A 46,365-nucleotide genomic window follows, 5' to 3' on the forward strand; every position below is an offset into this window, starting at 1 on the left:
GTTCCTCGGAGCCGAGAGCGGAGCATCGAGCTGGTGCGTCGGCGCTCCCTCGTCAGCGTCGTGCGCGAGCGGCTGGGGCGCGGTGACCCCTCCGTCGTGGACCGGGAGCTGTACTGGCCGATCGCCCTGGTCCGCGCCACGGCGTCCGGCACCGGTAGGCGGCAGTGGCGTGACCAGGTGCTCGGTGCGGTCGACCTGGTCAGCGGCCGGATCGGCATCGTCGACGTCGACCTGCCACCCACCCGCGAGCTGACGGCCGCGGAGGGTGACCTGATCCCCGCACGGATGAGCAGGACGGTCGCCGAGCGACTCTGGCACGAGTGGTTCCGCGACCACACGGACCGCCGCCGCAAGCCGATGCGTCCCCCGGCCCTGTCCGTCGACCAGATCGAACGGGTGTGGCTGCCCAACCACCTGGTGACCGCCGGAGGGCGTCGCTTCCTGGTCGACCCGATGGTCGGCCGGGTCGAGGACCTGCGCAACGTCCCCAGTGTGGAACAACTGCTGAGTGACCAGACCGATCCCCGAACAGAAGGAGCTACGACATGCAAGGCGTGACCACCGTTCTGACCGCCCCCGGTGAGCTGGAGCAGCGTGAGTACGAGGTCCCCGAGGCCGAGGTCGGGGGTGTCGTGCTGGACATGATCCGGGCCAACGTGTGCGGGTCGGAGGTGCACATCCTCAAGGGGCACCATCCGCTGATCCAGCCGGGGTGCGTGATGGGTCACGAAGGGGTGGGTCGGGTCGCTCGCCTGGGTCAGGGTGTCAGCACCGACTTCGCCGGTCAGCCGCTGGCCGAGGGGGACCGGGTGGTCGCGACCTACTTCGAGGCCTGCCGGCGGTGTCCGCAGTGCAACCGGGGCGACTGGCAGCTGTGCGCCAACGCCTACGCCCGCTGGTCCAGCCCGGCGGACCAGGGTGCGCACTTCTACGGCACGTTCGGCACGCACTGGTCCCTGTCGGGCAACCAGTATGTGTACAAGGTGCCGGACAGCGTCACCAGCAAGGCGGTGTCGTCGGCGAACTGTGCGCTCTCCCAGATGGTCAGCGCCCTGGAGACCGGAAAGGTCCAACGGGGTGAGTCGGTCGTGCTGCTGGGTGCCGGTGGCCTCGGCCTGTGCGGTGCGGCCCTGGCCGCCGAGGCCGGGGCAGAGGTGTACGTTGCCGAGATGGCACCCTCGCGCCTGACCAAGGCCGAGTCGTTCGGGGCCCACCACACGGTGGACCTGTCCCAGGCCGCCGACGGCGCGGGCCGTGTGGAGCTGGTCCGTGGCGAGGTGGGTGGCGCGGGTGCCGACGTGGTGATCGACCTGACCGGTGTGCCGAGCGCCTTCTCCGAGGGTGTGCGGATGGTCCGTCCCGGTGGGCGGTTCGTCTCGGTCGGCAACATCAGCCCCAACAAGTTCACCGAGTTCGACCCGGGGCTGTTCACCCGGTCCGGGGTGAGCATGCACGCCGTGATCCGCTACCCGACGTACTTCCTGTCGCGGTCGGTGGCGTTCATCGAGGACACCCCGCACTACCCCTGGGAGGACCTGGTCGACGCCGACTACGAGTTCGGTCAGGCCCGTGAGGCGATCCAGGCCGCCGAGGACAGGACGGTGACCCGGGCGGCCCTGCTGATCAACGCCGAGTGACCTCGGTGCAGACTCGGAACCAATCCCCGACATCCTGAGAGGCACCACACCGTGGAGACCACACAGTCGTTCATCAACGGCGCTTCAGTGGCAAGCGCCGACACCTATGACAACATCGACCCGGCCACCGGGCAGTCCCTGGGGCCGGTGGCCCGTGCGGGCGCCGGTGAGGTCGACCAGGCGGTCGCGGCGGCGGCTGCGGCCCAGCCCGCCTGGAACGCCACCCTGCCCGAGCACCGTGCCCGGGTGCTGACCCGGATCGCGGACCTGGTCGAGGCCAACGCCGAGGAGCTGGCCCGCCTGGAGTCCGAGGACACCGGCAAGCCGATCGGCCAGGCCCGCACGGACGCCACCGTCTGCGCACGGTACTTCCGGTTCTACGGGCACGCCATCGACTCCTACTACGGACAGACGATCCCGCTGGCCCCGGACCAGCACGTCTACACCCGCAAGGAGCCATTCGGGGTCGTGGCCTCGATCGTGGCCTGGAACTACCCGATGCAGCTGCTGGCGCGGGCGGTGGCCGCCGCGATCGCGACGGGCAACGCCACGATCATCAAGCCGGCCGACGAGACACCCCGCACGGCGGTGGCGATCGCGCGGCTGGCGATCGAGGCGGGCGTCCCGGCCGGGGTGTTCAACGTCGTGACCGGCATCGGTGCCGAGGCCGGTGCGGCCCTGACGGCCCACCCCGGGGTCTCGCACCTGGGGTTCGTCGGGTCGACCCAGATCGGGTCGACCATCGCGCACGCGGCGGCCGACCGGGTCGTCCCGACGGTGCTGGAGCTGGGTGGCAAGTCCGCCCAGATCGTGTTCCCGGACGCCGACCTGGACACCGCGGCCACCTTCCTGACCAAGGCGATCCTGCAGAACGCCGGGCAGACCTGCTCGGCGGGCTCGCGGTTGCTGGTGCACCACTCGGTCCACCAGGAGCTGATCGCCAAGGTGGCCGACAACTTCGGCAAGGTCTCCATCGGTCGTGGCAGCGAGGACCCGGACCTGGGTCCGCTGGTCTCTGCCAAGCAGCAGGGCCGGGTCAGGACCATGGTGGAGGCCGCGGTCGCCGGCTCCGGTGAGGTCATCATCGGGGGCGGGGTGCCCGACGACGAGCGGCTGGCCGGCGGCGCGTACTTCGCCCCGACGCTGATCGACGGGGTCGACCCGACCTCCCAGATCGCGCAGGAGGAGGTCTTCGGACCGGTCCTGGCGGCCATGAAGTTCGACACCGAGGAGGAGGCCATCGCCCTGGCCAACGGCACCGACTACGCCCTTCTGGGCGCCGTCTGGACCAAGGACATCAGCCGGGCCCACCGGCTGGCGGCCGCCATCCAGGCCGGTCAGGTCTACGTCAACACCTACGGTGCCGGCGGAGGCGTGGAGCTGCCGTTCGGTGGGTTCAAGAAGTCCGGGTACGGGCGGGAGAAGGGCGTCGAGGCCCTCGACGCCTACACCCAGACCAAGACCGTCATCATCAAGCTCTGACCCAGCCACACCGGGCCGGCCACACCACCGGCGTGGCCGGCCCGGTTGCTGCGGTGCGGGCTCGATGGTCGCACTCCCACTAGGGTGAGGCGCGTGCCGCAGCATGCCCCGTCATCGCGGACGGGCCGGTCGTGGCCGGTCCGGGTCCGGGTCATCGCGCTGGTCGTCGCGATGCTGACGCTCGGTCTCGTGGTGGCCGGCGCCGTGACGTTCATCGTGCAGTTCAACCAGCTCGACCAGCGCATCGACAGCGAGCTGCTCCAGGAGATCGACGAGGTCCGCGGCATCGCCGAGGGCGGTCCGCCCGGCAGCGCCGGTGACGTGCCGTACACCGACCTCCGTGAGCTCTTCGAGGCCTACCTCACCGTCTCGGTGCCGGGCGAGCACGAGTCGATGCTGACCCTTATCGACGGCACGACCGTGTTCATCCCCGGCGGTGAGCTCCCCTTCGAGCTCAACGTGCCCGAGGTGAAGCAGGAGGTGCAGCGGGTCTATGCGCCCGGCCGTGCCACCATCACCGACTTCACGCTGGACGACCACGAGCTGCGCATGATCACCGCCTCCGTCGCGCTGCCCGGTGACACCCGCGAGGGCGTGGTCGTCGTCGCCATCGACGCGGGGGCGCAGCGTCGCGCGATCTGGAACCAGGTCGGCACCTACGCCCTCGTCGCGCTCGGCACGGTCCTGGTGACCGGCGCGACCGGCTACGTCGTCGCCGGACGACTGTTGCGCCCGCTGGCCGACCTGAGCCGAGCGACCGCCACGATCGACACCGAGGACCTCACCCAGCGGGTCGAGATCCAGGCAGCGGACAACGACGTCGCCCAGCTGGCGCACACCTTCAACCAGATGCTCGACCGGCTCGAGGCCGGGGTCGCCGACCAACGGCAGTTCCTCGACGACGCCGCCCACGAGCTCCGCACCCCGCTGACCATCATCCGGGGCAACCTGGAGCTCATGGAGGTGGGTGATGCCGAGGACGTGGATCAGACCAGGACCCTCGTGCTGGACGAGCTGGACCGGATGAAGCGGCTCGTCGACGACCTGCTGCTGCTGGCGAAGTCCCAGCGCCCGGACTTCATCGAGTTCGCCCCCGTGGACGTGCAGCTGCTGGGTCGGGAGCTGCAGGACCGCGTCCACCAGCTGGGGGAGCGGACGTGGGAGACCGTCGCGACCGCCTCCGGCACCGTGCTGGCGGACCGGCAGCGACTGCAGCAGGCGGTGATCCAGCTGGCGGCCAACGCGGCCAAGTTCTCCGAGCCGGGCAGCAGGATCGAGGTCCGCCTCGACTGGGCGCAGCCGACCGCCGAGGTGATCGACACGCTGCCGTCACCGGCCCGCCGCTATCTGGTCATCACCGTCCAGGACCGCGGCACCGGCATCGCCCCGCGAGAGGTGGAGCGGATCTTCGAGCGCTTCGGGCGCAGCGAGGACCACCGGATGGTGGACGGGTCCGGCCTGGGGCTGCCGATCGTCGCCGCCATCGCACAGGGCCACCGTGGCACGGTGACCGTCGACTCGGCGGTGGGCGTCGGGAGCACCTTCCGCCTGTGGATCCCGGCCGAGATGTGATGCTGGGGCCATGGCTAACATCCTGATCGCCGAGGACGAGGAGCGCATCGCGCTCTTCGTCGCCAAGGGCCTCAAGGCTGCGGGATACCAGACGCACGTGGTGGGGGACGGCGTCAGTGCCCTCGAGCACGCCTCGAGCGGTGACTACGACCTGCTCGTGCTCGACGTGGGGATGCCCAAGATGGACGGGTTCACGGTGCTGCGGGTCCTCCGCACCCTCGAGCACCAGATCCCGATCATCATGGTGACCGCGCGCGATGCCGTGACGGACACCGTGGCGGGGCTCGAGGGTGGGGCGGACGACTACCTGACCAAGCCGTTCAAGTTCGAGGAGCTGCTCGCGCGGGTGCGGACCCGGCTCCGTCCCCGACCCGGCGCCCAGGACGCGACGGTCCTGAGCCACGGGAGCCTGAGCCTTGACCTGACGACGCGGGTCGCGACCGCCGATGACAAGCCGGTCGAGCTCTCCCCGCGGGAGTTCGCGATGGCCAGGGAGTTCCTGGAGCATCCCGGTCAGGTGCTCTCGCGGGAGCAGCTGCTGTCCCGGGTGTGGGGCTACGACTTCGACGGGGCCTCCAACGTCGTGGACGTCTACATCCGCTACCTGCGCAACAAGCTCGGGGCCGCCCGCTTCGACACGGTCCGGGGTGTCGGCTACCGGCTGAAGGAGGTCTGACCCGCATCGACCGGCGCACGGAAGATGAGAATCTTCTCATGGACGTCTCATCGGCATACCAGATTCGCGGGTGAGACTGGCTCCATGAAGTTGATCGCCTCGTTCGTGTCGCTGACCGTCGTCGCGGCCCTCAGCGCCTGGCTCTGGCTGGGCCAGGGCGCCTCCGAGGTGCAGACCGCCGGTGTCGAGGTCGTCGAGAGCTCCGGCTCCGCGGCCTCGGGTTTCATCGAGCCCCTCACCTCCGCCGACAACTCGGTCCTGACCGACGACTACGCCGCCGCCTTCGTCGGGCTGCAGGCCGTCCTCGACGTGTGGCACAACCAGCCGCGGGAGGTCATCTCCGACCCCGAGCTCCTCGCAGGTCTGGTGGCGGACGCACGGGAGGCCGCCGCGGCCGAGATCGCCGCGGTCGAGGAGAAGGCACGGCAGGAGGCCGCCGCCGAGCAGAAGGCTCGCGAGAAGGCTGCCGCCGAGGAGAAGGCTCGGCAGGAGGCGGCAGCAGAGGAGGAGGCCCGGGAGGAGGCGGCCCAGCCGCCCAAGGCGGTGTCGCCCCCTCCGGTCGCGCCGCCACCGGACGATGATGATGACGACGATGACGACAACTCGGGTCCGGGTCACGACGACGATGACGATGACGACGACTGGGATGACGACGACGACGATGACGATGACGACGACTCCGGTCACGACGACGACTGACCGGAGGTCGCGCGGGGCCGCGTGAGCCGCTCCGGAGCAGCCCGGGCCCAGCAGGGCCCGGGCTGAGTCGTGTCCGCGGAATAGTCCGCGCGGCCGGACCCTTGAACCGAGCACGGGCAGGACAGGGAGGTCTGCGCCCTCCAGCCCACCTCCCGAACGCACGGAGCCTGCCCTTGACAACCACCCAGCCACTCTCGGCACCGACTCTCGCGACGGCGCCGGGCCGGCGGTCCGTATCTCCTACCGTCGACGGACCGGACGAGCGACCGAGGGTCCCGCTGGGCCTGATCACCACCGCGCTCGTCGTCGGCGGGTTCGCCATCGGCACCACCGAGTTCGTCACGATGGGCCTGCTGCCCCAGATCGCCGGCGGCCTCGGTGTCTCGATCCCGACCGCGGGCCACACGATCTCCTCGTATGCCGTGGGGGTCGTCGTCGGTGCGCCGCTGGTCGCCGTCCTGGGTGCCCGCCTGCCACGTCGCGGCCTGGCCCTGGTGCTGATGGCGGTCTTCGCGCTCGGCAACGTCGCGAGCTCGGTCGCCACCAGCTACGAGGCACTCGTGCTCGGCCGCTTCCTGGCCGGCCTGCCGCACGGGGCCTTCTTCGGCGTCTCCGCCCTCATCGTCGCCGCCTGCGCACCCGCCCACCAGCGCGGGCGCGCGGTCAGTCGCGTGATGCTGGGCATCCCGATCGCCAACATGATCGGCGTGCCGGCCGCCACCTGGCTGGGCCAGGAGGTCGGCTGGCGCTCGGCATACTGGCTGGTCGCGGCGCTCGCCGTGGTGACCGTCGCCCTCGTCGCCCTCTGGGTGCCCAGGACGCCCGGCAACCCGCACGCCAGCGGACGCCGCGAGCTCGCCGCCCTGCGCAACCCCCAGCTGTGGCTGGCGCTGGCCGTCGGTGCGGTCGGCTTCGGTGGCATGTTCGCCATGTACTCCTACATCGCCCCCACCGTCACCGAGGTCACGGGCCTGGGCGAGTCCGCGATCCCGTGGTTCCTGCTGGCCTTCGGTGTCGGGGGTGCGGTCGGGAGCCTGGTGGGCGGGTGGCTGGCGGACTGGTCGGTCCTGCGTGGCCTGGTGATCAGCCTGGTCGGTATGGGAGCGGTCCTGGCCCTCTTCACCCTGACCTCCCAGTGGGCCTGGCCCGCGCTGCTGACCCTGTTCGCGTCCTCGGTCATGGCCTCGGTGCTCGTCGTGGTGCTCCAGCTGCGGCTCATGCACGTCGCCGGCGACGCGGAGACGATCGGCGCGGCCAGCAACCACGCCGCCCTCAACATCGCCAACGCCCTCGGCGCCTGGCTGGGAGGCCTGGTCATCGCCGCCGGCTGGGGCTACCAGGCCGCCAGCTGGGTCGGGGTCGTGCTCTCCCTCGGTGGCCTGCTGTTCCTGGCCGCCTCCCTCCTGCTGCACCGTGTCGACCGTGCGCGGGACGCGTCTGCGACCATGACCGCATGATCGTTGCCATCAGCATCAGCCCGTCCGGCGGGGACGAGACCGGGGGCGTCAGCGAGGCGGTCGCCCGCGCCGTCCAGGTGATCCGGGACTCGGGTCTGCCGTGCGAGACCAACGCGATGTTCACCAACATCGAGGGCGAGTGGGACGAGGTGATGGCCGTCGTGAAGCAGGCGGTCGACGTCGTCGCACAGGAGTCGCCGCGGGTCGGCCTCGTCCTCAAGGCGGACATCCGTGCCGGCTACACCGGCCAGCTGGCCGCCAAGGTGGAGCGGGTCGAGGCGCACCTCGCCGACCGCGGCTGACGGCCGCGCCCCCGGCCTGGCCCAGCCGTATGCCGAGCCTCACCCGAGGCCTGTTGCCGCGGGCCTGCCGGGGCTAGTGTCGGGAGGGTCAGAAACCCTCCGTCGCCAGGAGCAGTCATGGCCACGCGTCTCAACCCGTATCTCAGCTTCCCGGGCAACGCCAGGGAGGCGCTGGAGTTCTACGCCGGCATCCTCGGTGGCGAGCTCGACGTCAGCACCTTCGGGGAGTTCCCGGGTGCCGGTCCCGAGCTCGACGACAAGATCATGCACGGCCAGCTCGAGACCGCCGCCGGCCTCACGCTGATGGCCGCCGACATCCCGCCCGGCACCGACCACCAGCCGGGCAACAACATCACGATCAGCCTCAGCGGCGACGACGTCGAGACGCTGCGTGGCTACTGGGCAGGCCTGTCCGAGGGCGCGACGGTCCAGACCCCGCTCGAGGTGCAGATGTGGGGCGATGAGTTCGGTCAGCTCACCGACCGCTTCGGCATCAGCTGGCTCGTCAACATCAGCGGCCAGGCCGCAGAGGCTGCGCCGGACCGCTGACGGGCCATGCGTCCGCCCGTTACGGTGGACGCATGGGGTCGATCCTGCTGGCATCCTGCCCCTTCCGTGGGCACGTCACGCCCACGCTGCGACTGGCGGCCGGGCTGGCGGACGCCGGCCACCGCGTGCGTGTCGTCACCGGCCACCGCTACGCCGAGCAGGTGACACGCGCGGGAGCCGAGCTGGTCCAGCTGCCGGCAGCGGCCGACCTGGACGAGGACCGGCTCCTCGAGACCTTCCCGGAGCGCGCCGACCTGACCGGCCCCGCGGCAGCGCGCTTCGACATGACCCGCATCTTCCTCGAGCCGGTGCCGGCCCAGCTGGCAGCCGTCGACGGCGCGCTCGCCGAGGAGGCGGCCGACGTGGTCGTTGCCGAGCCCCTGTTCCTCGCGGCCCTCGCCCTCGTCGGGCGCCGCACCGCCCCACCGGTCCTCACGCTCGGCACCATGCCGCCGCTGGGACGGCAGACGGCGATGCCACCGCTGGGGCCACCGTGGCGCGGGCTCGGCCCGCTCGCGCCGAGAGCCCACGCGACCGCGCACGGGGTGCTGCAGCGCCTCCTGTTCGGGCCCGTCCAGCGGGAGGCGGAGCGACTGTTCGCCACCCTCGGGGAGCCGGCACCGACGACCTTCTTCCTGGACTGGCCGCGCGCCGGAGCCGGGATCCTCCAGCTCTCGGTGCCCGCCTTCGAGCCCGTCGCGGGGCTCCCGGTGCCCGTCCACCACGTCGGCGCCCTCGCCGGCCCGCCCGGCCGCCCGGACGGTGAACCACCGTCGTGGTGGCCGCGGGTGCAGCAGGCCGCGGCCGAGGGGGTGCCGGTCGTGCACGCCACGCAGGGCACCGCGGCCAACACGGACCTCGGGCAGCTGGTGGCGCCGACGATCCGCGCGCTGGCGGGCCGGCCGGTGCTCGTCGTCGCAACGACCGGCGGCCGGGATCCCGGAGACCTCTCGCAGTCCCTCCCCGCCAACGCGGTCCTGGAGCGCTGGGTCGACTACTCCTGGCTCCTGCCGAGCACTGCCGTCATGGTCACCAACGGGGGGTACGGCGGGGTCCACGAGGCGCTCCGCCACGGCGTGCCGCTGGTCCTGGCCGGTGCGCAGCAGGACAAGGCGGCCATCGCGACCCGGGTGCGGCGCAGTGGTGCCGGCCTCGCCGTGACCACGCTGAGCCCGAGCGAGCCCGACCTCGACCGGCTCGTGGGGACGGTCCTCCACGACGGCGGCTACCGGGCCGCCGCGCAGCGCCTGGCCGCGGACCTGGCGGCCGCACCAGGCCTCCCCGGGGCGGTGGCCGTCGTCGAGAGCCACCTGCAGGGCCGGGCGGCGCGGGCCTGACCCGGCCCCTCGGCATACGGCCGGCAAAGTCTGTGGCTCGCCGACACAACCTGGACGGCCCCCGCCCCCGTTAGACCACTATGGACCCATCGGGGGGCGGTGAGCGGGCTGCAGGTCGATGACGACTTCCTGGACTTCGTCCGCGCCAGGCAGGATCCGCTGCTGCGAGCCGCGGTGCTGGTATGCGGGAACCACCACCTGGCGCAGGACCTGTTGCAGGACGCGCTGGCCAAGCTGGCGAGCCGGTGGGACCTGTCGGCGAGAGCGTCACCGGGGAGATCCAGGAGTGGTCAGGTCGCTGGCACAGGACCGGCGCACAGATCTCCCTCGCGGTGACCGACGGCACCCGGTGCTTAGTCACCAAGCCCGGGGGAGAGTTGGGAGTCGACCTCCAGACCGGTGTCTGTGCAGACCTGGAGCACGACCTCGCTAGATCCTCGATTGTGCGTGTGATCCTCACCCCAGACGACGAGGTCCTCGTTGTCCACGTCCTGTCGGGCTTCTGAGAGACACCCTCGCCGTCAGTGTCCGTCTGCCCTGCGTCGGCGCTAGGTTGGGAGCCAGGAGCGCCATGGGCGGAGGGATCGATGCAGGTGCCGCAGCCCCCGGAGTCCGGGCCTGACGGACTCGTGACGGTCGCCCGCGCCGAGTGGCCCTTTGTCGGGCGTGGCGAGGAGTTCGACCTCATCACCGCTGCGATCGGCACAGACGCTCAGGGCGGGTCCGGCCGGGGCGAGCCACCGGGGAGCGGGTCCGGGGGCGCGGTGATCTTCGCGCCCGCCGGCGTGGGCAAGACGAGGCTGCTGACGGAGGTGCGTCGCTGGGCGGAGCACCGTGGCGTGCGGACCGCGTTGGTGATCGCGACCGAGGCTGGCTCACGCACGCCGTACGGCGCGGTGCTACACCTGCTCCCTGCGGGCACGGCGGACCCGGCGGACCGAGTGACCTGGCACGCCGCCTTCGCCGCGGCGCTCCGGTCGGCGGACTGCCGCACGCTGTTGCTCGTGGACGACGCCCAGCACCTCGACCACGGCAGCGCCGCCCTGGTGCTCCAGCTCGCCATGGAGGGCGCGGTCACGCCCGTCGTCGCAGTGCGCCGGGGAGCGTCGGTCCCGGACCCGATCACCGCGCTGTGGAAGGACGGCCTCGCGCTGCGGGTGGACCTGCAACCCTTCTCCGCCACCGAGATGCGCGCCCTCATCAGCCGGGCCCTCGGCGGGTCCGTGAGCGATCGCACCCTGTCCCGACTTGCCGCCGTGAGCGACGGCAACGTGCTCTACGCCCGTGAGCTGGTGGCCGGCGCCCTCGAGGCAGGATCCCTGCGCCGGCGGGAGGACGTCTGGACCTGGGACGAGCAGGTGGTTCTCGCACCCCGACTCGTCGACGCGGTGGGATGGCGGCTGGCGGCGCTGTCCGATGAGGGGCGCCAGGCACTGGCGCTCGTCGCCATCGGGGAGCCGCTGCCCCTGGCGGTCGCGGAGCGGCTCATCGACGCCGAGGTGCTGTCGGCGCTGGAGGAGTCGGTGCTGGTCTGCACTGACGGCAGGGGTGAGCTCACGTCCCTCCGGTTGTGTCACCCGCTGTACGGCGAGGTCGTCCTCGGCCAGCTGGGGCACCTGACGCGTCGCCGTCTCGTCGCCGCACTGGCAGACGCGCTCGAGGCCGACCCCTTGCACCGGGACGAGGCCGTCGTGCGGGTTGCCAGCTGGAGGCTCGAGATCGGTGGGGAGCTGCCACCGGAGACGCTGCTGCGGGCCGCTGAGCGAGCGAACCAGACCTTCGACCACGAGCTCGCGGAACGGCTGGCCCGGGCCGGCATCGTGGCCGACCGCGCCGGGAGCGAGCTCCGGTGCTCGCTGGTCGTCGAGCTGGCCAGGGCCCTGGTCTGGCGCAACCACTTCGAGGAGGCCTCGGCGCTGCTGCTCGAGATCGAGGACGAGGTGGTCGCGTCCGATGACGAGCCCCTCCAGGACACCTACCTCGACATGCGCTTCTGGGCCTGTTATGTGGGGCTCGGTCAGGCGGACGAGACGCGCCGCCTGCTCGACCGGTTTACCGCGACGTCCGGCGGGAGCGATCCGGGGACGCGGGGAGGTGAGGGGGAAGGGAAACCCGGCCTCGCGGCATACCGGGCCAACATCCTCCTGGGGGAGGGGCTGGCTCGCGAGGCCGTCGCCCTCGCCGAGCCGTTGCTCGACTCCACGGAGGTGCCCGAGCTGCAACGGCTCCTCGCGCTCGAGACGAGCGGCGAGGCGCTGGGCTACCTGGGGCTGTACACGCGGGCCGCGCTGGTGTGGGACCGGATGCGCTCGCTCGCACAGACGGGCCACGGGAGGGCAGCCACGGCTGCCACCGAAGCGGATATGCAGGAGCTGTGGTGCGCCCAGCTCGATGGACGGTTCGGCGAGATCCTCCCGGTGGTCTCGGCTCTCCACTCACAGTTCGAGAGCAGTCAGGACGTGGCGACCAGGGGACTCGCGTCCCTCGCGCTCGGCCGCATCTTCCTGATGGCCGGCCGACCGAGCCGTGCCCAGGCCGTGCTGCTCGACGCGGTGGCCGACTTCCGCACGGTCGACCTCGGGGGGACGCTGGCGTGGGCGCTGTCCCTGTTGAGCCAGGCCGCGGTGCTGACCGGCCGGCCGGAGGACGCACGCCGGTGGCGGGACGAGGCGCGCGAGCACCATGCCCGCGGGGGCTCCGCGCGGCAGGCCGCCGACCTGACCGCTGCCGACGTCTGGATCGCGGTGGCCGAGGGTGACGGCACCGCCGCCTCTGCCCTGGCCCTGGAGGGTGCCGCAGCCTATCCCCAGTTCGAGCTGCCCCGAGCACGGCTGCTCCACCTCGCCGTCCGGGTCGGCGAGCGCGGAGCCGCGGTGGTCACCGACCTCCGGGACATCGCGGACCGGGTCGAGTTCGAGTACCCGACGCTGTTGGCTGACCACGCGGAGGCACTGCGGGCCGGGGACGGCACAGCCCTCGAGGAGGTCGCCCACCGGTTCGGGGACCGCGGCCTCCCGCTGCTGGCTGCCGAAGCGGCCAGCCAGGCCGCCCGCGCCCACAGGGCGGCAGGCTCCACCGACGGGACCCGGCGGGCCTCTGCGCTGCTGGCGAGGCTCACGGCGCGGTTCGAACGGATCACCACGCCAGCCTTGCGGGAGCCGGAGCTGGTCGCCGACCTCAGCCGGCGCGAGCTCGACGTCGCCCGGCTGGCGGCCCTCGGGCTGAGCAACGCGCAGATCGCCGAGCGCCTGGTCGTCTCGGTCCGGACGGTGGAGTCCCACCTGTACCAGGCCTACGCCAAGCTCGGGGTCGAACGGCGCACCGACCTGGGGCGCCTGCTGCCACCCCAGTAGCCGACTACTGAGAGGGCGACCTCGTGTCGGCCGTAGCCTCTCGGCATGAGCGGGCTCTCCTGTGAGCACCAGCTGGACCAGCTGCCGACCGCGATGGCCGTGGCGCTGAGGCTGCATGCCGCCGGGCACGGCGACGCGGTGGTCGGGACCGCGCTCGGCGTGCCGGTCGAGGGGGTCCCGACCCTGTTGCAGCTGGCCCGTGCGAAGTTCCACAACCTCCCGAACCCGGGTGCCCGGTCCGAGAACCAGTGGTCCACCACTGAGGGAGTCGACGGCCCGGGCTCCTAGGTTCAGCAGCGGAAGCCCTTCCGCAGGCAGCGTCCCCCGGACGTCGTGAGACGTCCCACCGGCCCCCCCTGACCCGCTCCCCGACACCTTCCCGGGGGGAGCGGACTCGCCTGGTGCGGGGCACACCGAGGCGGGACTGCCGCTCCCCGGGCCCCATGGCCGGGGAGCGGCAACCGGCCGTCTCACGACCTGCCGTCGAGGGCCCCGCCCGTTAGGTTGGGGGAATGCCTGAGAGCTCACCGTCCCCCTACCCCGGCATGGGCGCGACCCTGCACGACGACGGCGCCACGTTCCGTGTCTGGGCACCGAACGCCACGGCCGTGGCCGTCACCGGCAGCCACGACGGCTGGAACGTCCCGGCCGCCCTGCGTCCCGACGGCGACGGCTCGGTCGGCACCTGGTCGGTGCACGTGCCCGGGGTGGGTGCCGGCACGGAGTACCAGTTCCGGCTCACCACCGGCGGCGGTGAGGAGGTCTGGCGGGCCGATCCCTACGCACGGGAGATGACCAACTCGGTGGGCAACTCCGTGGTCCACGACCCGAGCGCGTTCGACTGGGGGCAGGACGACTTCCAGATGCCGCACTGGGACGACGTCGTGATCTACGAGATGCACGTGGGGACCTTCGCGGCGGACCAGGAGCACCGGGGCGACTTCGACCGGGCCGCCCAGCGGCTGCCCTACCTGCGGGAGCTGGGGATCTCCGTGGTCCAGGTGATGCCGCCCTTTGAGTATGCAGGTGACATCAGTTGGGGTTACAACCCCGCCCACATGTTCGCGGTCGAGTCCTCCTACGGAGGACCGGATGCGTTCAAGCGGTTCATCAAGGCGGCCCACGAGCACGGCATCGCGGTGATCGTCGACGTCGTCCACAACCACATCGGCCCCTCGGACCTGGACCTGTGGCGGTTCGACGGGTGGCACGAGAACGACGGCGGCGGCATCTACTTCTACAACGACTGGCGCGCCGAGACCCCGTGGGGTGCCACCCGACCGGACTTCGGCCGCCCCGCCGTCCGGCAGTTCCTGTCCGACAGCGCCAAGCTGTGGTTGCAGGAGTTCCACTGCGACGGGCTCCGCTTCGACGCCACGGCCTACATCCGGTCGGTGCACGGCACGGTCCACGACGCCGGCTCGATGCTGCCGGACGCGACGGAGTACCTCCAGGCGCTGACCGCCTCGCTCTCGGCCGACCAGCCCTGGAAGCTGCTCATCGCCGAGGACCTGCAGAACGACCCGACCGTGACGATGCCGGTCGACCAGGGTGGACTCGGGTTCCACGCACAGTGGGACGCCGGTTTCGTGCACGTCATCCGCCGCGCGCTCACTCAGCTGGACGATGCGGCGAGGGACGTGGGCGAGGTGGCCCACGGCATACTCGGGACGGGGCGTGGTGCCGCTGGGTCCCGGGTCATCTACACCGAGTCGCACGACGAGGTGGCCAACGGCAAGACCCGGGTCCCGGAGGCGATCTCCCCCGGCGCCGCCGACAGTCTGGCAGCCAAGAAGCGCGCCACCCTCGGGTCGGCGGCCGTCTTCTTCTCTCCCGGTATGCCGATGTTCTTCCAGGGCCAGGAGATGCTGGCCGACCGCTACTTCGACGACTCGGTCCCGCTGGACTGGCACGACCTGCAGGACCACTTCGGCATCGTGGCCATGCACCGGCACATGATCGCCCTCCGGCGCAACCGCGAGGGCACTACCGCCGGGCTGCGCGGCCCGAACGCCAACGTCATCCGGGCCGATCAGGAGCGCGGCGTGATCGTGCTGCACCGGTGGGGTCAGGGCGGCCCGCACGACGACACGCTCGTGGTGCTCAACTTCTCCTCCTCCCCGGTCGTCGACTACCGGGTCGGGATGCCACGGCCCGGGCGCTGGGCGGTCCGGTTCAACGGCGACTCCACGCTCTACGACCCGGAGTTCGGGGACCACCCGGTCTTCGACGTGGACACCGTCCCGCACCCAGCTGACGACTGTGCCCAGAGCGCGACCCTGGCGGTCGGGGCCTACTCCGCCGTGGTGCTCTCCCTGGAGGGCTGAGCCCGCCCGCGATCGGAGGAGCCACTGGCTGGGGTCGATCCGGATCGCGACATGAAAGCCGGGCGAAAGGGCGCCCTGGTGACCTGTTCGCATGACAAAGAACACGAGAGTTCTCGCCAGTGCCTTTGCGGCAACCCTCTTGGCAGCCGCCATCAGTGCGAACGGGGCCGCCGCCCTCACCGGGCCCACAGGCAGCGTGACACACGACGGACCGGGTCAGCCGACGGCGCCGTCAGCTCACCTCGAGGCCGACGGAGCCTCGTCTGTGGAGTCGCAGGTCAATGGCTACCCGTGCGCGCGGGACTGGGAGTGGTGCTTCTACACGCGACGATGGGACGTGAACAACGACCCGGGAGGGGTGGCTGCCTCGACCAAGATCTACAGGCCCGGCCAGATCAACGAGGCCTACTACTACGCCAAGTTCATCCCGCGCGGGGAGAAGCTGCTGGTCCGGGACCGGATCTCGGACGGCAAGGTGGCGACCATACAAGGCAAGGAAAAGAGCTTCTACGATGGAGAGTGGCACACACGCTGGGGGGTGGGACTGATGTACACCGGCAATGAGGAGACCTTCCAGCTCGGCCCCAGCGGAACCGGCTTTTCGGAAGGCAACCGCTTCTGGTTCCGGGTGTGCCAGGCGCCGGAAGAGGAGCCGTGGCACAAGTACGACTGCTCACCGTGGGTCGCCGGCACAGCCTGATCTGCGGCTCAGCACCTCCGGCAGGATGGGGGCATGTACACCCCGGACCCCACCCGCTATGACTCGATGACCTACCGCCGCAGCGGACGGTCCGGCCTCGACCTGCCGGCCGTCTGCCTGGGGCTGTGGCACAACTTCGGTGACGACGTGGCGTTCGAGCGCCAGGAGCAGGTGCTGCAACGTGCCTTCGACCTCGGCATCACCCACTTCGACCTCGCCAACAACTACGGACCGCCCTACGGCGCGGCCGAGGAGAACTTCGGTCGGCACCTCCAGCGCTCCTTCGCCGGGTTGCGCGACGAGCTGGTCATCTCCAGCAAGGCGGGGTGGGACATGTGGCCGGGGCCGTACGGGCAGATCGGCGGCTCGCGGAAGTACCTGATCGCCAGCCTGGACCAGTCGCTGCAGCGGATGGGTCTGGACTACGTCGACATCTTCTACCACCACCGGCCGGACCCCTCCACGCCGCTGGAGGAGACCATGGGCGCGCTCCACTCCATCGTCCAGTCGGGGAAGGCGCTGTACGTGGGGATCTCGTCCTACTCCGCGGTCGCCACCCGGGAGGCGGCCGGGATCCTCGCCGACCTCGGCACGCCGCTGCTCATCCACCAGCCCGTCTACTCCATGCTCAACCGCTGGGTCGAGAACGACCAGCTGTTGGACACCCTCGAGCAGGTCGGCGCGGGGTGCATCGCCTTCTCACCCCTGGCACAGGGCATGCTCACCAACCGCTATCTGGACGGCATCCCGGAGGGGTCCCGGGCCAGCCAGGGCAAGTCACTGTCCCCGGACCTGCTGACCGAGCAGTCGCTCGCCCACGTGCGGGCGCTCAACGAGATCGCTGAGGGGCGCGGGCAGAACCTGGCGCAGATGGCGCTGGCCTGGGTGCTGCGCGACCCGCGGATGACCTCGGTGCTGATCGGCGCCAGCAGCGTCGAGCAGCTCGAGCAGAACGTGGGGGCACTGGACCGGCTGGACTTCACCGACGAGGAGCTGACCCAGATCGACCGGTATGCCGTCGACGCCGGCATCGACCTGTGGAAGCAGGCCCGCGAGGGATCCTGACTGCCGCCCTCACAGGTGGCGCTCCTCCCTGGTGAAAGCGAACTGAAACCGAAGTGAGATCTCCTGCGGTCACGGTGGGTGGTGCACATTCACCAACAGGAGGGAACACACATGACCGTTCGGACACACCGACTCCGCCGCGCAGCACTCGCCGCCGTGGCAGCGCCTGTGGCACTGGGGGCGGCAGTCGTCGCGCCGGCCACGATGGCGCAGGCGCACGACGGCGCCTGGTCCAGCACGGAGTGGCGCTACACCTCAGGGTGCTGGTGCGAGCTGCCTGACGAGTGGGACGGCACCTACTTCCAGCACGACAAGGGAGGGCAGGCCGCGAAGATGCGGATGTACACCGCGGACGACCGGCTCGCTGGCAAGGTGGAGTTCCACCCGTACGGCGAGCAGGTCTACGTCTACGACACCCTCGCCAACTCTGATGCCTGGTATGTCCAGCTCACGTGGGTCGACCAGTACGGGAGGGAGAAGGCCGCCTACATCGACCCGCCTCGCGGTCGTAGCTACACCTACGCGGACCTCAGCATCCCGGAGGGGCGTGAAGTCGAGATCAAGGTCTTCGACGACGGCTGGGGCAAGGGCCACTTCAGGACGTTCTACGCGACTGCCTGACCACGTGGGGGCGTGAGGAAGGGCCGGGGGGCGTGTCTCCCGGCCCTTTCCCCTCTCACCAGGAGCTGTGCGCCGTCCGGTATGCCGAGGTGCCGGTCAGTGAGGGACGCACCCGTGCGCGTCCGCCGCAGGATGGCGTCAGGGGACGACGTAGCCGGGATCGTTGTCGCGGGTGTCCGGTGGGAGCTGGTCCTCCTCGCGGGCACCAGTGCGCTCCGCGCCGATGCCCGCCGCGACGACGAACAGGATGCCGATCACCGGTAGGACCCCGGGCTGCTGGCTCAGGATGACCAGGCCGAGCAGCAGCGCGATCGCGGGCTCCAGAGCCATCAGCGTGCCGAAGGAGGCCGTGGTCATCCGGCGGAGCGCGAGCATCTCCAGGGCGAACGGCACGACCGGCAGCAGCACCGCCAGCCCGAGCCCGATGAGCAGGTGGGTCCAGGTGAGGTCCGGGATCACCGACCCGCCGAGCACGACGGTGGCGACCAGCGCGGCGACCGGCATCGAGATGGCCAGGCCCTGCAGCCCGGAGACGGCGTCGCCGACCCGCTGGGTGAGGAGGATGTAGAGCCCCCAGCAGGCTGCTGCGCCCAGGGCGTAGGCCACGCCCACCGGGTCCACCGAGTCGGCCCACGGCTCGGTCAGCAGCAGCACGCCGACCAGGGCCAGCACCGGCCACAGGACCGCGCTGCGGTCGCGGCTGCGCAGCACGGCGACCGCGAGGGGGCCGAGGAACTCCAGGGCGCTCGCGGTGCCGACGGGGATCCGCTCGACGGCGAACATGAACAGGATCGTGATGAAGGCCGTGACCACACCGAGTGCGACACACGCCGCCAGGTCACGACGTGCGAGCTGCAGCGGTCGCGGCCGCACCAGTACGAGGAAGATGAGACCGGCCCAGGTCAGCCGCAGCCAGGCGGCACCGTCGGGACCGATCCGGTCGAAGACCGAGAACGCCGCGACGACTCCGAGCTGGACGCAGAACATCGCCGCCAGCGCCATCAGGGCGCCGTTGCGCGCCGCGCCCCGGGCGTCCGTCGCAGAGCCCGCCCGGGTCATCGGTGGGCGGACCCGCTCGGCCGGCCCCGCGTCATACGGCCTGCTGGCGGACCACGTCGAACGGTGCCTGGGAGCCCAGGCGGTTGACGATGCCCGCGGTGACGAACTGCTTGGCGGCGCGCGCCGCCTCGAGGGCGGAGTCACCCAGCGCCAGACGGGCGGTGACGGCGGCGGCCAGGGTGCAGCCGGCCCCCGCGACGGCGACCTCCCCCACCTTCGGGGCGCTGAGCAGCTCGGTCGTCGTGCCGTCGTGGAAGACGTCGACCGCGTCCGGGCCCGGCAGGTTCACCCCGCCCTTGGCGAGCACCGCCGCCCCCGAGGACTCGTGGATCCGGCGAGCAGCCTCGGTGAGGTCCTCGACCGTGCGGATCTCCAGGCCGGACAGCGACTCCGCCTCGAAGTGGTTCGGGGTCACGAACGTGGCGAGCGGGAGCACGTTGGCCTTGAGGGCCGTGTCGGTGTCCAGGGCGGCACCGGGCTCCTGCCCCTTGCAGATGAGCACCGGGTCGAGCACGACCTGGCGGAACTGGCGCTGCTGCAGCACGCCCGCCACCGTCTCGATCGTCGCAGGCGTCCCGAGCATGCCGATCTTGGTGACCGAGAGCTGGTCCGGGTCGTAGGCCGTCGTGATCGCCTCGAGCTGGTCGGCGATCACCTGCGGCTCGACGGGGACGAAGCGGTGTCCCCAGTCGGCCTTCGGGTCGAACGAGACGATGCACGTGAGCGCGACCGCACCGAAGACGTGGTGGGCCTGGAAGGTGCGCAGGTCAGCCTGGGCGCCCGCGCCACCGGTGGCCTCCGAGCCGGCGATGGTCAGGGCAACGGGAGCAGAAGTCATCCCTCGATCTTGCCACTGCCCCGGCGCGGGGCCGCGCCCGGTCAGCGCGTGGCCTGCGCCCGGAGCGTCGTGAGGAGCTGCACGAGGGCCGGGGTGCTGATCTCCAGCACCCCGGCGGAGATGACGAAGGCCCGGCGCGAGTCCTGCAGGCCGAGCAGCACCCGGTTCCGGTGGACCGTCACATCGGCGATCTCGGACCAGGCGGCCCGGCGCCGCGGCCAGCGCTCGCGGCTGACGCCGTCCGGGTCGAGCCAGTAGACGGTGCCCGCCGTGGCATAGACCACGGAGAACATGAGCAGGCCCAGGGCCATCACCCCGCACCCGCCGAGCAGCATCTCCGTGTCGCCCTCCGACGCCAGGGCGATGACACCACCGAGCAGCAGCATCAGCACGCCGAGGACGGGGAGCACGATCCTGGTCCACAGCTTCTGGCTCCGCAGGCCGATGCGGCCGTCCTCCTCGAAGGTCCCGGCGGGCAGGCCGTCCCAGCGGCCCTCCCGCACGAGGGTCCTCCGGTCGGCCTCCTCGGCTGTCGCGTGCCCGCGCGTGCCCCAGACGAGCAGCGCGACGCCGGCCGCCATGATGACCAGACCGACCACCATCACAGGGTGGATGCCTGCTCCGGCCCGGACGGCGGTCACGGCGAGGGTGCCGCCGATGAGGGCGATGCCGGCCCCGATGCTTCCTGCTGCGCGCCGCCTGCGCGTGCGCGGCATGTTGTCGAGCCTGGCCATGTCCCCTCCGTCTCTGAACCGCCCTCCCCGTCCCGGGGAGGCACCAGAACGTTAACCGACCACAGGCCGTGCCCGACACGGCCGGCGGCTGGGGGAGGGCTGCTGTTCACCGACGGTTCCGGTCGACACCCTCGCCGGTTCACCGGCGCTCCCTACGGTCGGTCCGCACCCCGACTCCTGAGGAGACCACCCATGTCCCGACACCGCGCCACGACGGCCGTCGCCGCCGCGCTGCTCCCGCTGACCCTGGTGGGAGCGGCCGCCGCACCCGCCGACGACACCCACCGACCTCACCCGGTGACCACGACCCGACACACGGACGACGTCATCTTCCGGGAGGGCTTCAACGGCCTCGCCAAGCGGCTGGAGCCGCGCGCCGACGACCCGGGCATCGCCGAGGGCACGCTCGGCTTCACCCACCGCGCGCCGGTCGGCTGGAGCGTCGAGGTCGACGAGTCGATGGAGGACACGGGGGTGACCGAGTGGCGCGGCTGGTCCTTCACCACCCGCGAGTTCTGGACCGACGCCGAGGACCAGATGCGGTTCCGCTTCGGCCGTGCCGACGACATCGTCGCGGTGGCTGACTCCGACGAGTTCGCCGACCGTGGCACCGCGCCGCACGACTTCTCGACCAGCCTGGTGAGCGCACCGGTCCGGGTGAAGGGCGAGGACGAGCTCCAGCTGTCGTTCGACAGTCACTACCGGGGGTGGACCGGGCAGTCGGCGACGGTGACGGTGAGCTTCGACGGGGGTGAGGAGATCGAGCTGATGCGCTATGACTCCGCCACCGTCACCGACAACTACGACGGCTCGCGGATCAACGCGACCGAGCTGCTCGACGTCACGGTGCCCGCCGGTGCCAAGGACGCGGTCTTCCGCTGGGACTTCGAGGCCGAGGCCAACTCCTGGTACTGGGCGATCGACTCCGTGGCAGTGCACCGTGCGCCCGACGCCGGGACGACCGACGCCACCACTGCCTGGGTCGTCTCCGACATCCAGGGCCAGCCGGGCGACCTGAGCCACGCCCTGCAGGACCTGCAGACCCTGCGTCCTGGTGCCAGCGGGCTGCTCATGGTGGGCGACATCGTCGCCTCCGGCACGCAGGCCCAGTGGGACGAGGTGAACGCGGTGATGGAGGCGAGCGCCGGCATACTCCCGGACCAGGTCGTGGCCGCCATCGGCAACCACGAGTCCTACACCGGCGGAGCCTACGAGGACGACCAGGCCCGGTTCCTGGAGTTCGCGCAGCGGGACCGGACGTGGGGTGAGTATCTGCTGGAGGGGACGGGCGGGGACCTGCCGGTCATCGTGCTGGGCCAGGACGCGGCCGACCCGCCGGACGTCCCGATGAGCGAGGAGCAGATCGCCTTCCTCGAGGACCGGTTGGCCCACTGGACCAGGCAGGACAAGCAGGTCGTGGTGATCTCGCACTTCCCGCTGGGCGACACGCACTCCGCGTCGTGGATCCCCTGGTACCACGACCACTACCAGTTCAACGACCGTCTCACCGGCATCCTCGGCGACTACCCCAACGCGATCGTCCTCAACGGGCACACCCACTACCCGGCCGAGCTCGGCGACTGGGCGGTCCAGCGACGCACCGACGGCGGACACCCCGACGGCTTCTGGGCGATCAACACGCTGGCGATCCAGGTCGAGTGGGACGCTCGGGGGGAGAACACGGACGGGATCTCCGAGGTCGTCACGCGGGACATCAACCGCGGGCTCGTCCTGGACTCCTTCGGGGACCGGGTCGTGGTGCAGGCCCGTGACTTCGCTGCGGACGAGCTGATCCGGTCGGTCACGATCCCGAACCCGCTGGACTGAGACCCACCCTCTACTATCGGCAGCATGACGCTCTCGCTCGCTGTCGGCCGCCCCGCTCTCGCCGACCACGTCGTTCCGCGCGGTCTCGTGACCGACATCGCCCTGGTCGCCGGCGGGGCGGCCCTCACCGGGCTGCTCGCCCAGGTCGCCATCCCCCTGTGGCCGGTGCCGATCACGGGTCAGACCCTCGCTGTGCTGCTGGTCGGCTCGACCCTCGGTGCCAGCCGCGGGGCACTCTCGATGCTCTTCTACGCCGCCGCCGGTGTCGCGGGCATCCCGTGGTTCTCCGAGGCGGAGCACGGTGTCGGAGTGCTCCTGGGCTCCACGGGCGGCTACATCGTCGGCTTCGTCCTCGCGGCGGCGCTCACCGGGTGGCTGGCGCAGCGCCAGTGGGACCGCAGGTTCCTGCACGCGGCCGTGACCTTCCTCGCGGGCTCCGGCGTGGTGTTCCTCGTGGGCCTGCCCTGGCTCGCTGTCGTGACCGGTGCGGACCTGCAGCAGACGCTCGCGTGGGGTCTGTGGCCGTTCATCCCCGGTGGGGTCGTCAAGGCGCTGATCGCGGCCGCCATCATCCCGGTGGCGTGGCAGGGTGTGCGCCGGCTCGATGCCACCAAGGGTGGCGACCAGGCGTGACGATGTCTGGCCGGCCGCACAGCGGCCTGCCTCTGGCGGACCCGCAGCGCGCGGAGGCGGTCGACCTGGACGCGCTGGGTGCCCAGCTCCTGCAGGAGGCCACCGAGCGACCCAACGGCCTGCGCACCCGACCGGTCGTCCGTGGCCCGGTGCAGCACGCGGTGCTCTTCGCGCTCCGGGCCGGTTGTCAGCTGCCCGAGCACGACTCACCACCGGCGGCGACCTTGCAGGTGCTTCGCGGCGAGGTCGTGCTCGTCGCCGGGGAGGAGCGCTGGACGGTGCGCGCCGGCGACCTGCTCCCCATCCCCCCGGCGGGTCACCGTGTGGACGCGGTCACCGACGCGGTGTGCCTGCTGACGATCTCGCGGGCCTAGCCTCCGGCTACCGACCCTGTGCGGGAAGGGTGTTCCGGGACAAGGCCGGCCGGCCGACTCAGCCGCCGATAGCGCTCATCGGGCGACCGGGCTGGAGGAAGCCCGGCTCGTTGATGCCGTGGCCGGGCAGCTTGGCGGTGATGCAGGCCCGCACCAGCCCGGCCAGCTCCTCGTCGGAGGCACCCTCGCGCAACGGGGTCCGCAGGTCCGTCTCGGTGCGTGCGAACAGGCAGTTGCGCACCTGACCGTCCGCGGTGAGCCGGACCCGGTCGCAGGCGCCGCAGAACGGTGCCGTCACCGAGGCGATCACCCCCACCGTCGCCGGCCCGCCGTCGACCAGGAACCGCTCCGCGGGGGCGCTGCCGCGCTGCTCGGCAGGCGTCAGGTCGTAGTGCTCCCGCAGCAGGCTCAGCACCTCCTCGCCGGTGACCATGGTGTCGCGGCGCCAGGTGTGGCCGGCGTCCAGGGGCATCTGCTCGATGAACCGCAGCTGGTAGCCGTGCTCCAGGGCGAACGCGAGCAGCTCCGGGGCCTCGTGGTCGTTGAGGTCGCGCATCAGCACCGTGTTGAGCTTCAGCGGCTGCAGCCCGGCGGCGGCCGCGGCGGCGATGCCGGCGAGAGTGTCGTCGAGGCGGTCGCGCCGGGCCAGCGTGCGGAAGGTGTCCCGGTCGAGGGTGTCGAGACTGATGTTGACGCGGGTGAGCCCGGCGTCGACCAGGGCGCCGGCGAGCTTGTCCAGCCCCAGCGCGTTCGTCGTCATCGACACCTCGACGCCCAGGGCGGCGATGCCGGAGACGACGTCGACCAGGTCACGGCGCAGCAGGGGCTCGCCGCCTGTCAACCGGACCTCGTCGATGCCGAGACCGACGGCGATCCGCGCGAGGTGGATCAGCTCCTCGGTCGTCAGCAGCGTCGGCTTGGCCAGCCACGGCAGCCCCTGCTCGGGCATGCAGTAGGTGCAGCGCAGGGAGCACCGGTCGGTCAGCGAGATGCGCAGGTCCCGGTGGACCCGTCCGTAGGTGTCGAGGAGGGCCATCAGTGGTCCCAGCCCACGATCTGCGACAGCATGTGCGGCAGCAGCGGCACGAGCGCCTCCATCGACTGCTCGACCCCCTTGGTGCTGCCCGGCAGGTTGACCAGCAGGGTCCCCACCCGGTCGGGGTCGACCGGGTCGGCGACGCCGACGATGCCGCGGGACAGTGCGGCAAGGGGAGTATGCCGTGCACCCTCCCTGCGCAGGTGCTCGGCGACCCCCAGCAGCTCCCGGGTCACGAACCGGCGGGTCGCCTCGGGAGTGAAGTCCCGTGGCGAGACCCCCGTGCCTCCGCTGGTCACGATGAGCCCGAAGCCCTCCTCGATGCCCTGTGCGATGCGCTGCGACACGGGTTCGACGCCGTCGGTCACCAGGCGCGGCCCTGTCACCTCGTAGTGCTCCGCCCGGAGCAGGTCGACCAGCAGCGGGCCGGAGCGGTCCTCGCGGTCCCCGCCGGCCGCGCGGTCCGAGACGGTGATCACCAGGACGCGGGTCGTAGGGCGGGCGGCGGCGTTGCTCACCCCCCCATGCTAGGCACTGGGCGCCCAAAGGACGCCTTCGCCGTCACTGCGGGCGAGGTCATATACGGCACGGCCGTGTTGTGGAACTGCGTTAGGTTGCCCTAACCTGCCTACGTCCTACTGTCACGCCGAGGGAGCAACCACCCCGTGCTGCACTCCACATCCCGTCCCACCACCCGCCGTCCGGCAGCCCTCCTGGGCTCCGCCGTGGCGGGCCTCGCCCTCCTCACCGCCTGCTCGACCGGTCCCACCGGCGACTCCGACGCCCCCGCGGACGAGCCCGCCGAGGCCGCGCCCGCCGGCGCGTCTGCTGACTCTGGCTCGGCCACCTCCGGTGCCCCGGCCACCTCCGGTGCCCCGGCCACCGAGGGGGAGGCGCAGTTCCCGGTCACCGTCGAGCACGCCTTCGGCGAGACCACCATCGAGTCCGACCCGCAGCGGATCGCCACGGTCGGCTGGGCGGACCACGACATGGTCGTCGCGCTCGGTGAGGTGCCCGTCGGCGCCACGAAGATCACCTGGGGCGGCAACGAGGCCGGCTCCACCGACTGGTTCGACGCCGCGCTCGAGGAGCAGGGCGGCGACCCCGCCGAGGTGACCCGCTACGACGACACCGACGGCATCCCGGCGGACGAGATCGCGGCCCTGAGCCCGGACCTGATCCTGGGCACCAACTCCGGTATGACGCAGGAGGAGTACGACTCGCTGTCCAAGATCGCGCCGGTCGTCGCCTACCCGGAGGCGGCGTGGGGCACCCCGTGGCGCGAGTCGCTCGACCTGGTGGGTCAGGCCATCGGCCGCGACGCCGAGGCCGACGCGGTCCTCGCCGAGACCGAGGCGGCCATCGACACCGCTGTCGCCGACTACCCCCAGCTCGAGGGCACCTCGCTGGCGTTCACCTGGTACACCCCCACCGACCTCAGCACGATCGGTGTCTACACCACCACCGACCTGCGCCAGCAGCTCATGCACGAGTTCGGCATGGTCGACGCCGGCAAGGTGGTCGAGCTGAGCGAAGCCAACCCCGGCACCTTCAGCGCGAACCTGTCCTCGGAGCAGGCCGACACGCTCGATGCCGACGTGCTCACCTTCTACATCGAGGAGGCGAGCCAGGCGGACGTGCTGGTCAACGACCCGCTCATCGGGCAGACCCCGGCCCTGGCCAGCGGCGCCTTCGTCGCGCTCACGGACATGCCCCTGATGACCGCGATGTCCTCGCCGACGCCGCTGTCGATCCCCGTCGTGCTGGAGGAGTTCCTCCCGCAGGTCGGCGAGGCGGCCGAGAAGGTGCAGTGACCCGGACCCGCCTGCCCACCGGCGCGGTCGTGCTCCTCGGAGTCGCCGCGCTGGCGGTGGCCGCCTGCCTGTCGCTCGCGATCGGCTCACGGTCGCTCTCACCCGGCGCGGTCCTCGACGGTCTCACCGCCCTGGTGACCGGAGAGGCCAGCGGCAGCTCCGCGGACGGCATCCTGTCGGCACGCCTGGACCGCACCCTGATCGGTCTCGTCGTGGGGCTGGCCGTCGCGCTCTCGGGGGCGGCGATGCAGGGCCTGACCCGCAACCCGCTCGCCGACCCCGGCATCCTGGGGGTCAACTCCGGGGCGGCGCTCGCGGTCGTCCTCGGCCTGCAGTTCGCCGGGATCTCCACCGTCGGTGGTTATCTCTGGCTGGCCCTGCTCGGCGGCCTCGTCACAGCTGTCCTCGTGTATGCCGTGGCGTCCGTGAGCCAGGGCGACCAGTCCCTCACCATGGTGCTCACCGGCGCCGCCGTGACCGCCGGGGTGACCAGCGTGATCGCCGGCGTGCTGGTGAGCAACCAGGGGGCCCTCCAGAGCTTCCGCTTCTGGCAGGTGGGGTCGGTCGCCGGGCGCGACGCGGTGATCATCGCCGACGTGCTCCCGCTCCTGGTCGTGAGCCTGCTCATCGTGGGCCTGTCCGGACCGGTGCTGAACGCGGCCGCGCTCGGGGAGGACCTCGAGCGGGCCCTGGGCCAGCGGGTGCACCTCGCCCGGTTCGTCGTGGCGGTGGGGGCGGTGGGCCTGGCGGCCAGTGCGGTCGCCCTCGCCGGGCCGATCGCCTTCGTCGGCCTGGTCGTCCCGCACGTGGTGCGCCTGGTCACCGGGCCGGACTATCGCCGGATCCTGCCGGGCAGTGCCCTGGTGGGGCCGGTGCTGATCCTGCTCACCGACACCCTGGGCCGGGTCGTGACGCCTCCCTCGGAGATCCAGGTCGGGATCATGACGGCCGTCCTGGGGGCGCCGGTCCTGATCCTGCTGATCCGCCGGGCGGTGCTGCGGTGACCGTGCAGACGCGTCCCGCCCCGGACCTGAGTGCCGCTCTCGGTGCGATGTCGCTGGCCACCCGGGCGGTGCGGCGGCGCAGCCTCGTGGTGCTGACCGGCCTCCTGGTGCTGCTCCTGGGCCTGGTCGCCGCGCGCGTGCTGCTGGGCGACTACACCATCACCATCCCCGACTTCGTGCGCATCGTCACCGGCGCCGACATCCCCGGGGCGTCCTACATCCTGCTGGAGTCCAAGCTCCCTCGGGCCGTCGCCGGCACGCTCGCCGGCCTGGCCCTGGGCGCCACCGGCGCCACCTTCCAGACCATGGCCCGCAACCCGCTGGCCAGCCCGGACGTCCTCGGGATCACCCTCGGCTGCAGTGCTGCCGCCGTGAGTGCCGCGGTGCTCCTCGACGCGCCGGGTGGCATGGTCTCGCTCGCCGCGCTGGGTGGTGGGGCGGCCGTCGCGGTGGCGCTCGTCGTGCTCTCGGGCACCCACCCCGGCGCGGCACCCGGCCGGATGATCCTGGTCGGTATCGCGCTGGCGGCGATGCTCGTCTCGGTCATCCACTGGGTCCTGGTCCGGGCGGACATCTACCAGGCGCACGAGGCGATGGTCTGGCTGACCGGCAGCCTGAACGGTGTCACCTGGTCGGAGATCCGGCTGCTCACCCTGGTCGTCGTGGTCGCCCTGCCGCTGCTGCTGTATGTCGGCAGTCACCTGCAGGTCGTCGAGCTCGGTGACGACCTCGCCTCGGGGCTCGGGCGGCACCCGCGGGCCACCCGCACCCGCGCGATCGCACTGGTCGTCGTCCTGACCGCGGCCACCACCGCGGTGTGTGGCCCGATCGCCTTCGTGGCCTTCCTGTCGGGCCCGACCGCCCGGCGCCTGCTGCGAGGACGGCCCTCGCTGCTGACGGCCGGGCTGGTCGGGGCCGTGATCGTGGTCGCGGCCGACTACCTGGCGGCCTACGCCCTGCCCGGCAACAACTTCCCCGTCGGCGTCGTCACCGGGCTGGCCGGCGCCCCGTTCCTGCTCTGGCTCCTGGCCACCAGCCGACCCGTGAAGGAGACCGCATGACCCTGCAATCCCGGAACCTCTCGCTCGCCTACGGCAAGCGGGTGGTCGTCGAGGGTCTCGACCTGGACGTGCCCGAGGGCCGGGTGACTGCCATCGTCGGTCCCAACGGCTGCGGCAAGTCGACCGCACTGCGCGGGCTGGCACGGCTGCTGCGCCCCACGGCAGGACAGGTGCTGCTCGACGGCACCGACATCCACAGCCTGCCGACCAGGACGGTGGCCCGGCGCGTGGGCCTGCTGCCCCAGAGCCCGATCGTCCCGGAGGGCATCACCGTCGCCGAGCTGGTGGCCCGCGGGCGTCACCCCCACCACGGGCTGCTCCGGCAGTGGACCCGGGACGACGACCGGATCGTGGCCGAGTCCCTTGAGCGCACGCACACGACCGACCTGGCGGGCCGACCGGTCGACCAGCTGTCCGGCGGGCAGCGCCAGCGCGTCTGGATCGCCATGGCCCTGGCCCAGCGCACGGGGCTGCTGCTGCTCGACGAGCCCACCTCGTTCCTCGACATCGCCCACCAGGTGGAGGTTCTGGACCTGGTGCGTGACCTGTCGGTGGAGGACGGCACGACGGTGGTCATGGTGCTGCACGACCTGCCCCTTGCGGCGCGCTACGCCGACCACCTCATCGCGATGCGTGACGGTGCGATCGTCGCCGAGGGCCGACCCCGCGACGTGGTCACCGCGGACACTGTGTGCGACGTCTTCGGCATCACCTGCCGGGTGCGCTGGGAGCATGCCGGTGACGTCAGTGTGATCCCGCTGGGGCGGCACCTGCCGACCCACGGCCAGGAGAGCCCCGAGGAGCCGCCCCACGCCCGGGTCAGGGTCGCAGGACGACCGTGACGCCGCCCCACGCCCGGGTCAGGGTCGCAGGACGACCTTGACGCAGCCGTCGGTCTTGTCCCGGAACATCCGGTAGGCCTCCGGCGCCTCCTCCAGCGGCAGGTGGTGAGTGGCCAGGGACTCCAGACCCAGGACGTCGTCCGCGCCTGCCAGCAGCCGGTGCAGCTCGGGGGTCCAGTGCCGGACGTGGCACTGCCCCATGCGCAGCTGCACCCCCTTGTCGAAGAGCTGCATCATCGGCATCGGGTCGGCCATGCCCCCGTAGACACCGGACAGCGAGACGGTCCCACCGCGGCGCACCGCGTCGATGCTGGTGTGCAGCACCTCGAGCCGGTCGATGCCGAAGCTCTCGATGCTCTTGCGGGCCAGCGCCTTCGGGGCACGGGCGGCCGCCCCGATCACGACTTCGGCCACCGGGTTGCCGTGGGCCTCCATGCCGACGGCGTCCAGCACACCGTCGGGGCCGCGGCCCTGCGTCAGCTCCCGGAGCGTGTCCGCCACGTCGTCGACGGCCCGCCGGTCCACCACCTCGGCCCCGTGCTCCCCGGCCAGCGCCAGCCGCTCGTCGACCAGGTCCACGCCGATCACCCGCTCGATCCCGAGGTGATGGGCCACCCGCACCGCCAGCTGCCCGACCGGCCCGAGCCCGATGACGGCGAGCGTCCCACCGGCCGGCACCTCGGCATACTGCACGCCCTGCCAGGCGGTCGGGAGGATGTCCGAGAGATAGAGGTAACGCTCGTCCGGGTGGTCCTGCTCGAGCCAGACCGGCCCGAAGTCCGCGTGGGGGACCCGGACGTACTCGGCCTGCCCGCCCGGGACCGAGCCGTACAGGGAGCTGTAGCCGAACAGGGCCGCGCCCTTGCCCTGCTCCCGCACCTGCGTGGTCTCGCAGTGGGCGAACAGGCCTCGGCTGCACATCCAGCACGTGCCGCACGAGATGGTGAACGGCACGACGACGCGGTCGCCGACCTCGAGTCGGCCCACCTCCGGACCGACCTCCTCGACGATCCCCATGAACTCGTGGCCGAGGACGTCACCGGGCCGCAGGTAGGGGGCGAGCACGTCGTACAGGTGCAGGTCCGACCCGCAGATCGCGGTCGAGGTGACCCGCACCACCGCATCCGTGGGCTGCTCGATCCTCGGGTCGGGCACGTCCTGCACCGCGACGTCGCCGAGCCCCTGCCAGGTCAGTGCCCTCATGCTCCCGACGCTAGGTCCCACCGGATCGGAGTGCGCGGCGAATCCGTGGGACCTACCGTCGAGGGATGGACGCACCGGTCGCCCTCGTCGCGGGAGGATCCCGCGGCCTGGGGCTGCTCATCGCGCGCGAGCTGCTGGACCGCGGCCACCGGGTCACCGTCTGTGCCCGGAGCGCCGCCGACCTGGACCGTGCCGTCTCCCTGCTGTCCGCGCACGGGCCGGTCGAGGCCGCCGTCTGCGACGTCCGCGAGCCGGAGCAGATCTCGGCGCTGGTGAGGCGGGTGGAGGAGCGGCAGGGTCCGATCGATGTGCTGGTGAGCGTGGCGGGTGTCATCCAGGTCGGGCCGGCGTCGTCGATGACCGACCAGCACTACCGGGACGCGGTGGACACCATGCTGTGGGGGCCGGTGCGCCTCGCCAACGCCGTCCTCCCCGGTATGCGGGCGCGCGGCCGGGGGCGCATCGGCACGGTCACCTCCATCGGGGGCAAGGTGTCGGCGCCGCACCTGCTGCCGTACTCGGTGGCCAAGTTCGGGGCCGTCGGCTTCGCGGAGGGGCTGGCCGCCGACCTGGCGGGCACCGGCATCACCTCGACCACGATCGTCCCCGGGCTGATGCGCACCGGCTCCCACGAGCGGGCCCACTTCACGGGCAGCCAGCAGGCGGAGTACGCCTGGTTCGGACCGGCCGCGTCGTTGCCGCTGCTCACCATGTCGGCCGAGCGGGCGGCCCGCAAGATCGTCGACGGGGTGCTGTCCGGCCGGCCCCACGTCGTGCTCACGCCGATGGCCAAGGTCGGCACCCGCGTGCACGGGCTCGCGCCGTCGAGCACCGTGCGGCTCCTCGGGGTGATGAACCGCCTGCTGCCCGACCCGGCGGCCGACCGGGACGCGCACCGCGCGAGGACCGGCCGGGACGCCCGCCGGGACCTGTCGCCCCTGGCGTCCCGCACGGTCGCGGTCCTGACGGCGCTCGGGTCGCGTGCCGCACGCCGGCTCAACCAGCGCGGGGTCAGCCGAGCAACCGGCCGGTGAGGACGCCGAGCGCCACCGCCGCGACGCACAGCACGAGGGTGCCGCCGGCAGCCACCACGGCCTGGCGCACCGCCCCCTCCCGCGCGAGCCGGACCGCCTCGACGGTGGCCGTGGAGAAGGTCGTGTAACCGCCACAGAACCCGGTGGCCCACACGGCATACGTCCCCGACGACCCCGGGCCGACGGTCACCGCCAGGAGACCGATGAGGAACGACCCCGACACGTTGATGCACAGGGTGGCCAGCGGGAACCCGCGCGCCCACCACCGGTTCACCAGGTCATCGACCAGGTAGCGGGCGGCGGCGCCGACACCGCCGAGGACCGCGAGCACGAGCACCTCTCCGGGGGTGAGCGTCATGCGCGGGCGCCGTCCCGGCGCGCGCCCAGCGCGACCCCGGTGAGGCACGCCAGGAGCCCCGCGCACACCGTGCCGATCCCGTAACCGGCCGCGAGCCAGACCTCCGACGCGGCCACCAGGTCGTGCACCTCGAGCGCGAGCGCCGAGTACGTGGTGAACCCTCCGAGCGCGCCCGTGCCCAGTCCGAGGCGCGCCAGCCGGCGGCGCGGGGTCTCGGCACCCACACGAGCCAGACGCTCCAGGAGCAGCCCGAGCAGGAAGGCGCCGGTCACGTTGACCACCAGGGTGGCCCAGGGCAGGAGGGGAGCGCTGCCGATCAGCTGCGTGACGGCATACCGGCCGGTGGTGCCGACCGCACCACCCAGGGCCACCGCCAGGACGAGGGCGGGCGTGGGACGCACCGGGCGGTCAGTCGTGCGTGCCGGTGCCCGGGATGACGAGCACCGGGCGGTGCTGGGTGTGCACGAGGTGACCGGCGATGGAGCCACCGATGACCTCGTTCATCCACCCGCCGAAGCCGGGACGGCGGCCACCGACGGCGATGAGGTCGGCGTCCCACTCCTCGGCCACCTCGGTCAGCCCCGAGGCGATGTCACCGACCGCGGTCTCCAGCCGCCAGGGCACGTCGGTGCCGCCGAGCACGCCGGCGATGTGCTGGTGGACCCGCTCCCGCACGGCCTCGCTGGTGCCCGCGGCCTGGTCGGGGTCCAGCGGCGTGATCAGTCGGGTGCCGTCGAGGCTGGCGCCATAGATCACCTGGGTCGAGTCGACCCAGGCGCACACCAGCCCGGCGGACATCGTGGTCGCCAGCCTGGCCACCTCGGTCACGATCTCGGGTCGCTGCTCGGCGTCGACGCCGACGACGATGATCCGTTCCGGACGCTGCGCCGGCCAGTGGGACGGGGCAGCGGGGGTGCTGTCTGTCACGAGAACCTCCTGGTGTCCCCTCCATCTTGTCGCGATCGCGGCCCGTCCGCACGTACTGCCGGCCGCGATTCGTCTCCGCTACGGTGGGCCCGTGACTCTCCCGCCCACCGAACCCGCTCCTCCCGGTGCCGAGCACGCCGGCTATCTCCGGCAGGCCGTGGAGCTCGCGCGACAGGGCGTGGCCACCGGCGACGGCGGGCCCTTCGGTGCCCTGGTGGTGCGCGACGGCGAGGTGATCGGCCGGGGCTGGAACCGGGTGATCGGGACCAACGACCCGACGGCGCACGCCGAGGTGACGGCGATCCGGGCGGCCTGCGAGCGCCTGGGGACCTTCCAGCTGACCGGTGCGGTCGTCTATGCCTCCTGCGAGCCCTGCCCGATGTGCCTTGGGGCCGTCTACTGGGCGCGCCCGGCCGCGCTCTACTACGCCGCCACCCGGCACGACGCGGCCGCCGCCGGGTTCAGCGACGCCACCATCTATGACGAGATCGGACTGGACCCCGAGGGTCGGTCGCTGCCGTTCCGTCGGCTCGAGGTCCCCGGCGCGGAGGACGTCTTCCGCGCCTGGCTGGCCAAGGCCGACCGCACCGAGTACTGACCGCTCCCAGCCGGTGCGCACCCCTGCGTGATTCACTCACAGCGTGCGTGAGCTCTGGGACGCGGCGACGTCCACCCAACCCGGTCCGTCGCTGACCGGAGCCCTGGTCCTCGCTGCCGTGGCGCTCGCCGTCACGTGGTCACCGACCGGCTACCGCCTGGTCCGGCACGGCGTGACGATCGTCCACGAGGCCGGCCACGCCACCGTCGCCGTCCTGACCGGACGGCAGCTACGCGGCATCCGGTTGCACGCGGACACCTCGGGGGTCACCGTCAGCCGCGGTCGGCCGCGGGGACCGGGGATGGTCGCCACCGTGGCTGCCGGCTACCCGGCCCCGGCCCTCCTCGGGCTCGCCGGGGCGCTCGTCCTGGAGCGGCAGTATGCCGTGGCGCTCCTCTGGGGGCTGGTGCTGCTGTGCGCCCTCATGCTGGTGCAGATCCGCAACTTCTACGGACTGTGGGTGCTCGTCATCGCCGGCGCGGCGGTGGGCGGCGCGTCGTGGGTGCTGCCGGGCCAGGTGGCGTCGTGGGTCGCCCACCTGCTGGTCTGGTCCCTGCTGCTGGCGGCACCCCGCTCGGTGGTGGAGCTGCAGCGGCTGCGGCGCCGGGGTGCGGCGCGGCAGTCGGACGCCGACCAGCTGAGCCGGCTGACCCGCATACCGGCCGTCCTGTGGATCGGGCTGTTCTGGGCGGTCTGCGCCGCGTGCCTCCTGGTGGGGGCGGTCCGGCTCCTCGGGTGACCCCCCGGGCTACAGGATGAAACGGAAGAGGGGGCTGTCCGGAGGGATCGGCTCGACCTCGATCGGGCTCGCCGCCATCCGGTCCAGCAGCGGCTGCAGGTCCTCGGGCGAGCCGAGCTCGATGCCGACCAGGGCCGGGCCCGTCTCGCGGTTGTTGCGCTTGGTGTACTCGAACAGCGCGATGTCGTCGTCCGGCCCGAGCACGTCGTGCAGGAACCCGCGCAGCGCCCCCGGCTCCTGTGGGAAGTCCACCAGGAAGTAGTGCTTGCGGCCCTCGTGGACCAGGGCCCGCTCCACGATCTCCGCGTAGCGCAGGACGTCGTTGTTGCCGCCGGAGACCACCACGACGACCGTCTGACCCGGCTGTATGCCGAGGCTCGGCAGCGCCGCCGCGGCCAGGGCGCCGGCGGGCTCGGTGATGATCCCCTCGGTCTGGTACATCGCGAGCATCTCGACGCAGACCCGGCCCTCCGGCACGCTGACCAGCTCGGCGCCGCCGTCCCGCACCAGCGGGAAGGTGGCCGCCCCGACCCGACGCACCGCAGCCCCGTCGACGAACGGGTCGATGTGCTCGAGGGTGACCGGTCCACCCGCGGCGAGCGCGGCCGCCATGCTCGCCGCACCGGCCGGCTCCACCCCGACGACCCGGCTGTCCGGGGACTGGGCCCGCAGCCAGGCCAGGCCACCGGCGAGCAGGCCACCACCGCCGACGGGGACGACCAGGACGTCCGGGGCGTGCCCCAGGACCCCGACGATCTCCCGCGTGACCGTGCCCTGTCCGGCGATGGTCATCGGGTGGTCGAACGCGGGGACGAGGGTCGCCCCGGTGCGTGCCGCATCCTCGGCGGCAGCCTCGGCCGCGGCGTCATAGGTCGAGCCGGCGACCACGATCTCCACGAACTCGCCGCCGATGGCGGCCACCCGGTCACGCTTCTGCCGGGGTGTGGTGCGGGGCAGGAAGATCCGCGCCGGCACCTCCAGGCTCGAGCACGCGAACGCCACCCCCTGCGCGTGGTTGCCAGCACTCGCGCAGACCACGCCCTGGGCCCGGGTCTGCTCGTCGAGCTGGGAGATGAGGTTGATCGCCCCCCGGTTCTTGTAGGACCGGACCGGCTGCAGGTCCTCGCGCTTGAGCAGCACCTTGGCGCCGGTCGCCTCCGAGAGGCGGCGGCTCCTCGTGAGGGGCGTGATGCTGACCAGGCCCTTGAGCCGCTCGGCCGCCTCGTCGACGTCCGCGGCAGTGACGGTCGGTGCGCCCATCAGTCCTGCCGCCGGACACACGCGTAGCGGGTGGGACCGGGTGCCGTTGCCATGGGCGCGAGACTATCGCGGCGCCCTCGGGTGAGAAGACGCCGAGGGTTCCGGATGCCGAGCGTCCGGGATCGGCCCTAGCCTCGGGCCATGGCTATCGCACGCTTTCCCGGATTCGTCATCGACTGTCCCGAGCCCGGAGAACTGGCCCGGTTCTACGGCACCATGCTCGACTGGAAGGTCGAGCAGTCCGAGGGCTGGGCGGAGATCCGCGCAGACGGTCAGTGCATCTCGTTCCAGAAGGTGGCGGACTACACGCCACCCGTGTGGCCCGCCCAGCAGGTCCCGCAGCAGATGCACCTGGATGTCATCGTGGACGACCTCGACGAGGGCGAGGCCGCTGTCCTGGCCCTCGGGGCGACGAGACACGAGCACCAGCCGGGCGAGACCTTCCGGGTCTTCCTCGACCCGGCCGGGCACCCGTTCTGCCTCTGCGTCTCGTGACTGCTGGTCGCGCAATGCAATAGTGCTGTTATATTAGCGCTGTGACGATTTCCACCCCTGAGCCCGCTGATCCCGTGGGGCCTGATCCTGGGGTGCCGGACCCGACGACGTCGGACCCCACGACCGGTGGCTACTGGCGACCGCTGCGTGAGGTGCAGGAGCTCATGGAGAGTGGCATCGTCGCCCTGTACGCCGAGCGCGGCATCGAGAGACTGCGTCCGCGCTTCGCGTATCCGCTGATCCGGCTGGCGCACACCGGACCACTCACGATCAAGGCGCTCGCGGAGAGCCTGGAGCTGACGCACTCGGCGGTCAGCCAGACGGTCTCGGCCCTGCGGACCGAGGGACTGGTCAGGACCGTGCCCGGCCCGGACGCCCGGACCCGGGTGGTCGAGCTGACGCAGCGGGCCCGTGACCTCGTGCCGTTCCTGGAGGCGGAGTGGCGGGCGACCGAGGCCGCCGCCGCAGAGCTGGATGCCGCCCTGCCGGTGTCGCTCGCGGAGTTCGCAGCGACCCTGCGCGCCCACCTAGACGAGAAGCCCTTCCTCGAACGCATCTTGGCGCACCTGCCGCCGGGTGACCAGGCCTCCGCCGGACCCCCCAGCCCGGGGGAGCCGCACAGCGGCGGCGACCACTGGGCATACAGCGGCCCCAGGGCAACCTCGTGACGCTGAGCAGGGGCCTGCTCGACCTGCGGCCGCTGCGCGCGAGCCCGCCGTTCCGCCGGCTCTGGGGCAGCAGCATGCTGGGTGCGCTGGGCGGCCAGATCGCGGTCGTGGCGGTCCTCTTCCAGGTCTGGGACATGACCCACAACCCGTTCTGGACCGGTGCGATCGGCCTGGCCAACGCCGTCCCGCTCGTCGTCTTCGGGATGGTCGGCGGCACGCTCGCCGACGCGGTGGACCGTCGCAGCCTGGTGCGCTGGGCCACGGTCGGGCAGGCGCTGGCAGGGCTGGGACTGGCCGCCCAGGCGGCCGCAGGTGCCGAGTCCCTCTGGCTCGTGCTGGCCCTGGTCTCGGCCCAGGGCGCGGCCAGCGCGGTCGGGGCACCGGCCCGCCGCACGTTCATCCCCCGGCTGCTCGGCCCCGAGCAGGTCGGCGCCGGCATCGCGCTGCAGCTGCTGACCTTCCAGGGGGCGATGCTGATCGGCCCGGCCCTCGGCGGCCTGATCATCGGCCGGTGGGGCGTCGGGGCGTGCTACCTCACCTTCGCGAGCCTGGTCGCGCTCTCGCTGTACGGCGTCGTCCGGTTGCCCTCGATGCCACCCGAGGGTGCTGGCACGCGCCCGGGCCTGCGCTCGACGGTGGCCGGGTTCAGCTATGTCCTGCAGCGGCCCGTCCTGCGGGGATCCTTCGCCAGCGACCTCGCGGCCACCCTGCTCTCGATGCCCGTCGCCCTGTTCCCCCTGGTCAACGAGGTGCGCTTCGGTGGCGACCCGGAGACGCTGGGCCTGTTCCTGTCCTGCATCGCGGTCGGCGGTATGTCGGCCGGCCTGTTCTCCGGGCTCGTCACCCGAGCGGATCGGCCGGGCCGCATCCAGCTCGCGGCCGCGGCCGTCTGGGGCGTGGCCCTGGCGGTCTTCGGCCTCGCCGGACCGCTCTGGCTCGCGCTGGCGGTGCTGGTCGTGGCCGGAGCTGCCGACACCGTGTCCGTGACCTCGCGGGGCCTGATGATCCAGCTGGCCACGCCGGACAGCCACCGGGGCCGCGTCTCGGCGGTCGACCACGTCGTGGGTGTGGCGGGGCCCGACGTGGGCAACTTCCGCGCCGGCATCGTCGCGGGCCTCACCTCGGCACCGGTCGCCCTGGCCACCGGCGGTCTGGCCTGCGCCGCGGTGGTGGGGTGGATCGCCCTGCGGAACCGCCCGCTGCGGACCTTCAGCATCCACGCGGACGCGGCGCCCGACCCGTCGGTCAGGACCGGCTGAGGCCGGTGCGCCACGGCCGGCGCCTCCTGAGACCAGCCGGCCGTGGCGCTCGACCCCCCGCGGCGCGCGAACCATCCCGTGGCGGGCGACCCACCCCATGGCAGGCCTGCGCCCGGTCCTCAGCCCTGGCCGGCCGCCACGTGCGGCTGGTTCAGGCGGATGTGGTTGCCGGAGGGGTCCCGGAAGCCGAAGTCGATCCCGTACGGCTGCTCGGTCGGCTCCTCGGGCAGGTCCACGCCCTTGGCGCGGAGCGCGGCGTGCGCCGCACGGGCGTCGTCGGTGGTGAAGAACAGGGTGCCTCCACCCGCCCCCTTGGTGACCATGCCCCGCACCGCCTCGGCGGTCTCGGGGTCGTAGCCGGGCGGACCCGGCTTCTCGAGGAGGATCTCGCGGTCGGTGCCCGGCACCCGGACCGTGAGCCACCGCATCGGCCCGAAGTCCAGGTCGTTGCCGGGCTCCAGCCCGAGAGTGTTGACATAGAAGTCGAGCGCCTCGTCCTGGTCGGTCACGAAGATCTGGGAAATCGTCAGGTTCTTGATCATGGGCACGACACTAGGGCTGCGGCGGATGCTCCTGCTTCTCCAAAAACGCTGTCTTCGTCGGTATGCCGCGGGGGCGGCCGAGCGCTCGGGTGCCGGTGGGCGTCACTCGCCCGTGGACCCGTCGATGGACTCCCGGATGAGGTCGGCGTGGCCGGCGTGCCGGCCGTACTCCTCCACCATGTGCAGCAGGATGTAGCGCAGGCTGACCGGGTCCTCGTCCCGCGGGTGGCGCTGGGCGAGGGTGTCGAGACCCTCGGCGGTGGCCAGGACCTGCTCGGTGATCCGGTCCGACTCGGCGATGGTGGCGTCGAACAGGGCGAACAGCTCGACGGGGTCGTCGTCCGCGGCGCTGTGGTAGTCCCAGTCCTCGTCGGCGTCCCAGTCCACCGAGGCCCAGGGCTCGCCGAACTCCGCACCGCGCAGGACGCAGGAGAACCACCAGTGCTCGACGAACGCCAGGTGCTTGAGCAGCCCACCGATCGTGAGCTCGGAGGGCTCGTGGCGCGTGTTCAGCTGCTCGGCCGTGAGCCCCTCGGCCTTCAGCCGCAGCGAGTCGCGCAGGAAAGCGACGTAGGCCCGCAACAGGGTGGCCTCGTCGCCCTGCCGGGGCGGGGACACCCGCTGGGTCGGGGCCGGAGAGTTCGGTGTCGCCGTGGTCATGGTCCGAACGTACGGGGCGACGAGGTCAGGATCCAGCCGGTTTCGTCTCGGACTGACGGTGCTCGGAGGGCCTCGCCCAGCGCATCGCGAAGCACGACGGAACGGCAGGCAGCGGCCCCCGCCGGCGGTAGGCGCTCGGACTCTCGCCGACGATCGCGCTGAAGGTGCGGCTGAACGTGCCCAGGCTGGAGAACCCGACCTCGAAGCAGATCTCGGTGACCGGGCGCGCGGTGCTGCGCAGCAGGAACATGGCCCGTTCGACCCGGCGTCGCTGCAGGTAGCGGTGCGGGGTCTCCCCGAACACCGCGCGGAAGCTGCGGATGAAGTGCGATTCCGAGACGAGTGCCACCGAGGCGAGGGACGGGATGTCCAGCTCCTCGGCATACTGCCGGTCCATCACGTCCCGGGCCCGCAGCATCCTGCGGTTCTGGTCCTCGGTCGCCGCGCCCACGTCCGCCGCCGCTCACCCGAAGAGGATGGCGGCCTCGTCCCAACGGTGCCGGGGCACGGTCTTGAGCTCACTCGTAGCCTCCGCCAGCTTCACCGAGACGATGTCGATGCCGCGCAGGGCGACCATCGTGCCCCACTCCTTGCGGTGCACGGCGTCGATCGCCGCCGTCCCGAAGCGGGTGGCCAGGACCCGGTCATAGGAGGTGGGGACACCGCCGCGCTGCAGGTGACCCAGCGTCATACTCCGGGTCTCGATGCCGGTCAGCTCCTCGATCACCGGGGTCAGCTGCTCGGCGATGCCACCGAGCCGGGGCCGACCCATGTGGTCGACACCGTGCTTGGCCGAGACGTCCTCGCCGGCCAGGCGGAACCCCTCGGCGACCACGACGACCGGGGCGCGTCCACGGTGGACCGTGGCCTGCACCCAGGTGGCCACCTGGTCGATGGTGACCGGCACCTCGGGGATCAGGATGGCGTGGGCGCCGCTGGCGACCCCGGCGTTCAGGGCGATCCACCCGGCGTGCCGGCCCATCACCTCCACGACCATGCAGCGGTGGTGCGACTCCGCGGTCGTGCGCAGGCGGTCGATCGACTCCGTGGCGATGGCGACGGCCGTCTCGAAGCCGAAGGTGACGTCGGTGGCGGACAGGTCGTTGTCGATGGTCTTGGGCACACCGATGACGGGCACCCCCTCGTCGTGCAGCATCCGCGCGACGGTCAGCGTGCCCTCACCACCGATGGCAATGAAGGCGTCCATCTCGTGCTTGTCCATCACCTCCTTGACCCGGTCGGAGCCGCCGTGCTCGAACGGGCCCGTGCGCGAGGTGCCCAGGATCGTGCCACCCTGCTTGGACAGGCCACGAACCTGCTTGCGCGGGAGGGTGAAGACGTCGTCCTCGACCAGCCCCCGGTAACCGTCGCGGATGCCGACGAACGAGTGCTCGTAGACCTTGTCGCCCTTGAGCACGATGCCGCGGATGACCGCGTTGAGTCCCGGGCAGTCGCCCCCGCTGGTCAGGATGCCGATCTTCACGGGGCACAGTCTGTCGGGTCCGGTCCGAGCGATCCAACCCCGGGTCCGTGCTGGGGTGGCGAGGCGACCCGCGGACGGTGACGCGGGGTCAGCGGGTCAGGGTGACGAGGAACTCCTCCTCGTCGCCACTGACCGGCTCACCGTGCGGGTCGGTCATCGTGACGATGCGCAGGCCCGCCGCCTCGGCCAGCTCGCCGAAGGACTCCGGGCTGTGCCAGTGGATGACCCAGTCGCGGTCGGCCGTCTCGGTGCCTGCGGACGTGTGCCTGGCGTAGCTGGTGCGGGTCGTCCTGGTCCGACCGGAGGGGTCGTAGTCCTCGGCCAGGGCGGTGAAGGTGAGAGTGCTGCCGTCCTCTGCGACCGCCTCACGGGCCACCCCGAGCGACTCCGGCGGCGAGGGCGGCGGGATCCACAGCGGCACCAGCGCGGTCCCGTCCTCGGTGAGGTGCTCGCGGAGGCGCACCAGGGCACGCAGGGCAAGGTCGTCGTCGGGAAGCAGGTTGAAGGTGGGTCCCGCCAGGAAGATCGTGCGGAAGGGGCGCCCCAGCGACAGCTCCTCCATCCGCTGGTGGTGGGTGACGACCTCCAGCCCGGCCTCGGCGGCACGCTCCGCGCACCGGGCCAGCATGTCGGCGGAGGCGTCGACGCCCTCGACGTCGAGCCCGCGCCGACGCAGCTCCAGCAGCGGGTCCCCGTCGCCGCAGCCCAGCTCGAGTGCTGGTTGCCCCGAGGACACGATGAGGTCGGCATAGCGGTCGGCCGGGAAGTCGGTCGACTTCAGCAGGGCATAGCCCTCGACCACGATGCCGGTGTAGAAGTCCGCCGCGTCCACGGCTCGACCCTAGGCACGGGCCGGACTGCGGGCCACAGGATTTCGCCCAGCGCGGTGCTGCACGGAAGCCTGCCATCGCGAGCCGGAGCAGGGAAGACGCTGGCTGGCCCCCGCACCCCGGCATAGTGCTTGCTCCCGCACCTGGGTGGTTGCCTTCCCTCACACCGCGGCGGTGCTGCCGCCGCGCCCCGGCGGCGTGCCTGCGCCCGCACCCTCGACGTATCGTGACCAGGGTGAGCCTCTACGACATCCCCCTGACGACCCTTGACGGCCGACCCACCACCCTGGGTGAGCATGCCGGCCGTGCCCTGCTGCTGGTGAACGTCGCCTCCCGCTGTGGCCTGACCCCGCAGTACGAGGGCCTGGAGCGGCTGCAGCAGGAGTATGCCGAGCGCGGGCTGACCGTGATCGGCCTCCCGTGCAACCAGTTCGGCAGGCAGGAGCCGGGCACCGCCGAGGAGATCCAGACGTTCTGCTCAACCACCTACGGTGTCTCGTTCCCGATGATGGACAAGGTCGAGGTCAACGGCGAGGGGCAGCACCCGCTGTTCACCGAGCTCACCCGGGTCCAGGACGCGGAGGGCGTCGCCGGCGAGGTCGGGTGGAACTTCGAGAAGTGGCTCATCGGCCCCGCGGGGGAGCCGGTGGCGCGCTTCCGGTCGCGCACCGAGCCGGAGTCCGACGAGGTCGTCGCAGCCATCGAGGCGGTCCTCCCGGCAGCGCAGGAACAGACCGACTGAGGAGCGCCTGTGCGCGTCACCGACCTGCGGATCTATCCCGTCAAGTCCCTTGCCGGGGACCCGGTTGACGAGGTGCCCGTCGAGCCCTGGGGGCTGGCTGGCGACCGCCGGTGGGGGCTGGTCGACGAGGCCGGTGAGAAGGTCACGGCGCGGGAGGAGCACGCGCTGCTCGGGCTCCGGGCGGAGCAGATCGACGAGGACACCATCCGGATCCACGACCGCGACGGCGACAGCATCCTGGTGGACACCCCGCTCGGGCTCGGCCCGGTGCCGGTCAGCCACTCCCGACAGGGCTTCGCCAACCCGGCGGATGAGGACGTCAACTGGTGGATCCAGGAACGGGTGGGACGTCCGCTCCGGCTGGTCTGGCAGGAGGACCCGACCGTGCGGCGCGTCTCGGGGGCCCACGGCGGTCAGGACGGCGACGTCCTCTCCCTCGCGGACGCCGGCCCGCTGCTGCTGACCACCTGGACCTCGCTCGCGCAGCTGCGAGAGTGGGTCGGGCCGGAGTGGGCAGGCGAGGACGAGGCGGTCAGCATGACCCGCTTCCGGCCCAACGTCGTCATCGACGGCGCCGAGCCGTTCGCCGAGGACGGCTGGCCGACCGTGTGGCTGGGCGAGGTGGAGTTCCGGCTGGGCGAGCCCTGCGACCGGTGCGTCATCACCCAGATCCACCCCGAGACGCTGACGACCGGCAGGGAGCCGATCGCCACGCTCGCCAGGCACCGCAAGTGGGACGGCAAGACCTGGTTCGGCACCCGCCTGATCCCCCTGGGCACCGGGGTGCTGCGCGTGGGGGACGAGGTCAGACCAGGTCGTTGAGCCGCGTGGGGGACGAGGTCAGACCGGGTCGTTGAGCCGCGTAGGGGACGAGGTCAGACCGGGTCGTTGAGCGAGGAGAGCACGTCCTGCTCCTCCGACCAGGTCAACCCGGCCTTGCGGGTGCCGGACCCCTCCGAGATCCACCGCAGCGTGTCCCGGGCGGTCTCTGCGAGGGGTCGCAGAGCCAGCCCCGCTGCCAGGGTGGCGCTCACATCGCGCGCCCGCATCCCGGCATACTCCGGGTCGGGGAGCCACAGCGGCAGCGAGCGTGGCCCGCTCCAGGGGCGGACGTCGAGGGCCAGCAGCTCATCGGGGTCGGCCCAGACGAACCGCACCGGCGGCGCGTCCTCCCTGCCGTCTGGCGCCAGCTCGGCGACGGCCGCAGCGGTCTCCTCGAGGAACTGGTGGAACGGCATCGCCGGCCGCACCGTGTCGAAGGTGCCGGTCGCCCGTTCCTCGGCCTTCGTCACCAGCCACTCGGCGAGGTCGCGCACATCGATCAGCTGCGTCGGCGCATCGGCGGGCTCAGGGACCAGCACCCGTCCGCCGCGGGAGAGCCGCTCGGGCCAGTAGGTGTAACGCCCGCTCGGGTCGCCCGGGCCGGCGATCAGCCCCGGCCGGGCGATCAGGCAGCGTCCCTCCATCTCCCGCTGGACGGCCTGCTCACAGGCGACCTTGTTGCGTCCGTATGCCGTGGAGTCGCCACTGTCGTCCAGGTCACCCGGTGCGGGCTCGTGGAGCGGGGTGTCCTTCGGGGTGCCGCCGGCGACCGAGAGGTCGGAGTAGACGTTGATGGTGGACACGAACGTCCAGTGAGCGACCTGGCCCTTCAGGGCGGCCAGGGCGGTCTCCACCCACGACGGGGTGCGTGCGACGTCGATCACTGCGTCCCACTCGTGCGACGCCAGCCCGGTCCAGGTGCCGGCCCGGGGATCGGTCTCCTCCGACCGGTCGGCCACGATGTGGTGTGCGCCCTTGGGTGGCGCACCGCTGTCGCCGCGGGAGAGGCAGACGACCTTGTGTCCGCGCGCAAGAGCCACCTCCGCGACGTGCCGGGAGAGGAAGACGCTGCCGCCGAAGATCAGGAACTTCACGCCTCCATCCTGACCCAGTCGCGCTACCTGCGCGCGCGGTCCTCGAACTCGGCGTGTTCCCCGCCGAACGCCGCCCGCCGGGCTCGGGCGGTGTTCGGCAGTGCCAGCAGTCGCAGCTGCTCGCGACGTTCACGGGCGAAGGTCGCGCGGTGGCCGGAGTTCCAGCTCCCCTCGAACAGACGCTTGGTGGCGGCCAGTGCATCCGGGGAGCGGGTCAGCAACTGCGCGGCCAGCTCCTCGGCTGCGATGAGGGGGTCTGCGGCAACGGTCGCCAGGCCCACGCGCTCCGCCTCGATCCCGTCGATGATCTGCGCGGTCATGGTCAGACGCTTGGCCTCGGCCATCCCGATCTGGTCGGCGAGCAGGCAGATGCCGGCCATGTCGGGGATCAGCCCCCACTTGCCCTCGAGCACGGACCACCGGGCGTCGGCGGTGGTGAACCGGAAATCGGCACCGAGGGCGAGCTGCAGGCCGCCGCCCAGGCAGTTGCCGCGCACCGCGGCGATCACCGGGACGGGCAGCCGACGGAATCCGTACACCGCCTCCTGGAAGGTGTTCGTCCCCCTCCACGGACGCGGTAGGAAGGCGCGGACCAGGCCGGGGCGGTCAGCGAGGGTGGTGGCGAAGTCCAGGCCGGCGGAGAAGGACTCGCCCTCGCCGGTGAGGACGACCGCCCGCACCTCTCGCCGGCCGCGGAGGCTGCGGGCGGCCGCTGCCAGGTCGCTCAGCATGTCCAGTGTGAGGGCGTTCAGCTTGTCCGGGCGGTTCAGACTGACGCGGGCGATCGGACCGTCGATCCGGCAGGTGAGGTGCGCGCTCATGTCCTCATCCTGAGGCATCGCCCTGCGTGATCACGGCCTCGGCGACCAGGTCTCGAGCGACGCTGCCTGGAGCGGAGAGGCGTGGCTCACTGGTGAGCGTGCACACGCCTAACTGTCTCCGCCGGCGTCATCCCGGTTGCCCCGCAGGGTGGCCAGGTGATTCTCGGCCTCCGAGAGGGTGGAAGCGGCACGTTTGGCAGCGCTGACTGCTTCGGTGAGTTTCTCCAGTGCATCGTCGTCCTCGGCGCGAGCCCGAGCCAGCTGGTCCTCCAGCTTCTGGATCCGCTGTCGGGTGGCGTCAGACCGGTTGCGCGCTGCATCGACCGCAGCGCGACGCCGACCGATCTCCTTCTGTGCCGTCGCCACTGCTTCCTCGGCCTGGGCACGGCGACGTTCGAGCTCCTCCTCGGCAGCGCCTTCCGCCAGGGCGTCGGCGCCATCCTCTGCCTCGTCCTCGAGAACGGGCTCGTCTTCGGCGTCTGCCTGACCTGCGGCGCCCCCTTCGCCTGCAGCGCCGGCCTCATCATCGGTGCCAGCGTCCTCTGCGGCGCCAGTCTCGTCCGCGGTGCCAGTCTCGTCCGCGGCGCCGGCCTCATCTGCGGCGCCAGTCTCGGGCGAGGTGCCTGCGTCGTCCTCGACACCTGCTTCTCGCTCTGGTCCCTCGTCCCCGGCATCGGCCCGGTCGCCGGCGACCGCTCTGTCGTCCGGAGCGCCCTCGTCCTCGGCGGCAACCCGGTCTACCCGTTGCGCCGCCGCACGGCCACCGCGGATCGACGTCAGGACCACACCCGTGCTGGTGGTGGCCGCAGCCTCCGAAAGGTCGACCTCGCCGAAGCCGGAATAGCTCAGCGCCCGGGTCAGGGTCCCTGACGCAAGGACGGCCTCGGCAGCCTCGTCAGCGAGGGCGGCGATGCCCGTGTCGCGGACCTCGGCGCTGACAGCAGCCGTCAGCGTCTGACCCGAGTCGCTGGCGGTCGCTGCTGCGGCGGTCACGAGATCGTCAAGGACGGCGTCGCGCTCCTTGCGCATCCGGGCGAGAGCAGGGGCGTCCAGGTGTGCGGTGGCCTGTCGGAGCCGGGCCCCGAGGTCCGCGAGGGTGCCGACCACCGGGTCCCCTCGGTGCACGAGCTGATTGAGCACCCACGCTGCGGTGCTGGGTCTGCGCAACGCGGCGATCTCTTTCGCCGCGTCTTTGTCGCCCTGGGCCTTTGCGGACTTGACCAGCGCTGTCCGAGTGTCGATGAACTCACCCGGCGCTCCTGCGTACAGCTGCTCTGCTGCGTTCCTGACCAGGGCGTGGGACTCCTCGGGGTCAGGCCCGCCGGACCCCTCACTCGTCTCGTCCGTCGGTGTCACACCGCCACCCTACGGAGCGGCGCTGCCGAGTGCCCGCAATGTGCCTCGTAGGACCACCTGTTGCCCGTCTCTGCCGCAGAGCCTGACAGCTTGAGCGAGGTCGAGCGGTTCAGAAGGGTGGTGGTGCGTCGGGGTCGGGTGTCCAGGGGGTGGTCGGGCCGTCGCTGTTGGCGTCGGTGTGGTCGTGCTCCCGGGCGGTGCTGCCCCGACCGTGCTCGGTGTCGGCTGCGGCCCCGTCGCTGTCGTGGTTGTCCGGGCCGCTGGATGCGCTGTCGGTGCCGTCGGTCGTGCTGGATGCGCTGTCGGTGTCGTCGGTCGTGGTGGACGCGTGGTGGCGGTCGTGTTCGGCGCGGGTGGTGTGGGGGTCGGGGTGGTAGGTTCGGCGCCCGTTCTGGGGGGTGTGGGTGAGGGTGATCTGGTCCCAGCTGGTGAACTGTTGCTCGGTGTCCCAGGGGTCGTCATCGGCCGCGGCGAG

51 protein-coding genes (1 of these 51 only partly in view) are annotated in these 46,365 nt (G+C 71.9%); 32 read left to right on the forward strand and 19 right to left on the reverse strand.

All coding sequences use genetic code 11. The features are described 5' to 3' along the window. The 17 genes from DA085_RS10040 to DA085_RS10120 all read left to right on the forward strand — a co-directional run. Positions 1-558: the 3' portion of a hypothetical protein gene (locus DA085_RS10040; RefSeq protein ID WP_154402158.1), read on the forward strand. It extends 33 nt beyond the left edge of the window; the window shows 558 of its 591 coding nt (coding positions 34-591); its start codon lies off the left edge, out of view; its stop codon occupies positions 556-558. After that, a complete protein-coding gene (locus tag DA085_RS10045) occupies positions 546-1,637 on the forward strand; it encodes a zinc-binding dehydrogenase (protein ID WP_109472816.1) in 1,092 nt (363 codons plus the stop codon). Before DA085_RS10040 ends, DA085_RS10045 begins: the two co-directional genes overlap by 13 nt. A 51-nt stretch (positions 1,638-1,688) precedes the next feature. After that, on the forward strand, positions 1,689-3,119 hold the full coding sequence (locus DA085_RS10050; protein WP_109472817.1) for an aldehyde dehydrogenase family protein: 1,431 nt from the start codon (positions 1,689-1,691) through the stop codon (positions 3,117-3,119). 93 nt (positions 3,120-3,212) lie between these two features. Further along, complete coding sequence (locus DA085_RS10055) at positions 3,213-4,691, forward strand: sensor histidine kinase (RefSeq protein WP_109472818.1); 1,479 nt, start codon at positions 3,213-3,215, stop codon at positions 4,689-4,691. A 10-nt stretch (positions 4,692-4,701) separates the two neighbouring features. Then, the gene (locus tag DA085_RS10060; protein WP_109472819.1) at positions 4,702-5,367 is read left to right on the forward strand and encodes a response regulator transcription factor; all 666 of its coding nucleotides are present in this window, start codon (positions 4,702-4,704) and stop codon (positions 5,365-5,367) included. Positions 5,368-5,451: 84 nt separating this feature from the next. After that, positions 5,452-6,066 (forward strand): hypothetical protein, encoded by a 615-nt coding sequence (locus DA085_RS21330; RefSeq protein WP_109472820.1) that lies wholly within the window; start codon positions 5,452-5,454, stop codon positions 6,064-6,066. Positions 6,067-6,239: 173 nt separating this feature from the next. Beyond that, a complete protein-coding gene (locus DA085_RS10070) occupies positions 6,240-7,523 on the forward strand; it encodes an MFS transporter (protein ID WP_237565425.1) in 1,284 nt (427 codons plus the stop codon). After that, positions 7,520-7,825 (forward strand): MTH1187 family thiamine-binding protein, encoded by a 306-nt coding sequence (locus tag DA085_RS10075; RefSeq protein WP_109472821.1) that lies wholly within the window; start codon positions 7,520-7,522, stop codon positions 7,823-7,825. Before DA085_RS10070 ends, DA085_RS10075 begins: the two co-directional genes overlap by 4 nt. A gap of 117 nt (positions 7,826-7,942) precedes the next feature. Continuing rightward, positions 7,943-8,374 (forward strand): VOC family protein, encoded by a 432-nt coding sequence (locus DA085_RS10080; protein WP_109472822.1) that lies wholly within the window; start codon positions 7,943-7,945, stop codon positions 8,372-8,374. A gap of 32 nt (positions 8,375-8,406) precedes the next feature. Further along, on the forward strand, positions 8,407-9,711 hold the full coding sequence (locus DA085_RS10085) for a glycosyltransferase (RefSeq protein WP_109472823.1): 1,305 nt from the start codon (positions 8,407-8,409) through the stop codon (positions 9,709-9,711). 245 nt (positions 9,712-9,956) lie between these two features. Further along, positions 9,957-10,217: a hypothetical protein gene (locus DA085_RS10090; protein WP_109472824.1), complete on the forward strand. Its 261-nt coding sequence runs from the start codon at positions 9,957-9,959 to the stop codon at positions 10,215-10,217. An 81-nt stretch (positions 10,218-10,298) separates the two neighbouring features. Then, on the forward strand, positions 10,299-13,064 hold the full coding sequence (locus DA085_RS10095) for a LuxR C-terminal-related transcriptional regulator (RefSeq protein WP_109472825.1): 2,766 nt from the start codon (positions 10,299-10,301) through the stop codon (positions 13,062-13,064). Between the two features lie 45 nt (positions 13,065-13,109). Then, positions 13,110-13,352, forward strand: a complete 243-nt coding sequence (locus DA085_RS10100) for a hypothetical protein (RefSeq protein ID WP_109472826.1) — start codon at positions 13,110-13,112, stop codon at positions 13,350-13,352. A gap of 224 nt (positions 13,353-13,576) precedes the next feature. Then, positions 13,577-15,391: an alpha-amylase family glycosyl hydrolase gene (locus DA085_RS10105; RefSeq protein WP_109472827.1), complete on the forward strand. Its 1,815-nt coding sequence runs from the start codon at positions 13,577-13,579 to the stop codon at positions 15,389-15,391. 91 nt (positions 15,392-15,482) lie between these two features. After that, the gene (locus DA085_RS10110) at positions 15,483-16,091 is read left to right on the forward strand and encodes a hypothetical protein (RefSeq protein ID WP_154402159.1); all 609 of its coding nucleotides are present in this window, start codon (positions 15,483-15,485) and stop codon (positions 16,089-16,091) included. Positions 16,092-16,124: 33 nt separating this feature from the next. Beyond that, the gene (gene mgrA / locus DA085_RS10115; RefSeq protein WP_109472829.1) at positions 16,125-17,156 is read left to right on the forward strand and encodes an L-glyceraldehyde 3-phosphate reductase; all 1,032 of its coding nucleotides are present in this window, start codon (positions 16,125-16,127) and stop codon (positions 17,154-17,156) included. A gap of 111 nt (positions 17,157-17,267) precedes the next feature. Continuing rightward, a complete protein-coding gene (locus DA085_RS10120; protein ID WP_109472830.1) occupies positions 17,268-17,777 on the forward strand; it encodes a hypothetical protein in 510 nt (169 codons plus the stop codon). 138 nt (positions 17,778-17,915) lie between these two features. Here the strand turns inward: DA085_RS10120 and DA085_RS10125 are convergent, their stop codons facing one another. Genes DA085_RS10125 through DA085_RS10135 form a run of 3 tightly spaced genes read right to left on the reverse strand, consistent with a single transcriptional unit; the run spans position 17,916 to position 20,408 of the window. Next, complete coding sequence (locus tag DA085_RS10125) at positions 17,916-18,836, reverse strand: EamA family transporter (RefSeq protein WP_109472831.1); 921 nt, start codon at positions 18,834-18,836, stop codon at positions 17,916-17,918. 31 nt (positions 18,837-18,867) lie between these two features. Then, positions 18,868-19,674: a hydroxymethylpyrimidine/phosphomethylpyrimidine kinase gene (locus DA085_RS10130; protein ID WP_109472832.1), complete on the reverse strand. Its 807-nt coding sequence runs from the start codon at positions 19,672-19,674 to the stop codon at positions 18,868-18,870. A 41-nt stretch (positions 19,675-19,715) separates the two neighbouring features. After that, the gene (locus tag DA085_RS10135; RefSeq protein ID WP_109472833.1) at positions 19,716-20,408 is read right to left on the reverse strand and encodes a hypothetical protein; all 693 of its coding nucleotides are present in this window, start codon (positions 20,406-20,408) and stop codon (positions 19,716-19,718) included. A 192-nt stretch (positions 20,409-20,600) separates the two neighbouring features. Between DA085_RS10135 and DA085_RS10140 the strand changes: the two genes are divergently transcribed. From DA085_RS10140 to DA085_RS10150, 3 genes are read left to right on the forward strand one after another with little or no spacing between them, the layout of a single operon-like run. Further along, a complete protein-coding gene (locus DA085_RS10140; protein ID WP_109472834.1) occupies positions 20,601-22,235 on the forward strand; it encodes a DUF4073 domain-containing protein in 1,635 nt (544 codons plus the stop codon). Between the two features lie 24 nt (positions 22,236-22,259). Beyond that, a complete protein-coding gene (locus DA085_RS10145) occupies positions 22,260-22,868 on the forward strand; it encodes a biotin transporter BioY (protein WP_109472835.1) in 609 nt (202 codons plus the stop codon). Continuing rightward, positions 22,865-23,242 (forward strand): cupin domain-containing protein, encoded by a 378-nt coding sequence (locus DA085_RS10150; RefSeq protein WP_154402160.1) that lies wholly within the window; start codon positions 22,865-22,867, stop codon positions 23,240-23,242. Before DA085_RS10145 ends, DA085_RS10150 begins: the two co-directional genes overlap by 4 nt. 58 nt (positions 23,243-23,300) lie before the next feature. Here DA085_RS10150 and moaA read toward each other — a convergent pair whose 3' ends face one another. Further along, positions 23,301-24,278: a GTP 3',8-cyclase MoaA gene (moaA, locus tag DA085_RS10155; RefSeq protein ID WP_109472837.1), complete on the reverse strand. Its 978-nt coding sequence runs from the start codon at positions 24,276-24,278 to the stop codon at positions 23,301-23,303. Continuing rightward, positions 24,278-24,796 (reverse strand): MogA/MoaB family molybdenum cofactor biosynthesis protein, encoded by a 519-nt coding sequence (locus DA085_RS10160; RefSeq protein ID WP_109472838.1) that lies wholly within the window; start codon positions 24,794-24,796, stop codon positions 24,278-24,280. The genes moaA and DA085_RS10160 overlap by 1 nt, the downstream gene beginning before the upstream one ends. A 147-nt stretch (positions 24,797-24,943) precedes the next feature. Here DA085_RS10160 and DA085_RS10165 point away from each other — a divergent pair, with 147 nt between their 5' ends. From DA085_RS10165 to DA085_RS10180, 4 genes are read left to right on the forward strand one after another with little or no spacing between them, the layout of a single operon-like run. After that, positions 24,944-26,092, forward strand: a complete 1,149-nt coding sequence (locus DA085_RS10165; protein WP_237565426.1) for an ABC transporter substrate-binding protein — start codon at positions 24,944-24,946, stop codon at positions 26,090-26,092. Then, positions 26,089-27,096: a FecCD family ABC transporter permease gene (locus tag DA085_RS10170; protein WP_109472839.1), complete on the forward strand. Its 1,008-nt coding sequence runs from the start codon at positions 26,089-26,091 to the stop codon at positions 27,094-27,096. The genes DA085_RS10165 and DA085_RS10170 overlap by 4 nt, the downstream gene beginning before the upstream one ends. After that, complete coding sequence (locus DA085_RS10175; protein WP_237565427.1) at positions 27,093-28,157, forward strand: FecCD family ABC transporter permease; 1,065 nt, start codon at positions 27,093-27,095, stop codon at positions 28,155-28,157. The genes DA085_RS10170 and DA085_RS10175 overlap by 4 nt, the downstream gene beginning before the upstream one ends. Next, entirely contained in the window at positions 28,154-28,999 is an 846-nt protein-coding gene (locus tag DA085_RS10180) for an ABC transporter ATP-binding protein (RefSeq protein ID WP_109472840.1), read from the forward strand. Before DA085_RS10175 ends, DA085_RS10180 begins: the two co-directional genes overlap by 4 nt. A gap of 18 nt (positions 29,000-29,017) precedes the next feature. Here DA085_RS10180 and DA085_RS10185 read toward each other — a convergent pair whose 3' ends face one another. Further along, positions 29,018-30,202, reverse strand: a complete 1,185-nt coding sequence (locus DA085_RS10185; protein ID WP_109472841.1) for a zinc-dependent alcohol dehydrogenase — start codon at positions 30,200-30,202, stop codon at positions 29,018-29,020. 65 nt (positions 30,203-30,267) lie between these two features. Here DA085_RS10185 and DA085_RS10190 point away from each other — a divergent pair, with 65 nt between their 5' ends. Then, positions 30,268-31,236, forward strand: coding sequence for an SDR family NAD(P)-dependent oxidoreductase (locus tag DA085_RS10190; RefSeq protein WP_109472842.1), 969 nt, complete (start codon positions 30,268-30,270; stop codon positions 31,234-31,236). Here the strand turns inward: DA085_RS10190 and DA085_RS10195 are convergent. The 3 genes from DA085_RS10195 to DA085_RS10205 are packed head-to-tail and all read right to left on the reverse strand — an operon-like array spanning position 31,214 to position 32,521. Beyond that, on the reverse strand, positions 31,214-31,594 hold the full coding sequence (locus tag DA085_RS10195; protein WP_109472843.1) for a fluoride efflux transporter FluC: 381 nt from the start codon (positions 31,592-31,594) through the stop codon (positions 31,214-31,216). The two genes, DA085_RS10190 and DA085_RS10195, sit on opposite strands and share 23 nt — an antisense overlap. Then, positions 31,591-31,995 (reverse strand): fluoride efflux transporter FluC, encoded by a 405-nt coding sequence (locus DA085_RS10200; RefSeq protein WP_109472844.1) that lies wholly within the window; start codon positions 31,993-31,995, stop codon positions 31,591-31,593. Before DA085_RS10200 ends, DA085_RS10195 begins: the two co-directional genes overlap by 4 nt. Positions 31,996-32,002: 7 nt before the next feature. Continuing rightward, the gene (locus tag DA085_RS10205) at positions 32,003-32,521 is read right to left on the reverse strand and encodes a universal stress protein (protein ID WP_161958481.1); all 519 of its coding nucleotides are present in this window, start codon (positions 32,519-32,521) and stop codon (positions 32,003-32,005) included. Between the two features lie 91 nt (positions 32,522-32,612). Here DA085_RS10205 and DA085_RS10210 point away from each other — a divergent pair, with 91 nt between their 5' ends. Continuing rightward, complete coding sequence (locus tag DA085_RS10210; RefSeq protein WP_237565428.1) at positions 32,613-33,119, forward strand: nucleoside deaminase; 507 nt, start codon at positions 32,613-32,615, stop codon at positions 33,117-33,119. 43 nt (positions 33,120-33,162) lie between these two features. Further along, positions 33,163-33,858, forward strand: coding sequence for a M50 family metallopeptidase (locus DA085_RS10215; protein ID WP_109472847.1), 696 nt, complete (start codon positions 33,163-33,165; stop codon positions 33,856-33,858). Between the two features lie 9 nt (positions 33,859-33,867). Here DA085_RS10215 and ilvA read toward each other — a convergent pair whose 3' ends face one another. Further along, on the reverse strand, positions 33,868-35,118 hold the full coding sequence (ilvA, locus tag DA085_RS10220; protein ID WP_109472848.1) for a threonine ammonia-lyase IlvA: 1,251 nt from the start codon (positions 35,116-35,118) through the stop codon (positions 33,868-33,870). 141 nt (positions 35,119-35,259) lie between these two features. On the opposite strand from ilvA, the gene DA085_RS10225 reads away from it, so the two are divergent. From DA085_RS10225 to DA085_RS10235, 3 genes are read left to right on the forward strand one after another with little or no spacing between them, the layout of a single operon-like run. Further along, positions 35,260-35,613: a VOC family protein gene (locus tag DA085_RS10225; protein ID WP_109472849.1), complete on the forward strand. Its 354-nt coding sequence runs from the start codon at positions 35,260-35,262 to the stop codon at positions 35,611-35,613. Positions 35,614-35,654: 41 nt separating this feature from the next. Beyond that, positions 35,655-36,281, forward strand: coding sequence for a MarR family winged helix-turn-helix transcriptional regulator (locus tag DA085_RS10230; protein WP_202619178.1), 627 nt, complete (start codon positions 35,655-35,657; stop codon positions 36,279-36,281). Next, positions 36,278-37,540: an MFS transporter gene (locus DA085_RS10235; protein WP_109472850.1), complete on the forward strand. Its 1,263-nt coding sequence runs from the start codon at positions 36,278-36,280 to the stop codon at positions 37,538-37,540. Before DA085_RS10230 ends, DA085_RS10235 begins: the two co-directional genes overlap by 4 nt. A 119-nt stretch (positions 37,541-37,659) precedes the next feature. Here the strand turns inward: DA085_RS10235 and DA085_RS10240 are convergent, their stop codons facing one another. From DA085_RS10240 to DA085_RS10260, 5 genes are all read right to left on the reverse strand, one after another. Next, a complete protein-coding gene (locus DA085_RS10240; protein WP_109472851.1) occupies positions 37,660-38,082 on the reverse strand; it encodes a VOC family protein in 423 nt (140 codons plus the stop codon). A gap of 102 nt (positions 38,083-38,184) precedes the next feature. Then, entirely contained in the window at positions 38,185-38,742 is a 558-nt protein-coding gene (locus DA085_RS10245; RefSeq protein ID WP_109472852.1) for a DinB family protein, read from the reverse strand. Between the two features lie 25 nt (positions 38,743-38,767). Continuing rightward, positions 38,768-39,193 carry a helix-turn-helix domain-containing protein gene (locus DA085_RS10250; RefSeq protein WP_237565429.1) on the reverse strand — a complete coding sequence of 142 codons (426 nt, stop codon included), beginning with the start codon at positions 39,191-39,193 and terminating at the stop codon, positions 38,768-38,770. 12 nt (positions 39,194-39,205) lie between these two features. Further along, positions 39,206-40,225, reverse strand: a complete 1,020-nt coding sequence (locus DA085_RS10255) for a 6-phosphofructokinase (RefSeq protein ID WP_109472853.1) — start codon at positions 40,223-40,225, stop codon at positions 39,206-39,208. An 88-nt stretch (positions 40,226-40,313) separates the two neighbouring features. Then, positions 40,314-41,057: a class I SAM-dependent methyltransferase gene (locus DA085_RS10260; RefSeq protein WP_109472854.1), complete on the reverse strand. Its 744-nt coding sequence runs from the start codon at positions 41,055-41,057 to the stop codon at positions 40,314-40,316. A 233-nt stretch (positions 41,058-41,290) separates the two neighbouring features. Between DA085_RS10260 and DA085_RS10265 the strand changes: the two genes are divergently transcribed. Then, entirely contained in the window at positions 41,291-41,797 is a 507-nt protein-coding gene (locus DA085_RS10265) for a glutathione peroxidase (RefSeq protein WP_109472855.1), read from the forward strand. Between the two features lie 9 nt (positions 41,798-41,806). Further along, positions 41,807-42,619 carry an MOSC domain-containing protein gene (locus DA085_RS10270; protein WP_109472856.1) on the forward strand — a complete coding sequence of 271 codons (813 nt, stop codon included), beginning with the start codon at positions 41,807-41,809 and terminating at the stop codon, positions 42,617-42,619. 53 nt (positions 42,620-42,672) lie between these two features. Here the strand turns inward: DA085_RS10270 and DA085_RS10275 are convergent, their stop codons facing one another. The 4 genes from DA085_RS10275 to DA085_RS21165 all read right to left on the reverse strand — a co-directional run. Continuing rightward, positions 42,673-43,713: an NAD-dependent epimerase/dehydratase family protein gene (locus DA085_RS10275; RefSeq protein WP_109472857.1), complete on the reverse strand. Its 1,041-nt coding sequence runs from the start codon at positions 43,711-43,713 to the stop codon at positions 42,673-42,675. 23 nt (positions 43,714-43,736) lie between these two features. Then, positions 43,737-44,534 (reverse strand): crotonase/enoyl-CoA hydratase family protein, encoded by a 798-nt coding sequence (locus tag DA085_RS10280; protein WP_109472858.1) that lies wholly within the window; start codon positions 44,532-44,534, stop codon positions 43,737-43,739. Positions 44,535-44,642: 108 nt separating this feature from the next. Next, positions 44,643-45,890 carry a hypothetical protein gene (locus tag DA085_RS10285; RefSeq protein ID WP_109472859.1) on the reverse strand — a complete coding sequence of 416 codons (1,248 nt, stop codon included), beginning with the start codon at positions 45,888-45,890 and terminating at the stop codon, positions 44,643-44,645. Between the two features lie 109 nt (positions 45,891-45,999). Continuing rightward, positions 46,000-46,365: hypothetical protein (locus tag DA085_RS21165; protein WP_202619179.1), on the reverse strand; the 366-nt coding region annotated here is incomplete at its 5' end.

It is taken from the genome of Ornithinimicrobium cavernae, from assembly GCF_003121625.1.
Classification (GTDB): domain Bacteria; phylum Actinomycetota; class Actinomycetes; order Actinomycetales; family Dermatophilaceae; genus Ornithinicoccus; species Ornithinicoccus cavernae.

What these genes read in the sequence shown, in the direction of transcription:
- DA085_RS10180 (WP_109472840.1), top strand. Translation starts at nt 28,154, where the DNA reads ATGACCCTGCAATCCCGGAACCTCTCGCTCGCCTACGGCAAGCGGGTG.
- mgrA (WP_109472829.1), top strand. Translation starts at nt 16,125, where the DNA reads ATGTACACCCCGGACCCCACCCGCTATGACTCGATGACCTACCGCCGC.
- DA085_RS10060 (WP_109472819.1), top strand. Translation starts at nt 4,702, where the DNA reads ATGGCTAACATCCTGATCGCCGAGGACGAGGAGCGCATCGCGCTCTTC.
- DA085_RS10130 (WP_109472832.1), bottom strand. Translation starts at nt 19,674, where the DNA reads ATGACTTCTGCTCCCGTTGCCCTGACCATCGCCGGCTCGGAGGCCACC.
- DA085_RS10240 (WP_109472851.1), bottom strand. Translation starts at nt 38,082, where the DNA reads ATGATCAAGAACCTGACGATTTCCCAGATCTTCGTGACCGACCAGGAC.
- DA085_RS10225 (WP_109472849.1), top strand. Translation starts at nt 35,260, where the DNA reads ATGGCTATCGCACGCTTTCCCGGATTCGTCATCGACTGTCCCGAGCCC.
- DA085_RS10105 (WP_109472827.1), top strand. Translation starts at nt 13,577, where the DNA reads ATGCCTGAGAGCTCACCGTCCCCCTACCCCGGCATGGGCGCGACCCTG.
- DA085_RS10080 (WP_109472822.1), top strand. Translation starts at nt 7,943, where the DNA reads ATGGCCACGCGTCTCAACCCGTATCTCAGCTTCCCGGGCAACGCCAGG.
- DA085_RS10245 (WP_109472852.1), bottom strand. Translation starts at nt 38,742, where the DNA reads ATGACCACGGCGACACCGAACTCTCCGGCCCCGACCCAGCGGGTGTCC.
- DA085_RS10280 (WP_109472858.1), bottom strand. Translation starts at nt 44,534, where the DNA reads ATGAGCGCGCACCTCACCTGCCGGATCGACGGTCCGATCGCCCGCGTC.
- DA085_RS10120 (WP_109472830.1), top strand. Translation starts at nt 17,268, where the DNA reads ATGACCGTTCGGACACACCGACTCCGCCGCGCAGCACTCGCCGCCGTG.
- DA085_RS10085 (WP_109472823.1), top strand. Translation starts at nt 8,407, where the DNA reads ATGGGGTCGATCCTGCTGGCATCCTGCCCCTTCCGTGGGCACGTCACG.
- DA085_RS10145 (WP_109472835.1), top strand. Translation starts at nt 22,260, where the DNA reads ATGACGCTCTCGCTCGCTGTCGGCCGCCCCGCTCTCGCCGACCACGTC.
- DA085_RS10100 (WP_109472826.1), top strand. Translation starts at nt 13,110, where the DNA reads ATGAGCGGGCTCTCCTGTGAGCACCAGCTGGACCAGCTGCCGACCGCG.
- DA085_RS10135 (WP_109472833.1), bottom strand. Translation starts at nt 20,408, where the DNA reads ATGGCCAGGCTCGACAACATGCCGCGCACGCGCAGGCGGCGCGCAGCA.
- DA085_RS10190 (WP_109472842.1), top strand. Translation starts at nt 30,268, where the DNA reads ATGGACGCACCGGTCGCCCTCGTCGCGGGAGGATCCCGCGGCCTGGGG.
- DA085_RS10110 (WP_154402159.1), top strand. Translation starts at nt 15,483, where the DNA reads ATGACAAAGAACACGAGAGTTCTCGCCAGTGCCTTTGCGGCAACCCTC.
- DA085_RS10045 (WP_109472816.1), top strand. Translation starts at nt 546, where the DNA reads ATGCAAGGCGTGACCACCGTTCTGACCGCCCCCGGTGAGCTGGAGCAG.
- DA085_RS10095 (WP_109472825.1), top strand. Translation starts at nt 10,299, where the DNA reads ATGCAGGTGCCGCAGCCCCCGGAGTCCGGGCCTGACGGACTCGTGACG.
- ilvA (WP_109472848.1), bottom strand. Translation starts at nt 35,118, where the DNA reads ATGGGCGCACCGACCGTCACTGCCGCGGACGTCGACGAGGCGGCCGAG.
- moaA (WP_109472837.1), bottom strand. Translation starts at nt 24,278, where the DNA reads ATGGCCCTCCTCGACACCTACGGACGGGTCCACCGGGACCTGCGCATC.
- DA085_RS10185 (WP_109472841.1), bottom strand. Translation starts at nt 30,202, where the DNA reads ATGAGGGCACTGACCTGGCAGGGGCTCGGCGACGTCGCGGTGCAGGAC.
- DA085_RS10125 (WP_109472831.1), bottom strand. Translation starts at nt 18,836, where the DNA reads ATGACCCGGGCGGGCTCTGCGACGGACGCCCGGGGCGCGGCGCGCAAC.
- DA085_RS10195 (WP_109472843.1), bottom strand. Translation starts at nt 31,594, where the DNA reads ATGACGCTCACCCCCGGAGAGGTGCTCGTGCTCGCGGTCCTCGGCGGT.
- DA085_RS21330 (WP_109472820.1), top strand. Translation starts at nt 5,452, where the DNA reads ATGAAGTTGATCGCCTCGTTCGTGTCGCTGACCGTCGTCGCGGCCCTC.
- DA085_RS10075 (WP_109472821.1), top strand. Translation starts at nt 7,520, where the DNA reads ATGATCGTTGCCATCAGCATCAGCCCGTCCGGCGGGGACGAGACCGGG.
- DA085_RS10140 (WP_109472834.1), top strand. Translation starts at nt 20,601, where the DNA reads ATGTCCCGACACCGCGCCACGACGGCCGTCGCCGCCGCGCTGCTCCCG.